Raw genomic sequence first — 43578 nt, 5'->3', positions numbered from 1 at the left:
CCGCCAGGGCCTCGGCGGCCGCGGCGACGTGCGGCGAGTGGAAGGCCCGGCGCGCGTCCAGCATCCGCACGCGTACGCCGCGGGAGCCGGCCTGCTCGGCGAGGGCCTCAAGGGCGGTGCGCGGCCCGGACAGGACGGTGTCCTCGGGCCCGTTCACCGCGGCCACGTGGACCTGCGGCGCCTGCTCCGCGAGCTCGCGGGCCTCCTCGGCGCCCAGGCCCACGGCCAGCATGCCGCCGTCCCCGGGCAGCCGGGCCATCAGCTCGCCGCGCCGCACCACCAGCCGTGCCGCCTCGCCGAGTTCGAGCGCGCCGGCGTGCACGGCGGCGGCGAACTCGCCGACGCTGTGCCCGAGTACGGCGCCCGGTGCGACGCCGAGCGCGCCGAGGGTGGCGCCGAGCGCCCAGCCGACGGCGAACGCGGCGGGCTGCGCGTAGCGCGGCTCGCGCACCTGCTCGTCGCCGCCGAGCAGCAGCTCGCGCACGGACAGCCCCAGATGCGGGGCGAGCGCCTTGTCGGCCTCGTCGAGATGCTGCCGGTAGGTGTACGAGTCGCGGTACAGCCCGGCGGTCATCCCGGGGAACTCCACGCCCTGGCCGGTGAAGAGGAACGCGACGACCGGCTTGGCCGACGGGCGGGCCGGTGGCGGGCCGTCGCCCTCGGCGGCGGCGCGCAGGGTACGGGCCAGCTCCGCGCAGTCCCGGGCCGCGACGGCGAACCGGTAGGGCAGGCCGGTCTTGACCACGTTGCTGCTCCAGCACAGCCCGGCGGCCTCGGCGCGCGGCCGCGCGGCCACCGCCTCCGCCTGGGCGGCGAGGTTGCGGCGCAGCGCGTCGGGGCTGTCGGCGCTGAGGCTGAACACGCCGAAGCCCGCCGACCGGCTGCCCCGGGCCCGGAGCCGTTTGCGGCCCGGCGCGCGGGGCGCGGTCGCCAGCACGGCGTGCGCGTTGGTGCCGCCCATGCCGAAGCTGCTCACCCCGGCCAGCGTCTCGCCGGCGGCCAGCCGCAGCGGGGCCTTGAGGAGCTTCAGGCCGCGGGAGGCGAGCCGCAGCTGCGGGTTCTCCTGACCGGCGAACCGGCTGGCGGGGACGATGCGGTGGTGCAGCGCCAGCGCCGTCTTGATCAGCGACGCGATACCGGCGGCGCCCTCGGTGTGCCCGAGGTTGCCCTTGACCGACCCCAGCGCGCACGGCTCGAACCGGTCGGCCGCGTGCAGGGTGCCCAGCGCGGCGCACTCGATGGCGTCGCCCAGGGCGGTCCCGGTGCCGTGCGCCTCGACGAACCGGATGTCGGCGGGGCGGACCCCCGCGCGGCCGCACGCCTGCTCCATCACCCGTTGCTGGGACCAGCGGTTGGGCGCCGTGATGCCGTTGGAGCGGCCGTCCTGGTTGACGGCGCTGCCCCGCAGCACGGCGTACACCCGCTGCCCGTCGGCGACGGCGTCGGCGAGCCGGCGCAGCACCACCAGGCCCACCCCGTCGCCACGGCCGATACCGTCGGCGGCGGCGCTGAACGGTTTGCACCGGCCGTCGACGGCGGCCAGGCCCATCTGGGCGTAGACCATGCCGAGGAACGGCGACAGCTGTACGTTGACGCCGCCGGCCAGCGCCGTGTCGCACTCGCCGGCCAGCAGCGCCCCGGCCGCCAGGTGCACGGCGACCAGCGAGGACGAGCAGGCGGTGTCGACGGACAGGCTCGGGCCGGTGAAGTTGAAGTGGTACGAGATCCGGTTGGCGGCCATCCCGGCGCTGCTGCCGACGCCGAGCTGCGGGGTGACGCGTTCGTGGCGCCCCATGGTGAGCCGCCCCCACTCCCCGCCCATGACGCCGACGAACACCCCGGTGTCGCCGCCCGCCAGCTCGCCGGGGGCGCGCCCGGAGTCCTCCAGGGCCCGCCAGGCGCAGTGCAGCAGCAGCCGGTGGTGCGGGTCCATCGCCGCGGCGTCGGACGGCGGTACGGCGAAGAAGTCGGCGTCGAACACGTCGGCGTCGGCCAGGAAGCCGCCGCCGGCGGGCGCCTCCGGGAAGTCGCGCGGGTTCCAGCGCTGCCGGGGCACGCCGCCGGTGACCTCTCCCCCGCGCATCAGCAGGTCCCAGTAGGCGTCCGCACCCGTCGCGCCGGGGAAGGCGCAGTCGATCCCGACGAGGGCGATCTCGCCCATCAGGCCCTGTCCTCCCCGACGGCGGCGACCGCCTCCGCCAGATAGCCGGTCAGGCTGTCGACGGTGGGGTGGTCCCACAGCAGGGTGGGCTCGACGTCGAGGCCGAACTCGTCCTCGATGTCGCCGCAGAGGCTGAGCGCGGCGACGGAGTCCATGCCGTACTCGGCCAGCGGGACCGTCGGTTCGATGGAGTCGGGTGCCCGGCGCAGATAGAGGGAGAGCCGGTCGAGGAGCCAGTCGTGGGCGGTGACGGAGCCGTCGTTGTGCGCTTGGGTCTCCAGGGTGCTCATGGTGATCGTTGCTCCTTCGTCGGTCTGCGGCGTACGCCGGTCAGCCGGGGACGGGTGTGTTGTAGAGGTCGTAGCTGGACTGGGCGGCGAAGCGGAGCTGGACCTCCTGGCGGACGCGTGTCAGGCACTCCGCCGGCAGGTCCGCGACCCGGGAGCCGAGCCGCCGCGCGACGGCGTGCAGCGCCGCGGCGGCCCAGGCCGGTTCGGCGAGGAAGGGGTCGCCGCCCTGGCGCGCGGTGTGCCAGACGCCGAGCACCGCGGCGGCGGCGAGCAGCAGCGCGTACCGGTCCATCAGCGGGAAGAGCCCGGCCTGGTGCCCGGCGGACTCGAGGGCCAGCACCCGGTCGCGCAGATCGGCGAGTTCCCGCACCAGCTGCTCGGCGTAACCGCGCAGCGCCCGCTCGGCCGGGCTCAGTCCGTGGATGCGCTCGGCCGTCGCGCACAGCGAGGCGGTCAATGAGTCCCGGCCGCAGGCCAGCGCGAGCGGGCCGTAGTCCAGGGGCGGTACGTCGCCGCGCACCTGGAACAGCGCCTCGGGGGCCTCGGGGTCGGCGAACCAGGAGTGCTTGGCCAGCCACGCCAGCTGCGGTACGACGGTGGCCTGGCAGGCGACGCTGCCGGCGTGGCCGAGGCTGAGCACGGGCACGTCGCGGATGTGCTTCTGGAAGATCCCGAGGGTGCCGTCCTGGGTGTACAGGCCGGAGCCCAGCACGGTGGACAGGTCGTACATGGTCTCGGTGAGCACCCGGGGCAGCAGGTACTTCAGCGCCGCCGAGTACACGCTGGTCTCCGCCGGCAGCACGTGCAGGGCGCGGGTGGCGACCACGGCCAGGCTGTCGTACAGCAGCAGGTTGACGAAGGCCCCGGCGAGCGCCGCCTCGGCGCGGTTGCGTTCGGGGCGGGACTGCTGCCAGTGCCCGGAGCGCACGTCGGCGGCGTGGGCCGCGGTGCGCAGGGTGGTGTCGACGGCGGCGACGGCCATGGCGGAGACGACGGTCCGGCTGATCTGGAAGGAGCGCAGCGCGGTCTCGATGCCGGTGCCCTCCGGCCCGAGCAGGGCGGAGCCGGGCACCGGGCAGTCGTGGAACTCGACGCTCGCGAACTGGCAGCCGCGCAGCCCCACCTCGGTGCGCCGCGGCACGACGACGGCCTGTCCGGGCGGCAGTTCGGCGGGGTCGAGCAGCAGCACGGAATGGCTGCGGCTGCCCCCCTCGGGGTCGGTGCGCGAGAAGAGGACCACGGCGCCGGCCCGGCCCAGGTTGTTGATCATCTGCTTGCCGCCGCTGAGCACATAGCCGTCCGGGGTGCGCCGCGCGGCGACCTGGCTGCGGACGTAGTCGTTGCTGTGCGCGGTCTCGTGCTGGGCGATGGCGGCCTTGCGGCCGGACAGCAGCAGGCCGGCCACCCACCGCTGCTGCTCGGGTGTGCCGGTCATCCAGACGTCGGAGGCGGCCATGAACGTGGTGCCGCCGTAGCCCATCGCCAGGCCCACGTCGCGGCGGAAGACCGGACGCATGACCCGTACCAGGCGGTCGATGCCCGTCAGCCGCCCGCCGAGCGCCTCGGGTACGTACTCGGCGGCCAGCCCCACGTCGTCGAGCGCCGCCTCGCCGGCCGCGAACGGCACGGCCGCGCGGTCGGCGAGGAGCAGGGTGGCGTGGCCCAGCGGGTTGGCGGGGTCCGTCGGGTCGCCGAGGCGTTCCTCAAGCTCGGCGACCCGGGTGCTGATCGCGCTCTCGCGCTGCTCTGCCGCGGTGGTCCCGAGCAGGTCGGTCACCACGACCGGCTCTCGGCCACGACTTCGGGCCGGAGCAGGTCCTCGCCGAGCAGGGTGTCTCCGGCCCGCGCCAGATCGCGGACGTCGGGGGTGAGCACCTCGTACTCGCCGCGCAGGACGCCCTGCAGGAACAGGTCGCGCATCAGGGTCCGCTGCACCTTGCCGCTGGTGGTGCGCCGCACGGTGCCCGGGCGGACCAGCAGGACGTTGCCGGCGGGGATGTTGAAGTCCTTGCCGACCAGCTCCTGGATCTTCTGCGCGACGGCCCGCAGTCCCTCGTGGGTGCTGCCCGCGATGCGCATCTCCTGGACGAGGACCAGCTGCCGCCGCGCCGCCTCGACGGAGAACACGGCGCCCGCGCCGAAGGTGAGCGCGGGGCTGACGGACCGCACCGCGCACTCGACGTCCTGCGGGTAGATGTTGCGGCCGTTGATGATGATGACTTCCTTCAGCCGCCCGGTGATGTACAGCTCGCCGTCCACGACGGTGCCGAGGTCGCCGGTGCGCAGGAAGTTGCTCTCCTCCTCGTTCAGCACGGCCCGGAAGACCTTCACCGTCTCGGTGGGCCGCCGCCAGTAGCCGCGGGCCACGCCCTCGCCGCGCAGCCAGATCTCGCCGACGCCGCCGTCGGGCATCTCGCGGTACGTGATGGGGTCGACGATCCGCAGATCCACGCCGACGGGCCGGCCGCAGCCGATGAGCGCGCGGGTGGCCTGGCCGGGCTGCGAGTCGCTGGCCTTGTCGCGCTCGAGGTCCGTCTGGTCGAAGGGCTTCTCGACGTGCGCGTCCTCCGGCACACCGCCGGAGACGGCGAGCGTGGCCTCGGCGAGTCCGTAGGAGGGGTAGAGGGCCCGGGCGCGGAAGCCGGCCGGGGCGAAGTGCTCGGCGAAAGCTTTCAGCGTCTCGGGGCGGATGGGCTCGGCGCCGTTGAGGGCCAGCCGCCAGCGCGACAGGTCCAGCTCGCGCACCTGCACCTCGCCGATCCGCTGGACGCACAGGTCGTAGCAGAAGTTGGGGCCGCCGCCGATCGTGACGCCGTACTCGTCGATGGACTGGAGCCAGCGCAGGGGGCGCTTGACGAACCCCATCGGGGAGATCTGCACCGAGTGGCTGCCCAGCCAGACGGGGTGCAGCAGATGCGCGACCAGGCCCATGTCGTGGAAGTGGGGCAGCCAGCTGCCGAAGACGTCCTCGGCGGTCGTCTGCAGCATGTCCTGCAGGGCCTGCTGGTTGGCCATGAGGTTCTTGTGGGAGACCATCACGCCGCGCGGCTCGGACACCGATCCGGAGGTGTACTGCAGGAAGACCAGGTCGTGCGGGCGGGCGGTGACCGGCTTGTAGGTGTCCGCGTCGCCGGTGTCGGAGTTGTCGGTGACCACGCAGACCGCGTCGTTGCGGCTGTTGCGGGCCAGCCACAGCGCCACCTCCGGCGCCGAGGACTGCTCGGTGAGCACGACCCGCGCACCGGTGTCCTTCAGCACGCCGGTGGTGCGGTTGAGGGCCTTGCCGTGGCCGGCCTCGCCGGGCAGGGGCGCGGGGACCGGCACCGCGCCGGCGTACAGGCAGGCCGCGAACGCCTTGAGGAACTCGACGGTCGAGGAGTACAGCAGGACGACCGGCAGCCCGGCCACCCCGTACTCCTGTAAGGCGGAGGCGATCCGCCGGGCCTCGTGGTCCAGTGCGCCGTAGGTCAGGTGCTCGGCCACCACCCCGGAGCGCGTCTCCCGCAGGAACACGTGCACGTCCTCACCGGGCATCTCCGCGGCACGGGCCTTGAGCAGGTCGGTGAAGGTCGAAAAGCGTGACTGCGACATCCCTGACACCCCATCCTCAGCACGGATCCCCCGGCAGACGGACCACTCGGTTGTCGGAATGCTGTGCGGCCGGGCTAAAGCCTTCCTTGGGCGTCGCGGCAGGTCCCCGACCGCCCCGCGCCGTCCGCCCGCGGTCCCCCGCCGCCCGGCGGCAGCCGGGTCCGCACGGGGGACGCTCTCGCAGGCGGGGGCGGTGGCAGGGCCCGGCCCGCGCCCGCTCCCGGTACGCCGTGGGGAGGACGGGGAACGGCCGGAAGGGGCGGCCGGGAACGCCGCGCCGGACGCCGACCCTGGGGGCGGTCAGGGGTGCCGAAGGGGGGTCGCGGCGCGGTGATGATGCCCGGCATGGAGACTCCTGACAGGAACGCCACGGCGATCGTCTTCCCCGGTATGGGGCCGACGCCGTTCGCCCAGGTGGCGAGGTTCATGCTGATCAACAAGCAGGCGCGCGAGCTGCTGGCGGTCGCGGACGACGTGCTGGGCTACCGGCTGACGGACCGCTACCAGCAGTCCGAGGGCGACTACTCCCCCGCCGGCCAGCTGTCCTTCGTGGTCAACTGCCTGGCGCTGGCCCACTGGGCCGGCGACCTGTTCGACGTACGGCCGGAGCTGGTGGCCGGCCCGAGCTTCGGCGGCCGGGCCGCGTCCGTGTACGCCGGCGTGCTGAGCTTCCCCGACGCGGTGCGGATGACGGACATGCTGGCCGGCGTGATGGACGAGTACTTCGCGGCCGAGCACCCGGAGCTGGTGACGCAGTCGATGGCCCGGCTCTCCCCGGAGAAGCTGGCGGAGCTGCGCGCCGACATGGACGGCGAGGGCGAGGTCAACGACCTGTCCTGCGTGGTCGACGACGACTTCGTGATGCTGACGGTGCGCGAGGGCGTGCTGGAGTGGCTGCAGCGCCGGATCCGCTCGCTCGGCGGGATGCCGCTGTACACGATGAAGCCGCCGATGCACAGCCAACTCTTCGCGGCGCTGCGCGACCGCGTCGACGCCGACATCTTCGACCGCCTGACCTGGAACGACCCCGCGCTGCCCGTGGTCGCCGACCAGGACGGCCGGCTGCTGACCACGGGCGCGGAGGTCCGGCAGATGCTGCTGGACGGTTTCGTACGGACCGTGGACTGGCCGGCGGTGCGCGCCTCGATGGCGGCGGCCGGCATCGGCACGGTCTACGTCGCCGGCGAGGACCGGCTCTTCACCCGGGTGTCCGGCACCACCCGGGCCTTCCGGGTGGTGCCGGTCACTCCTGCGTCGGTGATGCGGCCGGACCGCCGTCACCGCCCGTCGATGGTGAACGCGTAGAACGTGCCCTCCGTCGTACTGCCGGTGGTGCCGCCGCCGTTGGCGAACCGCAGATATCCGTTGCCCCAGTAGACGGTCCCGTTGACCACCGCCGGACCGGCGTTGGACGAGTAGGGCGCGTCGAAGTGCCACAGATAGCGGCCGGTGGCGGCGTCCATCGCGTACATCCGGCCGCTGGTGGAGCTGGTGTACAGCACCCCGCCCGCGGTCGTCAGCGGGCTCCACGCGAAGCCGTCCGTCTGGTCCTCGACCTGCCACAGCGCGCGCCCCGTCCGCGGGTCGAGGGCGGCGAAGGAGCTGCGGGTGGTCGTCGTGCCGTCGGCCAGCTGGTAGGACAGCCGGTTGAAGTTGGCCTCCGCCAGGTAGACCCGCTTCCCGTCGTACGCCGTGCCCCACTGGATGCCGCCGACGTGGCCCCCCGGGCCCATCGCGGCGCTCCACACGACCTCGCCCGTCACGGCGTCGAGCAGCCAGTACTCACCGCTCTTCTGGCCCGCCCCGATCACCTTGCGCAGCGAGCCGTCCGGCCGGGCGACGGTGAACAGGTGCGCGCCGTCGCCGAAGTCGTAGTCGCCGCCGTGGTTGGTGGGGCAGTTGTCGGGCGGCAGGCCGGGCACGCAGCCGGAGTTCCAGGCGTCGAAGCGCATGGCGCCGGTGTGCCACTTCACCTGTCCGGTCGCGATGTCGAGGGCGAGCACCGAGTCGACGTAGTTGTCCGCCGCCATGCACTCGCCCGGGGTGCCGCCGGCGCTCTGGCAGTCCTTGACGTCCTGCGGCAGCTGGTAGTTGTTGCCGGTGGTGAAGTACAGGGTGTTCGTCGCCGCGTCGATCGCGGGCGGCCCCCAGACGGCGGCACCGCTGTACCCGCCGGGCAGTCCCCCGTTGTCCGGCACGGTGTAGGAGCGCCACAGCACCCGGCCCGTGTTCGCGTCGACCGCGTTCATGCTGCCGCGGAAGACGCAGCACTCGTACGTCGGGTCGGCGCCCATCATCTCCGACTCGCGGGAGGAGACGCCCTGGTAGACCACGCCCTTGTGGACCACCGGGGACTGGGTGAGGACGGCCAGGAACTGGGAGTCCAGCTTGGTGCTCCACACGGGGTCGCCGGTGACCGCGTCCACCGCCATCAGGAAGGCGTGGTCGTAGTCGCCGATGTAGACCTTGCCGCCGACGACGGCGGGGCTGGTGCGCGAGACGGAACCCGCGGCGCCGTTGTAGTCGGAGATCTTCCGGCTCCAGATCGGTGCTCCGGTGACCGCGTCGACCTTGTGCAGATAGCCGCCCCAGTCGGGGAAGTACACCGCGCCGCCGACCACGGCCGGGGTGGCGGAGACGTCGCCGTGGGTGCGGTAGGTCCACTTGGCCCTGAGCCGGCCCGCCGTCTTCGGCGTGATCTTCGTTTCGGCCGCATTGGTACGGGTGTTGGCCAGGTCGTGCCCGAAGACGGGCCAGTCGACGGCGGCCTTGGGGGTGGTGGACTCGTGGTGCGTGGCTGCCGGACTCGATGGAGCGGACAGCAGGGTCGCGCCGAGGACCAGGGCGGCCGCGAGCGCGAGTCTGCGCATCGTCCCCCGTCCGGGCCTGCTGAATATGTGCATCGTTCGGTTCACCTTCCTGAGGGTCGACCGCCGTACAGGCCGGCCGCCTGTGCGGTCAGCCGGAGCCGGTCGGTCTTCTTGTTGGTGTTCAGTGGGAACTTCTCGAGCCGGTGGTAGTGGCGCGGGATCATCTGCGGCGGCAGCTCCCGGGCCAGTCCCTCGCGCAGCTCGCGGGCTGAGCGCTCGGCGCCGAGGTAGAACGCCACCAGCTCGGTGCTGTGCCCCGACGGGACGCCGACGACGACCGCGTCCTCGACGTCGCCCGCGGTGCGCAGCGCGTGCTCGACCTCGGCGAGCTCCACCCGGTAGCCGTGCACCTGGACCTGGGAGTCGGTGCGGCCCAGGTAGAGCAGCTGGCCGTCGGGCAGCCGGCGTACCCGGTCCCCGGTGCGGTACCACAGCGCCCCGTCGCGCTCGAGGTACTTGCCGCTGCCGTCCTGCGGGTCGAGGTAGCCGGCGCCCAGCTGGGGGCCGGACAGCCACAGCTCGCCCTCGGTGGCGCAGGGCTCGCCGGCGGCGTCGAGCAGCAGCTCGGCGTGGCCGTCGTGGAGGTGGCCGAGCGGCACCACCCCGTTGACGCCGAGGGCCGTGGAGACCTCGGGGTCCCAGCGGTGCCGGTGGGTGGTGATGCTCATCTCGGTGGGGCCGTACACGTTGATCACCGCGGAGCCGGGGGCGGCCTGCTGCCAGGCGTCGGTGTCGTCGTAGCGCAGCGCCTCCCCGCCGAAGTACGTCCAGCGCAGCCCCGGCATGCTGCCGGGAACGAGCCGGCCGGTGCGCCGGGCCAGGCCGATCACGCTGGGCGCGGAGAACCACACGGTGACGCCGTTGTCCGCGACCCAGGCCGGCAGGTTGGCGTACGCGCGGGCGGTGACGCACACCAGCGGGGCGCCGACGGCCCAGGCGCACCACAGGTCGGAGACCGCCGAGTCCCAGTTGAGGTTGGCGGCCTGGGAGAAGACGTCGGCCGCGGTGAAGTCGTACCACCGGTCCATCAGCCCGAAGTAGTGGGTGAGGTTGCCGTGGGTGAGCCGTACGCCCTTGGGCCGGCCGGTGGAGCCGGAGGTGAACAGCACATAGGCGACGTCCTCCGGGCCGGCGGGCCGGGGCGCGGTCAGCGCGGGCGCGTCGCCGGTGCCCTCGTGCGGGGCGAGCACGGTCAGGGCGGCCAGTTCGGGCGCCTCGGCGGTGAGTTCGCCGAGCCGGGCGGCGCCCTCCTCGTCGACGATCAGCGCGGAGACCTCGGCGGACCGCAGCATCGCCGCCAGCTTGGCGGCGGGGAAGTCGGCCAGCAGCGGCACCGCGGTGGTCCCGGCGTACAGGGCGGCGAGGATGCCGACGTACGACGTCACGGTGCGGCCGGCGAGGATGCTGACCGCCTTCGGCGGGCCGCCCGGTGCGGCCAGCAGCGCGCCGGCCCATTCCAGGGCGGCGCGGTGAGCCCCGGTGTAGTCGAGGGTGTCCCGCCCCACCCGTATCGCCACACCGTCCGGGGACTTTCCGAGTCCCCGCAGGAACCGGGCGTGGAGCGCGTTATCCGTCAGCTCGTACATGCCATTCCTCCCACTGTCCGCCTTTTCCTCACGCGTATCGGTGATGATTCCACCGGCAACTCACCAGATTCCGGAGTGCATTGACACGGGCCTCGCCCGACCGCATCATCTCTGATATGTCAGAGAAGAATTCCGCTGCCGGACAGGCGGCACAGACAACCGCCGGATGGGACTCGGAGTTCGAGTCCATCCTCCGCCCCTACCTGCCGTTCCTCGCGGCAGACAGTCCGCTGGCCGACGACGCCGACCTGCCCGGACTCGGTCTGGACTCGGTCGGCTCGGTCGAATTGATGGCCACCCTGGAAAACGCGTACTCGGTGCGCTTCCTGGACGACGCACTCACCCTGGAGAATTTCGCCAGCCCGCATCTGGTCTGGCACACGCTCAAGGAAAAGACGGAACCGGACACCTGATTTCCCCCGTCCATCCGTCCCCGATTCCCCCGCCCACCCGCCCTGATTGCCCGGCCGGAGGCTGCAGCCCTCCGTGCCGGGCAGCGGACGTTATTCGGCCAGCCGCATCATGCTCTCCTCGATCCGGTCGAGGTTCTTGCGGACGTGCGGAAGCGCGAGCGGATCCGCCGCGTCGAGGGCCTGCTGCTGCTCCTCCGTAGTGTCGCCGTAGAGCATGCTGGTGGCCATCTTGAAGCGCAGCGCCTTCCAGTCGTCGCCCAGATGGTGGCCGGCCAGCACGACCACGCCGAACCGGTCGAGGATGGAGCGGGCCAGCGTCGGCGAGTCCGTCACGCCGTGCCCGGTGAGCTTCTCGCGCAGCGGCTCGAAGTCGGGGTAGACGTAGAACGCGCCGGTGGGCGGCCGGACCTCGGCCCCGGCCGCCACGCAGAACCGGTACACCTCGCGGGCCACGATGCCGTGCAGCCGGGCGCTGGCGCGCATCCGGTCGCGTACGTCCTGCGGCTCGGCGAAGCCGTACTCGGCGACCTCCTGCATCGGCTGGGCCAGCGTGGACCACACCTCGCTGGCCGCGGAGGCGACGCCCTCGCGGAGCATCTCGCCCCACGGCCCCTCGGGGAAGCGGGCCATGCCGATCCGCCAGCCGCCCAGCGACAGGCTCTTGCTCAGCCCGGTGGTGATCACGGTCCGGTCGGGGGCGACCTCCGCCGGGCTGAGGAAGGGCGTGTCCGGGTCGTGCAGGACGTCCCGGTAGATCTCGTCGGAGACGATCAGCAGACCGTGCTCCTCGGCGATCTCGCACAGCCGCACGACGGTCCGCGGGGTGACCGTGGTGCCGGTCGGGTTGTCCGGGAGGGTCAGCACGATCATCCGGGGGTCGTGGCCGAGCATCCGCGCCGCGGAGATGTGCTCCAGCAGCAGGTCCGGGTCCGGCACGCCGCCGCACTCCGCCGGGATGGGCACCGCGATGGCCTTCTTCCCGGCGAGGTTCGCCTGCGGCACATAGGTGTTCCAGGCCGGCCGGGGCAGCAGCACGTCGCCGGGCACCACCAGGTTGATCGCCATCAGCAGCGGTTTGCTGCCCGGCGCCACCACTATCTGCTCCGGTGCGGTGGGCAGTCCGCGCCGCTCGAAGTAGCCCGCGCCGGCCGCCAGTACGGACGGGCTGCCGGCCACCGGACCGTAGCCGTTGCGTACCGCGCCGGCGGTGAGCCTGGCCATCAGCGGCTCGAAGGGAGGCAGCCGGGACTCGCCGAAGCCCAGGTGGAGCAGGGGCTCGCCGGCCTTCTGCCGCTCCGCCACGAGCTGGTTGAGCGCCAGGTTCGGCGACATCCGCATGTCGATCATGACTGGCTCCTCATCGTGGGGACGGCCTCGGCCGTCCAGGCCGGCCCGGCGATCGCCTCGGCGATGGCGGCGGGGGTCGCCGGGTCCAGGTGCAGATCGTCGAGCCAGGCGGCGGCCGGGTCGTACAGGGCCCGGAACGGGCGGCCGACCAGTGCGGGGTCGCGGGCCTGCAGCATGCGCAGCCGGAAGAACCGGCCCCGGTCGTCCTCCTCCACGCCGTCGACCACGACCTTGCCGGGGGTCGCCGACATCACGGGGCCGCGTACCGTCCGGGCGAGGCCGGGCAGCACCCGGTAGGCGGCGTGGAAGAGCTCCACGGCGCGGGCGAGCGGCACCTTGAAGTAGTCGTACGGGCCGGTGTCGCGCTCGACGAACATGTAGTACGGCACGGCCCCGGCGGCGAGTTCGGCGCGCCACAGCCGGGCCAGCACCGCGGCGTCGTCGTTCACCCGGGCGATCAGCGGGGCCTGGCAGTACACCACGGCGCCGGTGGAGCGGATCCGGGCCAGCGCCCGCCGGGCCGGCTCGGGCTCCAGCTCGCGCGGGTGGCTGAAGTGGGCCATGACCGCCAGATTGCGGCCGGAGGCGACGATCTCCTCGAACAGCCGCAGCAGGTCGTCCGCGTCGGAGTCGCTGGTGTAGCGCTGCGGCCAGTAGGCCACCGACTTGGTGCCGATCCTGATGGTGCGTACCGACTCCACCGACAGCAGCGGCTCCAGATGGCTGCGCAGCCGTTGCGTCGCCATGATCATCGGGTCGCCGCCGGTGACCAGCACGTCGCTGACGCCGGGGTGGCGGGCCAGATACTGCAGCAGCTCGTCCGGGCCGGGCGCGGCGAAGCGCAGATCGGCGTCGCCGACGAACTGCGCCCAGCGGAAGCAGTAGGTGCAGTAGGCGTGGCAGGTCTGGCCCTGGCTGGGGAAGTACAGCACCGTCTCGTGGTACTTGTGCTGCATCCCGGGCAGCTCGCGGCCGTCCTGCACGGGGACGTTGAGCTCCTTCTGGCCCGAGGGGTGCGGGTTGAGCCGCCCGCGTATCCGGGCCACCTGGGTGCGCAGCCCGGCCTTGGTGCCGGGGTCCGCCGAGAGGGCGGCCAGGGCGCGCTCGTCGCTCTCGACGAGCATGCCGCGCTGCGGGAAGACGAGCTGGAACATCGGGTCGCCGGGGATGTCCGTCCAGTCGATCAGCTCGGAGAGCACGTACTCGTTGACCCGGAAGGGCAGTACGTGCGACGCCAGCCGTACCGCCTCGGTCACCTCCGCCGGCAGCCCGTACCGGGCCGCGATCTCGTCGAGCTGCCGGGGCCCGTAAGCACGAAAGCGCATTGCGCCGACCGCGTCGGTCAGCAGCAGGGACGACATATGTACCTTCTTCCAGGGTCCGTGAGTACCTGCGCTCTTCGCGCGTCGCCGCGCTGGGCCGGGTGCGGGGTCCGGCGTTCCCCAGGCTAGGGAGCCGCCTGTGGGGCCGGACCCCGGACCGGACCCCTAACTCGGGGCTCGGGGGTGGGGGGTAGCCCGTCGCCTCACACCGCCTCTGTCTCCTGTCTGGCCTCGGCCTTCGCCGCCCGCTCGCGGTCGCTGCCGACCGAGCGCAGCGCGCGCAGCGAGAACAGCGCGGCCAGGACCATGACCGCCGCGCCCACCCAGGAGACGCCGTGGACCTCCGCGGTGAACGCCTCCCGGGCGGCCTCGACGAGGGCCCGGGCGGCCGGCTCGGGGAGGTTCTCGGAGGCCGCGAGCGCGCCGCCGATGGTCTCGCGCGCCGGATCCAGCGCCTCGGCCGGCACCCCGGCGGGCGCGTCGAGTTCCGCGCTGTTGCGGTACACGGCGGCGCCCAGCGCACCGAGCGCGGCGATGCCGAGGGCGCCGCCGAACTCCTGGCCGGTCTGCAGCAGCGCCGAGGCGGAACCGGCCCGGTCGGGCGGCGCCTGGCCGACGACGAGCTCGGTGACGAGCGTGAGCACGGGGGTGACGCCGAAGGCGATCGCGATGATGCCGATCAGCATCACGGCCAGCCCGTCGTGCACCGGCACCCGGGTCAGCAGCAGCAGCGCGAGCGCGGCGATGGTGAACCCGCCGGCGATGATGTAGGCGGGCCTCACGGTCCGTACGAGCACGGTCGCCAGCGGCACCGCGGCGCCCACGGCGACGGTGCCGGGCAGGGTCCACAGGGCGGACTCGAGCGCGCTCTTGCCGAGCACGGACTGCAGATACTGGGTGCTGAACAGGGAGTAGCCGACCAGCATGAACGAGGCCAGCACGTTGGCCGTCACCGCGGAGCCGAAGACCCCTCCCCGGAACAGCCCGACGTCGATCATCGGATGGGCGTTGGTGAGCTGCCGCCGTACGAACAGCGGCACGAACGCCAGGCCCACGGCGACCGAGACCACGGGCGCGAGGGCGATCCCGTCGACGGCGATCTTCTTGAAGCCGTAGATCACCGGCAGCACCGCGGCCAGCGAGATCACCGCGCTGAACAGGTCGAAGCGTCCCGCCGCCGGCGTCCTGAACTCCGGCAGCAGCACCGGCGCGAGGACCAGCAGCAGCACCATCACGGGCACGTTGATGAGGAACACCGACCCCCACCAGAACCAGTGCAGCAGCACCCCGCTCACCACGGGACCCAGCGCCGCACCGGCGGCCATGCCGGTGGACCAGACCGCGACGGCGGTGCGCCGCTGGGTCTGGTCGTGGAAGAGGTTGCGGATCAGCGCGAGCGTCGAGGGCATGAGGGTGGCGCCGCCCAGCCCCTGCAGGGCCCGCGCGACGATGACGGTCTCCGGGTTGCCGGCGTAGGCGGCGGCCAGCGAGCCGAGGCCGAAGACGACCGCGCCGATGAGCAGCAGCCGGCGCCGGCCGATGCGGTCGCCGAGTACGCCCGCGGTGATGAGGAGGCCGGCCAGCACGAAGCCGTAGATGTCCGCGAGCCACAGCTGCTGGTCGCCGGTGGGGCGCAGGTCCGCGCTGATGGTGGGGAGAGCGAAGTAGAGGATGGTCAGGTCCATCGAGACGAGCAGGACGGGCAGGAGCAGGACGCCGAGGGCGAGCCACTCCTTCCGGCCCGCTGTCGGCTCCGGCGCGCCGTCCCGGGCCTGTGGTGCGGTGGTCATGGGACGTCTCCTTGTGTCATGTGGGGGACTGCCGCCGCGCGTACGCGACGGTGGGGGCACGTCGCGCGTACGCCCGGGTGGGGGCGGGATGTCGGGCATACGTCACGACGGTCACCGTGGTAGCGGGGCGGCCTTGTGCGCCGGTTGTGCGTGGGCGTGATCCGGCCGCCGGTCCCCGCGGGTCAGCCGCTGTTCCCCGTGATCCGCGCCAGCAGCTGGCGCCGGTCGGTCTTGCCGTTGGCGGTGACGGGGATGCCGGGGATCAGATGGACACGGCGCGGCACCATGTAGGCGGGCAGGGCCTGCTTGCAGAAGGTGCTGAGCAGGTTCTCGTCGAGGTCGGCGTCCTGCACCGGGACGACGAACGCGGTGAGTTCGGGGTCGTCGCCCTCGGCCGTGCTGACCACGGCGGCCGCGGCCTCCACGCCGGGGAACTCGGCGAGGCGGCGCTCGATCTCGCCCAGCTCCACCCGGTTGCCGCGGATCTTCACCTGCAGGTCGGCGCGGCCCGCGAAGTACAGCTCGCCGTGGTGGCCCCGGTACGCCAGGTCGCCCGACTTGTAGACCGGCTGGCCGGACTCGGGGCACAGCGGGTCGGGCACCAGCGCGGCGCGGGTCGCCTGCGGGTCGTCCCAGTAGCCGGTGAAGAGCGAGGGGCCGCGGAAGTGGATCTCGCCGACGTCGCCGGGCTCCTGAACGACCTGGCCGTTGTCGTCGACCAGCAGGATCTCGGCCCCGGGGTAGGGGTAGCCGATGGAGACGGTCCCGGTGCCCTCCGCCACCGGGTACGGCACCTCGGTGAGGGAGAAGGCCATCGCCTCGGTGGGGCCGAAGCAGTTGACGACCCGCACCCCGGGCAGCAGGCCCTGCAGCGCGCGCAGCTCGGGCAGCGGGAACGCCTCACCGGAGTACAGCACGCCGCGGATCTGCCCGGACAGCGCCGCCAGCCGCGCCGCCTCGTGCCGCAGCATCCCCCGCCACACCGACGGCACGCCGTCCACCTGGGTGGCGCCGGTGTCGGCGAGGTAGCGCACCAGACGCCGCGGCCAGTGCACCAGTTCCCGCGGTACGGGGATGAGCAGCGCGCCACTGCCGAGGGCGAGGCCGATGTCGAGCAGGGCGAAGTCGAACTGCAGCGGGGAGCAGGTCGCCAGCCGGTCCTCGGAGGTGATGATCTGCGAGGCCAGCATGCCCCGGTAGAAGGAGAGCACCCCGCGGTGGCTCATCACCACGCCCTTGGGCCGGCCGGTGGTGCCCGAGGTGAAGATCATGTACGCCGGGTCGGTACCGACCGAGATCCGCCGCCGGCGCTGCTTGGCGGGGGCGGCCCGGTCCACCGTGATCCCGCCGGGGCCGAAGCGCACCAGGGCGACACCGTCGCGGATGCCGGTGCGCTTGCCGTCCTCCCGCTGGGCGTGCAGCGCGGGCTTCGCCGCGTCGATGATCGCCGCCAGCCGCTGGTCGGGCACCTCGGGGCTGACCGGGATGAAGGTCAGGCCGAGCATGGAGCAGGCCAGCAGCAGCCCCACGGCCGGCCCCGAGGTGTCGGACTCGATGATCACCCGGTCGCCGATGTCCAGGCCGAGGCCGTCCAGCGCGACGGCGTAGTCGTGGGTCCTGCGCAGGAGTTCGCCGTAGGAGAGGACGCGTGGCACCCCCGCCTCGCCGGGCTCGATGACGGCCGGCGAGTCGGGCGCCTCCCGGGCGGCCGCCAGCAGGAACTCGTGCATCCGCTGGGCGGAGTCGTGCCCGGTGACGGGGCGTGTTCGGGTCGGGATCACGGGAGTTCCACCTCTGTTCGTAGGGCTGACAGCCAGTCGTCGATGACGGCGGCCGTGGTGTCGACGTCCTGCTCGGCGATGGTGAAGTGGGTGCCGGGCACCGTGACGACGGTGGCGTCGCCGTCCCAGTCGGCCTGCCAGTCGTCCCCGGTGCCGGCCGGGTCGCCCGCCACGCCGGTCTGCTCCTCCGCGGCGCCGGGGTCCGCGCCCTCGCCGAACTGGAACATGTCACCGGCCCGCACGAAGAACACCGGCGCGGCGATCTCCTGCTGCCGGTACTGCGGCAGCAGCTCGACGTACCGGCCCATGGCGGACAGCTCGGCGCTGCTGAACGCGCCCAGCGTGTTGCCCTTCTCCCGCACGGCCAGCGCCATCTGGTCGAAGATGGCGTCGTTGGCGGGGCCCATCCGGTACGTGTCCACCAGCACCAGGCCCGCGGGGGCCACCCCGTGTTCGCGCTCCAGCCGGGCGACGGTGGCGTGGGCCAGCAGCCCGCCGGAGGAGAACCCGAGCACCGCGAACGGCTCGCCCTGGGCCGTCTCCAGCACGGCCCGGGCCAGCACGTCGACCGCCGCGTCGAACGACTCCGGCAGCGCCTCGCCCCGGCCGAAGCCCGGCGTCGGCAGACCCCACGCCGGGACGGAGAGCCGGGCGGCGAGCCGGGCGTGCTGGTGCACGCCGCCGGCGACGGTGGGGGTACTGAGGCAGATCAGCCGGGGGCCGGCCGGGGCGCCGCCGTCCCGCTGGGCGGTGCCGTAACCGACGGCCTGCGGCAGCCGGTCCAGGTCCGCCGCGGCGGTGAAGGCGGGCCGGATCGCGGCGACCGAGCGCAGCATGGCCAGGCCCGGCTGCACGTGCCCGGCCAGGATCGCGTCGAGGAACAGCTGGTACAGCGTGTCCTCGCCGCCTCCCTGGGCGGTGCCTGACGTCTCGGCGGGCGCGCTGTCGTCGGCGAGCCGCTCGGCGACCAGCCGGGCGAACTCGGCCGGGCTGCCGCTGTCGAAGACGACCATGGCGGGCAGCGAGAGACCGGCCGCCGTGTTGATCCGGTTGCGCAGTTCGACCGCGGTGAGGGAGTCGAAGCCCGACTCCAGGAACCCGGCCGCGGGGTCCAGCGCGCCCGCGTCGGCGTAGCCGAGCACCTCGGCGGCCTGCGCGAGCACCACGGCCAGCACGGCCCGTTCGCGCCCGGCGGCGTCGAGCCCGCGCACCTCGGCGCGCAGCGACCCGGCCGGCGAACCGGCCGCCGCGGCGATCCGGCGCCGTGTGGCGGGGGCGAGACCGCGCAGCAGGGCGGGGATCTCGTCCGTACGGGCGCGCAGGGCCGCCGGGTCGGTGCGCAGCGGTGCGAAGGCCGCCGCGTCGGCGGCCACCGCCGCGTCGAAGAGCCACAGGCCCTCCTCCTCCGACAGCGGGGGCGTCCCCGCCCGCCGCAGCCGCTGCAGGTCCGCTTCGCCGAGCCACTGGCTGAGGCCGGTGTCGACGTCCCACAGACCGAAGGCCATCGCGGTGCCCGCCAGCCCGAGGGAACGGCGGTGCTGGGCCAGGGAGTCCAGGAAGGTGTTCGCGGCGGCGTAGTTGCCCTGCCCGGCGGCCATCACCTGCCCGCCGGCGGACGAGAACAGCGCGAACGCGGTCAGGTCCAGCCCGGCGGTCAGCTCGTGCAGATGCCAGGCGGCGTCGGCCTTCGCGGCGAGGACCCGATCCACCTGGTCCTCGGTGAGCGCGGCGACCAGCGCGTTGTGCGCGATGCCGGCCGCGTGCACCACACCGCGCAGGGGGTGCTCCGTACCGATGCCGTCGAGCAGTTCGGCGACCGCCCGCCGTTCGGACACGTCGCAGGCCGCGATGGTGACCTCGGCGCCGAGCGCGGCCAGTTCGTCGCGCAGCCCCGCCGCGCCGGGCGCGTCCGGACCGCGGCGGCTCGTCAGCAGCAGGTGCCGTACGCCGTGCCCGGTCACCAGATGCCGGGCGACGAGCGCGCCCAGACCGCCGGTGCCGCCGGTGATCAGGACGGTGCCGTCCGGGTCCCACGGCGCGGCCTCGCCAGCCGCCGCCGAGCGGGCCAGGCGGGGCACCAGCACGGTGTCGCGCCGCACCGCCGCCTCCGGCTCGCCGGAGGCGAGGGCCGCCGCGAAGGCCCGGGGGGACGCGGTGCCTTCGAGGTCCAGCAGCGCGAGGCGGTCCGGGTTCTCGGCCTGGGCCGCGCGCAGCAGACCCCAGACCGGCGCGTGGGTGACGTCGACGGGGGCGCGGTCGTCCACCGCCAGGGCGTTGCGGGTGACGACGATCAGCCGTGAGCGGGCGAACCGCTCGTCGGCCAGCCACTGCTGAACGGTCCGCAGCGTGGCCCCGGTCGCGGCCCGTACCCGGTCCGGCACCTCCGTGTCGGGCCCGTGCCCGACGGGCACCGGCCACACGACCACCTCGGGGACGTCGTCCGCCGGGAGCGCCGCCAGGTCGGGCACCACGGGGGCCCCGGGCACCTCGAGCCCGGGCCCCGCGATGATCCACGAGGCGGGCGGGGCGCCGTGCGCGGCGGGCTTCCACTCCACGGCCAGCAGGGAGTCGCGGTGTCCGCCGCCGCCCAGTTGCTCGGGCGCGACGGGACGCAGGAGAAGCGCGGCGACGGTCGCCACGGGATGCCCGGCCGGATCCGCCAGGTCGATCCGTACGGCGTTGCGCTGGCCCTCGGCGGGCGACAGCCGCACCCGCACCGCCGTGGCCCCGGCGGCGTGCAGGGTCACGCCGGACCAGGCGAACGGCAGCAGCGCCTGCCCCTGGTCCTCGTCGGCGCCGAGCCCGCCGAACCCGAGGGCGTGCATCGTCGCGTCCAGCAGCGCCGGATGCAGCCCGCACTCCGCCGCCTCGGCCTGCCCCTGCTCGGGCAGCGCGACCTCGGCGTACAGCGCGTCGCCGTGCCGCCAGGCGGCCCGCAGCCCCTGGAACACGGGGCCGTAGCCGAATCCGCGCTCGTGCAGCTGGTCGTAGAGCCCGTCCGCGTCGAGCGCGTCGGCGCCGGCCGGCGGCCACGCCTCGCCCAGACCGGCCCAGGGCCGCTCCTCGGCGGAACCGAGCACGCCTTCCGCGTGCTTGGTCCACGCCTCGTCGTGGTTCTGTTCGGGACGGTCGGGCCTGGAGTAGATCTGTACGGACCGGCGTCCCTGGTCGTCGGTCGCCCCGGCGAGCACCTGGAGGGCGGCGCCGCCGCGCTCGGGGAGGACGAGCGGGGCGTGCAGGGTCAGCTCCTCCAGCACGGGGCAGCCGGTCCGCTCCCCCGCCTGCAGGGCGAGTTCGACGAACCCCGTACCCGGCAGCAGGACACCGCCGTGCACGGCGTGGTCGGCGAGCCACGGCTGGGCGTCGAGGGACAGCCGTCCGGTGAAGGTGAGCGCGTCGGAGTCCGGCGCCGGCAGGACGGCCGCCAGGAGCGGGTGGCCGACCGTGGCCTGTCCGGTGGCGGCGATGTCGCCGGAGGACGTGGCCGGGTCGACCCAGTAGCGGGTGCGCTGGAAGGGATACGTCGGCAGGTCGACACGGCGCGCGCCGGCGTAGTACGCCGTCCAGTCCACGGGGGCGCCGGTGACGTGCAGTTCAGCGAGTGCGGTCAGCAGGGCCTGGGGCTCGGGGCGGTCCTTGCGTGCGGCCGCCGCGGCGACGGTGATGTCCTCGGGCTCGAGGTTCTGCTGGAGCAGGCCGGTGAGGATGCCGTCGGGGCCGAGCTCCAGGAAGCGGGTGACGCCCTGGGCCTTGAGGGTCTGTACGGCGTCGGCGAAGCGGACCGCCTCACGGACCTGGTTGACCCAGTACTCGGGCGAGGTCCAGGCGGTCGTCTGCTCGCCGGTGACCGTCGAGACGCAGGTCAGGCGGGGCTCGGCGAAAGTCACCGATTCCGCGACCGCCGCGAAGTCCTTGAGCATCGGCTCCATCAGCGGCGAGTGGAAGGCGTGCGAGACCTTCAGCCGCGTCGCCTTGCGACCCTGCGCCTTGAAGTGCTCACCGATCGCCAGCGCTTCGGCCTCGTCGCCCGAAACGACCACCGAGGTCGGGCTGTTGACCGCGGCCAGCGACACGGCATCGGTGAGCAGGGGCCGTACCTCATCCTCACTCGCCTGTACGGCGACCATCGCCCCACCGGCCGGCAGGGCCTGCATCAGCCGACCACGAGCCGCGACGAGACGGGCCGCGTCCTCCAGGGTCATCACCCCGGCCACGTACGCCGCGGCCAGCTCGCCGATCGAGTGACCGGCCACCGCGTCCGCCCGTACACCCCACGACTCGACAAGTCGCCAAAGTGCCACCTCGAAAGCGAACAGCGCAGGCTGCGTGAAGCCGGTCCCCTCCAGCACGGAGGCATCCTCACCCCACACCACATCCCGCAACGGCCGCTCGAGGTGCGGGTCGATCGCCGCGGCCACCTCGTCGAAGGCGTGGGCAAAGGCGGGGAAGGTCTCACACAGCTCCCGGCCCATGCCGAGACGCTGCGCGCCCTGTCCCGTGAACAGCACCGCCGTCCGACCCGTCCGCTCGCTGACGCCCTGCACCACGGCGGGCGCGTTGCGCCCCTGTGCCAGTGCGGTGAGTCCCAGGAGCAGCGACTGCCGGTCCGTGCCCAGTACGCAGGCGCGGTGGTTGAACGCGGTTCGCGTGGCAGCGAGCGACAGGCCCGTGTCCGCCGGGGCGTCGTCCGTCCGCGCGGCGTGTGCGAGGAGGCGTTCCGCGAGGTCCGTCAGCGCCTCCGGCGACTTGGCGGAGAGCACCCACGGGATCACGGCGGGGTCGTCCGTCGCGGTGGCGGGAGCGGGCTGCCCGTCGGTGGGCGCCTCTTCGACGATCACGTGCGCGTTGGTCCCGCTGATGCCGAACGAGGAGACGCCCGCCCGGCGCGGCCGGTCCGCCCGGTCCGGCCAGGGCTGCGCCTCGGTGAGCAGCCGGACCTCGCCGGCCTCCCAGTCGACCTGGTCCGAGGGCGCGTCCACGTGCAGCGTGCGGGGCAGCACCCCGTGGCGTATCGCCTCGACCATCTTGATCACACCGGCGACGCCGGCCGCGGCCTGGCAGTGGCCCATGTTGGACTTCACCGAACCGAGCCACAGCGGATCGCCGTCGTCCCGGTCGCGGCCGTAGGTGGCCAGCAGCGCCTGCGCCTCGATGGGGTCGCCCAGCGTGGTGCCGGTGCCGTGGGCCTCCACCGCGTCCACGTCGGCCGTGGTCAGGCCGCCGTTGGCGAGGGCCGCGCGGATCACCCGCTGCTGGGAGGGCCCGTTGGGGGCGGTCATGCCGTTGGAGGCGCCGTCCTGGTTGAGCGCCGAGCCGCGGACGAGCGCCAGGACCGGGTGTCCGTTGGCGCGGGCGTCCGACAGTCGTTCCAGGAGCAGGACGCCGGCGCCCTCGCCCCAGGCCACGCCGTCGGCGGCGGCGGCGAAGGACTTGGCGCGGCCGTCGGGTGCGAGACCGCGCTGACGGCTGAACTCGACGAACATGCCGGGCGTCCCCATCACCGCCACACCGCCCGCGAGCGCCAGCGTGCACTCGCCGGAACGCAGCGCCTGGGCGGCCATGTGCAGCGCCACCAGCGACGACGAGCACGCCGTGTCGACGGTGACGGAGGGCCCTTCCAGGCCGAGGGTGTAGGAGGTGCGGCCGGAGACCAGGCTGCCGCCGGTGCTGGCCGCGGCCTCCACCCCGAGGGCGTAGTCGTGGTACATCAGCCCGGCGTAGACCCCGGTCCGGCTGCCCTTGAGCGCGGCCGGGTCGATGCCCGCGCGCTCCACGGCCTCCCAGGAGACCTCCAGCAGCAGCCGCTGCTGCGGGTCCATCATCAGCGCCTCGTTGGGCGAGATGCCGAAGAAGCGGGCGTCGAAGTCGGCGGCGTCGTACAGGAATCCGCCGCGGCGGACGTACGTCTTGCCGGGCGTGCCCGGCTCCGGGTCGTACACCTCGGGGAGCCAGCCGCGGTCCTCGGGGAAGTCGCCGATGGCGTCGACGCCGTCGGCGACCAGCCGCCACAGGTCCTCGGGCGTGGTGACGCCGCCCGGGTAGCGGCAGGCCATGCCGACGATCGCGATGGGGTCGTCGCCGGCGGGCCGGGCGCCCGCGGCGGGCTGGACCCGGGCCGGGGCGGCGGTCTCCCCGCCGGCGAGCTCCTCGGCGATATGGGCGGCGACGGCCTCGGCGCTCGGGTAGTCGAAGATGAGCGTGGCGGGCAGCCGCAGCCCGGTGACGGCGCCGAGCTGGTTGCGCAGCTCGACCGCGGCGAGCGAGTCGAAGCCCAGCTCGCTGAAGGCCCGTTCGGGTTCGACGGCGTCGCTGGAGGCGTGGCCCAGGACCGCGGCGACCTGGGCGCACACCAGCTCCTGCAGGGCGGCCGTGCGTTCCTGCGGGCCGAGGCCCGCGAGCTGTTCGGCCAGCCCGGTGGCCGCGGCGGCGGTGTGCGCCGCGCGCCGCAGCGGTGCGCGTACGAGGCTGCGCAGCAGCGACGGGATCTGCCCGCCGCGGCCGCGCAGCACCCCGGCGTCCACGCGCAGGGGGATGGAAGCGGGATGCCGGGAGCGAAGGGAGGCGTCGAACAGGGCGAGCCCGAGGTCCGGCGGGAGCGCGGGCAGGCCCTGTGCGGCCATGCGCTGCTCGGCCAGGCCGAGCCGCGTGGTCATTCCGGTGTTCATGCCCCACAGCCCGAAGGCCATGGCGGTGGCGGGCAGTCCGGCGGCGTGCCGGTGCTGCGCGAGGGCGTCGAGGAAGACGTTCGCGGCGGCGTAGTTGCCCTGGCCGGCGGCCAGTACGAGACCGCCGGCGGAGGAGAACATGGCGAACGCCGTCAGGTCCAGCCCGCGGGTGAGTTCGTGCAGGTGCCATGCGGCGTCGGCCTTCGGTGCGAGGACGGCCGCCATCCGCTCGGGTGTCAGCGCGCCGACCACACCGTTGTCGGCGACGCCCGCGACGTGGACGACGGCCCGCAGTGCGGGGGTGATCCCGTCCAGGAGGTCCGCGACCGCCTGCCGGTCGGACACGTCGCAGGCGGCGACGGTGACCTCGGCGCCGAGCGCGCCCAGTTCGTCGCGTACGTCGGCGGCGCCGGGTGCGTCGAGACCGCGGCGGCTGGTGAGGAGCAGATGGCGTACGCCGTGCTCCCGCACGAGGTGCCGGGCCACGAGCGCGCCGAGCCCTCCGGTGCCGCCGGTGATGAGGACGGTGCCGTCCGGGTCGAAGGGCATGTCGTCCAGCTCGTCCGGCAGTTGGAGCCGGGCCAGCCTGGGTACGAACAGCTGCCCGTCGCGTACGGCGGTCTCGGGCTCTCCGGAGGCGAGGGCGGCGGCGACGTCTCCGTCGGTGTCGACCAGTACGAACCGGCCCGGGTTCTCGGCCTGCGCGGCGCGCAGCAGTCCCCAGACGGGTGCCTGCCGTACGTCCACGTCCTCGCCGTCGACGGCCGCCACGGCACCCCGGGTCACCACGGCGAGCGTGGCCTGCGCGAAGCGCTCCTCGTCCAGCCACTGCTGTACGACGGCCAGCACCCGGTCCGCCAACTCGCGGACGGCCTGCGGTACGTCGTCCCCCTCGGGCGCGTAGTCGAGGACGACGACGCCCTCCACCGGCCCGTCCGCGGGCAGCCGGTCCCATGCGGTGTGGGGCGAGCCGGCACCCTCCGGTGCAGGCAGCGCCTGCCAGGCGATCCGGTACAGCGAGTCGGCGCCGGGCGCGGTGCTGAGCTGCTCCTGCGACACGGGCCGGCCGACCACGGCGCCGACCGTGGCGACGGGCGCCCCGGTGGCGTCGGCGACCTGCAGCGACAGGCTCTCCTGCGTCGGCTGGGTGATCCGCACGCGGACGGCGGGCGCACCACTGGCGTGCAGGGACACCTCCCGCCACACGAACGGCAGCACGGTCTCGTCCCCGCCGGTGCCGTCGACCAGCGCGGCGTGCATCGAGGCGTCGAGCAGCGCCGGGTGCAGGCCGAACCGCTCGGCCTCGCCGTGCTCGGATTCGGGCAGCGCGACCTCGGCGTACAGCGCGTCGCCGTGCCGCCAGGCCGCCTTCAGCGCCTGGAAGACCGGGCCGTAGCCGAAGCCCCGCTCGGCCAGCGTCGGGTAACCGTCGGTGAGGTCCAGCGGGGTGGCCCCGGCGGGCGGCCAGGCGGTCAGGTCGGCGGCCTCGAGCGCCGGGGCGGAGGGGGCGAGCACGCCGTCGGCGTGCAGGGTCCAGGGCAGATCGGGCTGGTCCTCCGGACGGGAGTAGACGCTGACCGACCGGCGGGAGGTGCCGTCGGCGGGACCGACCACGACCTGGACGACCGCCGCGCCCCGACCTTGCAGGATCAGCGGCGCCTGGAGGGCGAGTTCCTCGACCACCGGGCAGTCGACCTGGTCACCGGCGCGGATCGCCAGCTCGACGAAGCCGGTGCCTGGGAGCAGCACGTTGCCGAGCACCTCGTGGTCGGCGACCCAGGGGTGGCTGCCGGTCGCGAGCCGTCCGGTGAAGGTGACCACGTCGGTGTCCGGGGAGGGCACGACGGCCCCGAGCAGCGGATGCCCGGCGTCGGTGAGACCGGCGGCGGCCATGCTGCTCCCGGCGCCGATCCAGGAGTTGGCCAGGTACTCCTCGGTGTCGACCCAGTAGCGCGTGTGCTGGAAGGCGTACGTCGGCAGGTCGATCCGGCGGGCGCCGGTGTCCTCGTAGTACGCGGACCAGTCGACGGGCGTGCCGGTGACGTGGAGTTGGGCGAGGGCCGCGACGAGGGCCTGCGGTTCGGGGCGGTCCTTGCGGGCCGCCGCCGTGGCGACGGTGATGTCCTCGGGGTCGAGGATCTGCTGGACCAGGCCGGTCAGGATGCCGTCGGGGCCCAGCTCGAGGAACCGGGTCACTCCCAGGGCGTGCAGGCTGGTCACGGCGTCGGTGAAGCGGACCGCCTCGCGGACCTGGTTCACCCAGTAGGTGGGCGAGGTCCACTCGGCTGGCTGTCCGGTGACCGTGGAGACGCACGTCAGGCGCGGCTCGGCGAAGGTCACCGACTCGGCGACGGCCGCGAAGTCGGCCAGCATCGGCTCCATCAGCGGGGAGTGGAAGGCGTGCGAGACCTTCAACCTCGTCGTCTTCCGCCCAAGTGCCTTGAAGTGCTCCCCGATCGCCAGCGCTTCGTCCTCGTCGCCGGAAACGACCACCGAGGTCGGGCTGTTGACGGCCGCCAGCGAGACGGCATCAGCGAGCAGGGGCCGTACCTCGTCCTCACTCGCCTGCACCGCGACCATCGCCCCACCGGTCGGCAGGGCCTGCATCAGCCGCCCGCGAGCCGCCACCAGACGCGCCGCGTCCTCCAGCGACAGGACCCCCGCCACATGCGCGGCCGCGAGTTCGCCGATCGAGTGACCGGCCACCGCGTCCGCCCGTACACCCCACGACTCGACAAGTCGCCAAAGCGCCACCTCGAAAGCGAACAACGCAGGCTGCGTGAACCCCGTGCCCTCCAGCACGGCCGGGTCCTCACCCCACACGACCTCCAGCAGCGGCCGCTCCAGGTGCGCGTCCAGCGCCGTCGCGACCTCCACGAACGCCTGGGCGAAGGCCGGGAACGCCGCACACAGCTCCCGGCCCATCCCCAGTCGCTGCGCACCCTGCCCGGTGAACAGCGCCGCCGTCCGGCCACCGGCGACAACCCGACCGGTGACCGCGTTCGCAGCCGGGTCACCGGCAGCCAGCGCCGCCAGTGTCTCCGCCCCGCCGTCGAGCACCACGGCCCGGTACTCCATCGCCACCCGCGACGTCGCCAGCGAGTAGCCCAGGTCCAGCGGCGCGCACTCCCCCGCCACCGGCACCAGCCGTCCCGCCTGGCCGGCCAGCCCGGCGGCCGACTTCGCCGACACGAGCAGCGGAACCAGCGCCGGCTCCGGCTTGTCGTCCGAAGACGGCGCAGGCTCCGCGGAGATGCCCTCGATGATCACGTGCGCGTTCGTTCCGCTGATCCCGAAGGACGAGATGCCGAACCGCCGCGGACGTCCGTCAGTCTCCCACGCGCGCGCCTCGGTCAGCAGCCGTACGTCTCCCGCCGTCCAGTCCACCTGCGTACTCGGCGTCCCGGAGTGCAGGGAGGGCGGCATGGTGCCGTGCCGCATCGCCATGACCATCTTGATGATCCCCGCGGCCCCGGCGGCGGCCTGCGTGTGCCCGATGTTCGACTTGATCGACCCGAGCCACAGCGGCTTCTCCGGCTCGCGCCCCTGGCCGTACGTCGCCAGCAGCGCCTGTGCCTCGATCGGATCGCCGAGCGTGGTGCCGGTCCCGTGGGCCTCGACGGCGTCCACGTCAGCCGTGGTCAGTCCGGCGTCCGCGAGCGCGGCCCGGATGACCCGCTGCTGCGAGGGGCCGTTGGGAGCAGTGAGGCCGTTGGACGCGCCGTCCTGGTTAAGGGCCGAGCCACGGACGACCGCCAGCACCGGATGCCCGTTCGCCCGGGCGTCCGACAGCCGCTCAAGCAGCAGCAGGCCGACGCCCTCGCCCCAGCCCGTACCGTCCGCCTCCGCGCTGAAGGACCGGCACCGGCCGTCCGGCGACAGGCCGCGCTGGCGGCTGAACTCGACGAAGACCTCCGGCGTCGCCATGATCGCGACGCCGCCGGCCAGGGCCAGCGAGCACTCGCCGGTCCGCAGCGCCTGCGCGGCCATGTGCAGTGCCACCAGCGAGGACGAGCACGCCGTGTCGATGGTGACGGCCGGTCCCTCCAGGCCGAAGACATAGCTCACCCGACCGGAGGCGATGGCGCCGGTGCTGTTGTTGGCGGCGTAGTCGTGGTACATCATCCCGGCGTACAGCCCGGTGGCGCTGCCGCGCAGGGTCTCGGGGTCGATGCCGGCCCGCTCGAACGCCTCCCAGGCGGCCTCCAGCAGCAGGAACTGCTGCGGGTCCATGATCGACGCCTCGTTGGGGCTGATTCCGAAGAAGGCCGGGTCGAACTCGCCCGCCTCGTGCAGGAATCCGCCTTCGCGGGCGTACGTGGTGTGCGGGCGTTCGCCGGTCGGGTCGTAGACGCGGTCCAGGTCCCAGCCGCGGTTCTCCGGGAAGCCGGAGATGCCGTCCACGCCGTCGGCGACCAGCCGCCACAGGTCCTCGGGTGAGCTGACGCCGCCCGGGTAGCGGCACGACATGGCGACGATGGCGATCGGGTCGTCGTCGGTGGCGGTGCGGGTACGGACGGCGGGTCCGCCGACCGTCGCCGCCGAGTCGAAGAGCTCGTCCAGCAGATGGCGGGCGAGCGCGCGCGGCGAGGGGTAGTCGAAGGCGAGGGTCGCGGGCAGGCGTACGCCGGCGGCGGCGCTCACGGCGTTGCGGAACTCGACGGCGGAGAGCGAGTCGAAGCCCAGTTCGCTGAAGGCGCGGTCGGCGTCGACGGCGTCGCTGCCGGCGTAGCCGAGCGTGGCGGCGACCTGTCCCCGTACCAGCGCGAGGAGTTCGGCGAGCCGCTCGTCGTGGTCGAGCCCGGCCAGCCGCTCCCGCAGCGCGCCCGCCTCGGCCGCCCCGTGGGCGGCGGCCTGGGCGCGCCGGGTGGGCCGCGGGCGTACCAGTCCCCGGAACAGCGGGGGCAGGTCGTCCCCGGCCTGGGCGAGGATCGCGGTGTCGAGGCGAATGGGGACGACGAGCGCGCTGTCGCAGGACAGCGCGAGGTCGAAGAGGCCGAGGCCGTGGTCGGCGGTGAGCGGCTCGATGCCGGTGCGGCTCATCCGCTGCAGGTCCGCCTCGCTGAGGGTGCCGGCCATACCGTCCGCCCACAGGCCCCAGGCCAGGGACTGGGCGGGCTGACCGTGCCCGCGGCGGTGCGCGGCCAGGCCGTCGAGGAGGGCGTTGGCGGCGCCGTAGTTGGCCTGGCCGGGGGCGCCGAGCACACCGGTGGCGGAGGAGAACAGCACGAAGGCGGCGAGCGGCAGCTCCCGCGTCAGCTCGTGCAGGTGCAGCGCCGTGTCCGCCTTGGCGCGCAGCACGCCGTGCAGCCGCTCGGGGGTGAGGTCGGCGAGCAGGACGTCGTCGAGTACGCCGGCGAGGTGGACGACCCCCGTCAGGGGTACGCCGTCGACGGCCGCCGCGAGCGCGGCCCGGTCGGCGGTGTCGCACGCGTCGAGGGTGACCTCGGCGCCGGCCGCCCGCAGTTCGGCGGCCAGTTCGGCGGCGCCGGGGGCGTCGGGTCCGCGCCGGGAGAGCAGCAGCAGGCTGCGTACGCCGTGCTCGGCGACCAGACGGTGGGCGACGAGCCGGCCGAGCGTTCCCGTACCGCCGGTGAGGAGGACCGTGCCGTCGCCGAAGGACGGCGTCACCCGCTGGTCGGGGTCGTCGGCGAGGCGGACCAGGCGGGCGCCGAAGGCGGCGGAGCCGCGCACGGCGACCTGCGGTTCGCCGGTGGCCGCCGCGAGTGCCGCCGCCTCGGGGCGGTCCACGTCGGCCTGGACGAGGCGGTCGGGGTGCTCCAGCTGGGCGGAGCGCACCAGGCCCCACACCGCGGCGCCGGCCAGATCGTCGGGCACCTCGCCGGGGAGGGCGACGGCGCCCCGGGTGGCGACGAGCAGGGTGCGGCCCGCGTAGCGCTCCTCGGCCAGCCAGGCGCGCAGGACGCCGAGCACGCGCTCGGTCGTGGCGTGCACGCCTGCCGCGTCGGCCGCGGGGGCGCAGTGCAGGACGACGGTGTCCGGGACGGGGCCGTCGGCCGGGAGGCTGTCCCAGTCCACGAGACCGGCAGCCCCCTCGACGGCGGGCAGTTCGTTCCACACGACGCTGAACAGCGACTCGTGGGCGGCGGCCGCGGCGAGCTGCTTCGTGTTCACCTCGCGCATCGCCAGCGAGCCGACGCCGAGCACGGGCTGCCCCGTCTCGTCGTACACGTCGAGGGCGATCTCCCCCGGCCCGCCGGGTGAGATGCGCACCCGCAGCCGGCCCGCGCCGCCCGCGTGCAGGCGTACGTGCGACCAGGAGAAGGGCAGCACCGGGCCCTCGGCGCCGGTGAAGACGTCGGTGAACACGGCGGCGTGCAGGGAGGCGTCGAGGAGCGCGGGGTGCATGCCGTAGGCGTCGGCCCCGCCCGACTCGGGGAGCACGACCTCGGCGCACACGTCCTGTCCCGCCCGCCAGGCGCGGGTCAGACCGCGGAAGACGGGGCCGTACGGGAGGCCGGCCTCGGCGAGGACGTCGTACACGCCCTCGGCGGGCAGGGGTTCCGCGCCGGCGGGGGGCCAGCTGCCGGACAGGGCCTGGGGCGCGGCCCGGTCGGCCGCGAGGGTGCCGTGCGCGTGCAGCGTCCACGGCTGGTCCGGCTGGGACTCGGGCCGCGAGTGCACCCCCACCTGGCGGCGGCCGTCGGCGTCCGCCGGTCCCACCTCGACCTGGATGGAGACGGCACCGCGCTCGGGCAGCACGAGCGGCGCCTGCAGGGTCAGCTCCTCCAGCAGCTCGCAGCCGACCTGGTCACCGGCCCGGATGGCCAGCTCGACGAAGCCCGTGCCGGGGAACACCACGGCCTCGCCGACCCGGTGGTCGGCGAGCCAGCGCTGCGCGTGGAGCGCCAGCCGTCCGGTCAGCACCACCCCGCCGGACTCGGCGAGGCTCACCACGGCGCCGAGCAGGGGGTGTTCGGCGGCAGCCAGGCCGGCGGCGGAGAGGTCGCCGGGCGCGCCGTTGCCCTCGACCCAGTAGCGGCGGCGCTGGAAGGCGTAGGTCGGCAGGTCGACACGGCGGGCGCCGGTGCCTTCGTAGTACGCGGACCAGTCGACGGGGACGCCGCACACGTGGAGCTGGGCGAGGGCGCTGATCGCGGCCTCGGTCTCGGGGCGGTCCTTGCGGACGGCGGCTACGGCCACGACGTCCTGGTCGAGGATCTGCTGGACCAGGCCGGTGAGGATGCCGTCGGGGCCGAGCTCCAGGAAGCGGGTGACGCCCTGGGCCTTGAGCGTCTGTACGGCGTCGGCGAAGCGGACAGCCTCACGGACCTGGTTCACCCAGTACGACGGCGAGGTCCACTCGGCTGGCTGTCCGGTGACCGTCGACACGCAGGTCAGGCGGGGCTCGGCGAAGGTCACCGACTCGGCGACCGCCGCGAACTCGGCCAGCATCGGCTCCATCAGCGGCGAGTGGAACGCGTGCGAGACCTTCAGCCGCGTCGCCTTGCGGCCCTGCGCCTTGAAGTGCTCCCCGATCGCCAGCGCCCGTGCCTCGTCGCCCGAAACGACCACGGATGTGGGGCTGTTGACGGCCGCCAGCGAGACGGCATCGGTGAGCAGGGGCCGTACCTCGTCCTCACTCGCCTGTACGGCGACCATCGCGCCACCGGCGGGCAGGGCTTGCATCAGCCGACCGCGAGCGGCGACGAGACGCGCAGCGTCCTCCAGCGACAGGACACCCGCCACATGCGCGGCCGCGAGTTCGCCGATGGAGTGACCGGCCACCGCGTCCGCCCGTACACCCCACGACTCGGCAAGTCGCCAAAGCGCCACCTCGAACGCGAACAGCGCAGGCTGCGTGAACCCCGTGCCCTCCAGCACGGAAGCGTCCTCACCCCACACCACATCCCGCAACGGCCGCTCCAGATGCGCATCCAGAGCGAGACACACCTCATCGAAGGCAGCCGCGAAGACCGGGAAGGTCTCGCACAGCTCCCGCCCCATCCCCAACCGCTGCGCACCCTGCCCGGTGAACAGCGCCGCCGTCCGGCCCTTGCCCGCCGTCCCCCGTACCACCGACGGGTCCAGTTCACCCGCCGCCAGCCGTGCCAGGCCCGCGAGGCCGGACTCCGTGTCGGCGGCCAGGACCACGGCGCGCTGCTCCATCGCGGCGCGCGAAGTGGCCAGGGAGTACGCCACGTCGAGCGCGTCGGCGTCGGCGTCCACGTCCGCGAGCAGCCGCCCCGCCTGTGCCCGCAGCGCGTCCGCGCCGCGCCCGGAGACCGGCAAGAGCTGCAGCGGCCGGCTCGGCGCCGAGGGAGCGGCGGCGTCGGCCGCCTCGTCCTCGACCGCCGAGGTCTCCTCGATGATGATGTGCGCGTTCGTCCCGCTCACCCCGAACGACGACACACCGGCCCGGCGTGGCTCCTCGCCGCGCGGCCAGGGCCGGTCCTCGGTGAGCAGCCGGACCTGGCCGGCGCTCCAGTCGACGTGGCTGGAGGGGGTGTCCACGTGCAGCGTCCTGGGCATATGGCCGTGCCGCAGCGCCATGACGGTCTTGATGATGCCGCTGACGCCCGCCGCGGCCTGGGCGTGTCCGATGTTGGACTTGACGGATCCCAGCCACAGCGGGTTGTCCGCCTCGCGTCCCTGGCCGTACGTCGCCAGCAGCGCCTGCGCCTCGATCGGGTCGCCGAGGGTGGTGCCGGTGCCGTGGCCCTCGACCACGTCGATCTGGGTGGCGGAGATGCCGGCGTCGGCGAGTGCCTGGCGGATGACGCGCTGCTGGGCGCGGCCGTTGGGGGCGGTCAGGCCGTTGGAGGCGCCGTCCTGGTTGACGGCGGAGCCGGTGACGACGGCGAGGACGGGGTGCCCGTTGCGGCGGGCGTCGGAGAGCCGTTCCAGCAAGAGCATGCCGGCGCCCTCGGACCAGCCGGTGCCGTCGGCGGCGTCGGCGAACGCCTTGCAGCGGCCGTCGGGCGCGAGACCGCGCTGCTTGCTGAAGGCGACGAACGGGGAGGGGGTGGCCATCACCATCACACCGCCCGCCAGGGCGAGCGTGCACTCGCGGCGGCGCAGGGCCTGCGCGGCGAGGTGCAGCGACACCAGCGAGGAGGAGCAGGCGGTGTCGATGGTGACGGCGGGTCCCTCCAGGCCCAGGAGATAGGAGATCCGGCCGGAGATCACGGCGGCGGCGTTGGCCGTGGTCATGTACGCCTCGGCGATCTCGCCGGCGGCGCCGGTCAGATACTCGTAGTCCTGGATGCCGGAGCCCGCGAACACGCCGACGGACTTGCCGCGCAGCGCGTCGGGGTCGATGCCGGCCCGCTCCACCGCCTCCCAGGAGATCTCCAGCAGCAGCCGCTGCTGGGGGTCCATGGTGAGCGCCTCGTTCGGGGAGATCCCGAAGAAGCCGGCGTCGAAGTCGGCGGCCTCGTGGACGAAGCCGCCGGAGGCGACGTAGCTGCTGCCGGTGTCCGCGTCGCCCGACAGGGCGCCGATGTCCCAGCCGCGGTCGGTGGGGAAGCCGGTGATGGCGTCGCGTCCCTCCGCGACGAGCCGCCACAGCGCCTCGGGGGTGTCGACGCCGCCCGGGTAGCGGCAGCTCATCGCGACGATGGCGATGGGCTCGTGGTCCTGGTTCTCGACCTCCTGCAGCCGGCGACGGGTCTGGTGCAGGTCGGCGGTGACGCGCTTGAGGTAGTCGAGGAGCCGGTCGTCGTTGGCCATCTTGTCCCACCGTGTCGATGTGTCGTCTGCTGGTCGTGGCGGTCGGATGCGGGCCGCCGGGGCCCGCTACGCCAGGCCGAGTTCGTTGTCGATGAAGGCGAGGACGTCGTCGGCGGATGCCTTCTCGAGCTGGTCGCCGAGACCGGCGCCGTCCTCTGCGGGCGTCGTGGTGAGCCGAGTGAGCAGGCCCTGCAGCCGGGTGGTGATCCGGGTGGCGGCGATCTCGTCGGCGTCGAGCTTCCCGGCCGCCTCCTCGAGCCGGTCGAGCACGGCGAGCACGGGCAGTTCGCCGGCCTCTCCGTCCTCGCAGATCTCCGACCACAGCCAGTCCGCCAGCTCGGCGGGGCTGGGGTGGTCGTAGACCATGCTGGTGGGGAGGGTGCGGCCGGTGGCGCCGGCGAGCTTGGTGCGCAGGTCGACGGCCGCGACGGAGTCGAAGCCGAGGTCGGTGAAGCCGCGGCCGGACGGCACGTCGGCGGGTCCGTCGTAGCCGAGGAGCGTGGCGACGTGCGTGCACACCAGGTCCAGCAGGGCGGCGCGCTGTTCGGGCGCGGGCAGCGGGGCGAGCCTCGCGCCCAGGTCCTCGCCTGCCGCCGCGCCGGCCGGCTGGTCCGCGGCGTCCAGGACGGCGCGGGCCTCGGGGAGGTCGGCCAGCAGCGGGCGGCGGCGGGCGAGGGTGTACGTGGGGGCGAAGCGCTCCCAGTCGAACTCGGCGACCACGGCGTGGGCGTCGCTGCCGGCGAGTATGCGGACCAGGGAGAGGTTCGCCAGCCGCGGGGCCATGGCGGGGGCGCCGATGCGCTTCATGAAGGCGGCGAGTTCGGCGTCGACCATGCCGCTGTCCCAGGAGCCCCAGGCGATGGCGACGGCGGCGAGGCCGCGGGCGCGGCGCCGGCGGGCCAGGCCGTCGAGGTAGGCGTTGGCGCTGCCGTACGCGGCCTGTCCGGCGCTGCCCCAGACGGCGGAGCCGGAGGAGAACAGCACGAACGCGTCCAGCGGTGTGTCGTGGAGCAGCTCGTCGAGGTGCCGGGCGCCGAGGGTCTTGGCGGCGGCGACGCCGGCGAACTCCTCCAGGGTGAGCTCGCCGGGCGGGGCGATGCGCTGCGGCAGCCCGGCCGCGTGGACGACGGCGGTGAGGTCGGGGTGGGCGGCGAGCAGGTCGCGTACGGCGTCGCGGTCGGCGATGTCGCAGGCCGCGAGGGTGACCTTGGTGCCGGACCGCTGCAGCTCGGCGGCGAGTTCGGCCGCCCCGGGGGCGTCCGGGCCGCGCCGTCCGGCGAGCACGAGGTGGTCCGCGCCGGCGCCGGCCAGGGTACGGGCGACGTGGGCGCCGAGACCGCCGGTGCCGCCGGTGATCAGGACGGTGCCGCGCGGCTGCCAGGGCTGGTCGGGGTCGGGGCGGGCGGGGCGGGTGAGCCGGCGGGCGTGGATGCCGGTGGTCCGTACGGCCACCTGGTCCTCGCCGGTGGTGCCGGCGAGGGTGTCGCAGACGCGGCGCGCGGCGCGGTCGTCGAGCGAGGCGGGCAGGTCGACGAGTCCGCCGAAGGTGTCGGGCAGGTCGAGGGCGAGCCCGGTGCCGAGTCCCCAGACGGCGCTCTGCTCGGGGCTGACGGCGGCGGCGTCGGACGCGTCCACGGAGACGGCTCCGCTGGTGGCGAGCCACAGCGGCGCGGTGATCTCCCGGTCGCCGAGGGCCTGGACCAGCGCGAGGTTCGCGGCGAGGCCGCGGGACACGGCGGGCTGGCCGGCGTGCGGTTCCTCGTCGAGTGCGAGCAGGGACAGCACGCCGAAGGGCGGCTCGTCCGGCAGCAGCGCGGCGATCGCCGTGCGGTCGGTGGCGTCCGTCTCCACCAGCTCCGGCAGCGCACCGCGTTCGGCGAGGGAGGCGGCCAGCGCGTCGGCGGGGTCCCGGTGGCCGGGGGGATACAGCAGCAGCCAGTCCCCCGGTACGGGCGCGGGCTCCGGGTCGGCGACCGTGGCCCAGCCGAGGCGGTAGCGCAGGGCGTCGGCCTCGGCGGCCTCGCGGCGGCCGGAGTGCCAGGCGGCCAGCTCGGGCAGCACGGTGGCGAGGGCGTCGCGGTCGGCGCCCATGCGCTCGGCGAGGGCGGCGCTGTCCAGGCGGCGCACCGCGTCCCAGAACTCCCCCTCGCCGGGGACGGTCTCCGCCGCGGGGGCGGGCTCGTCGGCGGGCGACGCCCAGTAGGTGCGGCGCTGGAAGGCGTACGTGGGCAGGTCGGTGCGGCGGGCGCCGGTGCCCGCGAAGAACGCCTGCCAGTCGACGCGTACACCGCGGGCGTGGGTGAGCGCCACGGCGGCGGTCAGCTCGTGCTCCTCGGGGCGGCTGCGGCGCAGCGCGGCGACGAAGACGGGGTCCTCGGTGGTCACGCAGTCGGGGCCGAGCGGGGTGAGGGCCGCGTCGGGGCCGAGTTCGAGGAACGTGCCCACACCGTCCGCCTCCAGCCGGCGTACCGCCTCGTGGAAGCGGACGGGTTCGCGGACGTGGCGCACCCAATGCTCGGGGTCGGCCAGCTCTGCTCCGGCGTGGTCGCCGGTGAGCATGGAGACGACCGGCACGGCGGGTGTGCCGTAGGTGAGCGAGGCGGCCACGGCGCGGAACTCGTCGAGCATCGGCTCCATCAGCGGCGAGTGGAAGGCGTGCGAGACCGCCAGCTCCTTGGTCTTGCGGCCCAGCTCGCGGAAGTGGGCGGCGACGGCGCTGACGGCCGCCGCGGTGCCGGAGACCACCACGGCCTGCGGCCCGTTGAGGGCGGCGATGCCGAGTTCTCCGGTGAGCAGCGGCAGGACCTCGTCCTCGGACGCCTGCAGCGCGGCCATGGCGCCGCCGGGCGGCAAGGCCTGCATCAGCCGGCCGCGGGCGGCGACGAGACGGGCCGCGTCGGGGAGGCTGAGGACGCCGCTGACATGGGCGGCGGTGATCTCGCCGATGGAGTGCCCGGCGACGTAGCCGGGGGTGAGCCCCCAGGAGGCGAGCAGCCGGTACAGGGCGGTCTCCACCGCGAACAGCGCCGGCTGGGCGAACTCGGTGCGATCCAGCAGCTCGCGGTCCTCGCCCCACATCACCTGCCGCAGCGAGAATTCGAGATGCGGGTCCAGCGCGGCCACGGCCTCGTCCAGTGCCGAGGCGAACACGGGGTGCGCGGCGGCGAGTTCCCGTCCCATGCCCAGGCGCTGCGCGCCCTGCCCGGTGAAGAGGACCGCGGCCGGGGCGTCCGGGCGGGCCACTCCGGTCGCGGGCGGCAGGGTCCCGGCGGCGAGCGCGTGGAGGGCGCGTACCGCGTCCGCGGTGTCGGCGGCGACCACGACCGCCCGGTGGTCCAGGGCGGCCCTGGTGGTGGCCAGGGAGTGGCCGACGTCCGTGAGGGACGGGCCGGGGCCGGACTCCAGCAGCGCGGCGAGCCGTGCGGCCTGCGCGGGCAGCGCCTCGGCGGTACGGGCGGACAGCGCCAGCGGTACGGCGGAGAGCGTGCGCCCGGCGGACTCCTCGGCCGGGGCCGTCTCGTCCTCGGGCGCCTGCTCGATGATGACGTGCGCGTTGGTGCCGCTCAGCCCGAACGACGACACCCCGGCGCGGCGCGGGCGGCCCCGCTCCGGCCAGTCGACGCGCTCGGTGAGCAGTTCGATGTCCCCGGCGCTCCAGTCCACCTTCGGGCTGGGTTCGTCCAGGTGCAGGGTGGGCGGCAGGACGCCGTGGCGTATCGCCTCCACCATCTTGATCACCCCGCCGACGCCGGCGGCGGCCTGGGAGTGCCCGATGTTGGACTTGAACGAGCCGAGCAGCAGCGGCTCCCCGGCCGGCCGGCCCTGCCCGTAGGTGGCGAGCAGCGCCTGCGCCTCGATCGGGTCGCCGAGCACGGTGCCGGTGCCGTGCGCCTCGACGGCGTCGACCTCGGCGGCGGTGAGCCGGGCGGCGGTCAGGGCCTGGCGGATGACGCGCTGCTGGGAGGGGCCGTTGGGGGCGGTGAGCCCGTTGGAGGCACCGTCCTGGTTGAGCGCGGAGCCGCGTACGACGGCGAGGACGGGGTGCCCGTTGCGGCGGGCGTCGGAGAGCCGCTCGACGAGGAGCAGTCCGGCGCCCTCGGACCAGGTGGTGCCGTCGGCGGCGGCGGCGAAGGACTTGCAGCGGCCGTCGGGGGCGAGGCCGCGGTCCTGGCTGAAGCCGATGAAGGAGACGGGCGAGGCCATCACGGTGACACCGCCGGCGAGGGCGAGGGAGCAGTCGCCGTCGCGTACGGCCTGCACGGCGAGGTGCAGCGCGACGAGGGAGGAGGAGCAGGCGGTGTCCACGGTGACCGCGGGGCCCTCCAGGCCCAGCGTGTAGGAGATCCGTCCGGAGGCGACGCTGGCCAGTCCGCCGGTGCCGCCGTCGCCCGGGTAGTCGTGGTAGACGACGCCCGCGTACACGCCCGTGCGGCTGCCCTTCAGGGAGTGCGGGTCGATGCCGCCGCGCTCCAGGGTCTCCCAGGCGAGCTCCAGCAGCAGCCGCTGCTGCGGGTCGGTGCCGCGCGCCTCGCGCGGGCTGAGCTTGAAGAAGTCCGCGTCGAACTCCCCGGCGTCGTGCAGGAAGCCGCCCTCGCGGCAGTATGTCTTGCCGGGGGTGCCCGGCTGCGGGTCGTACAGCTCCTCGTTGCGCCAGCCGCGGCCCTCGGGGAAGAGGGACACGGCGTCGGTGCCGCTGTCGACGAGCCGCCACAGGTCCTCGGGGGTGCGCACGCCGCCCGGGAAGCGGCAGCTCATGGCGACGATCGCCACGGGCTCGTGCTGCCGCTCCTCGGCCTCCCGCAGCCGCAGCCTGGTGCGCTGGAGTTCGGCGGTGGCGCGCTTGAGGTAGTCGCGGAGTTTGCCGTCGCTGCTCGGGGCGGTGCTGCTCGGGGCGGTGTCCTTGCTCATGGGTTCGGGACCTTCGGGTCGGGGCCGGTGGCGGCCGGGAGGCTGGTCACGCAGCCCCCTGGGAGCCGCCGAGTTCGCCGTCGAGGACGTCGAACAGTTCGTCGTCGGTGACCGTGTCGAAGTCGGTGAGCACGGTCTCGGTGCCGGTCGGTTCGTCGTCGGCGGGGTGGGTGTCGCGCCAGCGGCGCAGCATCGCCTCGAGCCGCTGGGTGATCGGGTCGAGCCGGTCGCCGAACTGCTGCTCGGCGGTGCCGTCGGCCGGGAAGGCGGCCAGCATCCGGTCGAGGCGGTCGAGTTCGGCGAGGGTCGCGGCGGTGACGTCGTCGGCCGCGGACCGGATGCGCTCGTCGAGGAAGGCGGCGGCCTCCCGCGGGGTCGGGTAGTCGAAGATGAGCGTGGCGGGCAGCGGGCAGCCGGTCGCGGTGGAGAGCCGGCGGCGCAGTTCGACGGCGGCGAGCGAGTCGAAGCCCATGTCCCGGAACGCCAGGTCGGCTTCGACGACGGCCGTGGTGGCGTGGCCGAGAACGGCCGCCACATGGGTGCGGACCAGGGCCAGCAGGGTGCGCTGCCGCTCCTCGGGGGTACGTCCGGACAGCGACACCCGCAGCGCCGCCGCGTCGTCGTCGCCGCCCGCGGCGCCGGGCCCGCCGGGTACGCCGCCCCGCACCAGGGAGCGCAGCAGCGCCGGCGCGTCGTCGGGGCGTTCGCGCAGCGCGGCCCGGTCCAGCCGGCGGGCCAGCAGCGAGGGCACGCCGGCGCGCAGCGCGTCGTCGAAGAGCGTGAGCACCTCGCCGGCGGTCATCGTCGCCGGGGCGTCCTCCGCGTCCTCGGCGGTCCCCCAGGGTCCGAGCGCCACGGCCACGGCGGGCAGCCGCTCGGCGGACCGCTGGGCGATCAGCCCGTGCACGGCGCCGGCCACGCAGGCCGCGGCGGGGCTGCCGGGGCCGGGCAGATACCCGGCGGTGCCGGTGACGGCGACGAACGCGGCGAGGCCCGCGCCCCGGGTGAGGTTGTGCAGATGGCGCAGCGGTGCCACGGCGTCGCGTACCGCCTGGGCGGGCTCGCCGGACTCCGGGGCGTGCCCGACGACGTGCAGGACGGCGGTGAGGCGCTGTTCGGCGGGGATGCCGGTGAGGAGGGCGGCCACCGCGTTCCGGTCGGCGAGGTCGGTCTTCTCGTGCCGGAACTTCACACCCAGGGCGGCCAGTTCGGCGCCGAGTTCCGCGGTGGACTCCCCGGCGAGGACCAGCCGCCGCACGCCGTGCCCGGCGGCGAGGTGCCGGGCGAGCAGGGCCACGGTGGCGGCGGCGTCGCCGGAGGTGGTGATCAGCACGGTGCCGCCGGAGAGTTCGGGCCGCTGGACGGCCGGGGCGGCGGCGGTCAGGCGCGGCAGCAGCACCGTACCCTCCTGCACGGCCGCCTCGGGCTCGCCGGTCGCCAGCGCCACGGGCACCGCGGAGCGGGACTCGGGGCTGCCGTCGACTTCCAGCAGCGTGAACAGCCCCGGGTGGGCGGCCTGCGCGGCGCGCACCAGGCCCTGGACGGCCGGGTCGGCGGTGAGCACGGCCAGCCGCGGCGGTTCGCCGTCCCGCTCCAGGTGCGCCAGCACGGCCTGCTGCACCAGGTCCACGGCCGTCGCGGTGTCGGACGGCGGCGGGCTGAGCAGCAGCACCCCGGCGTCCGGGGTGTCCGCGGCGGCGGGCAGCTCCAGGCCGTACGGGTCGGAGTCGCCGAGCAGGGCGAGCGTCGGCAGGGTCGCGGAGGACGGGGCGGCGGGGACGAGCTGGGGGCGCAGCAGTTCACCGGAGTGCAGGGTGGACAGCTGCTCGGCGGTGACGGGGCGGCTCTCGACCGAGAGCGCGTTCGCCACGAGATTGCCGTCGGTGTCGGTCACGGTCAGCGCCCGGCCTTCGGTTCCGGCCGGCGACTGGTGGATGAGGACCGCGGTGGCCCCGCCCCGGTGCACGGTCAGTCCGCGCCACCGGGACTGCTGCAGCGGAACGGTGCCGGAGCCGGTGAACAGCTGCAGCTGCAGCGCCGCGTCGAGCAGCGCGGGATGCACCAGGAAGCCGTCGGCGCCGGTGCCCTCGGGCAGGGCGGCCTCGGCGAACAGCTCGTCGCCGCGCCGCCAGGCCGCCTTCAGCACCCGGAACGCCTCGCTCTGCCGGTGCCCGCGCGCCAGCAGCCGCTCGCGTACGCCGCCGAGCGCGACCGGCTCGGCGCCGGGCGGCGGCCACTGGGCGTCGTCGTCGGGCGCGGGGGCGGGCACGTCCTCGGCCTCGGCCAGTACGCCGGTGGCGCAGCGCGTCCACACGGCGCCGGGGACGTCGCGGCGGGCGTGGACGGTCAGTTCGCGGCTGCCGTCGGCGGCGGCCGGTTCGGCGACCGCGCGCAGGGTGAGGGAGCCGCGCTCGGGCAGTACCAGCGGCTGCTCGACGGTCAGTTCGGCGACCACGGGGCAGCCGCAGCGCTCGCCGGCCAGCGCGGCCAGCTCGGCGAGGCCCGCGCCGGGCAGCACGGGTGCGGCGAGCACCTCCTGCCCGGCCAGCCAGTCCGCCTCGGTGAGCGTGATCCGGCCGGTGAACACCAGCGGGGCGTCGTCGGGCGCGGGCACCACGGCGCGCAGCACCGGGTGGCTGACGGCCGCGACGCCGATGGCCGACGGGTCGCCGGCCGCGCCGGCGGGCTCGGCCCAGTACCGCTCGCGCTGGAAGGCGTAGGTGGGCAGGTCGATCCGCCGGGCGCCGCTGCCGGCGTAGAACGCCCGCCAGCCGACGGCCGATCCGCTCGCGTGCAGCTGGGCCAGCGCGCCGGTGAACGCCTGCGCCTCGGGCCGGTCCTTGCGCTGGAACGGCACGAGGACCGTCTCGTCGGAGCGCAGCGACTGCTCGGCGAGCGCCGCCAGCACCCCGTCGGGGCCGATCTCCGCGAAGCCGCGTACGCCGTCGTCCTCCAGCCGCTGTACGGCGGCGGCGAAGCGGACCGGTTCGCGGATCTGCCGCACCCAGTAGCCGGGGTCGGCCCAGTCGGCGCCGGCTGAGGCGCCGGTGACGGTGGAGACCGCCGCAATGCGTGGCGGGTTGAAGGCGAGCCGCGCGGCCACCGCAGCGAACTCCTCGAGCATCGGCTCCATCAGCGGCGAGTGGAACGCGTGCGACACCGCGAGCCGGGTCGCCTTGCGCCCCTGGGCTTTGAAGTGCTCGCCGATCGCCAGGGCTTCGGCCTCGTCCCCGGAGACGACCACGGAGGCCGGGCTGTTGACGGCCGCCAGCGAGACGGTGTCCGTCAGCAGGGGCCGTATCTCGTCCTCACTCGCCTGTACGGCGACCATCGCCCCGCCCGGTGGCAGGGCCTGCATCAGCCGCCCGCGGGCGGCCACCAGCTTCGCGGCGTCCGCCAGCGACAGCACCTCGGCGACGTGCGCCGCGGCGAGCTCGCCGATGGAGTGCCCGACGAGCACATCCGGCCGTACGCCCAGGGAGCGGACCAGCCGGTGGAGTGCCACCTCGAACGCGAACAGCGCCGGCTGGGCCTGGCCGGTGGCGTCCAGTGCCTGCGCATCGGTCCCCCACATCACGTCACGCAGCGGCCGCGTGAGTTCGTGCTCGAACTCGGCCGCCACCTCGTCGAACGCCTCGGCGAACACGGGGAACGCGGCGTGCAGTCCGCGGCCCATGCCGAGCCGCTGCGCGCCCTGCCCCGTGAACAGGAAGGCCGTACGGCCGGCGCGCCGCCCCGTGCCGCGCAGCACGGAGGCGTCGGCGCGGCCCTGGGCCACGGCGGTGAGCCCGGCGAGCAGCTGCTCCCGGTCCGTGCCCACCACGCACGCGCGGTGGCTGAGCACGGAGCGCGTCACCGCGAGCGAGTAGCCGACGTCGGCCGGCTCGTGCTGTCCGGCGAGGGGCAGCAGCCGGCGCGCCTGGGCGGCCAGCGCCTCGGGCGTACGGCCGGACAGCAGCCACGGCACGGCGGGGGGCGGGTTCCGCCGCTCGTCGGAAGCGGGTGTCTCCCTGTCCGCGGCGGGCGGCTGCTCGATGATGACGTGCGCGTTGGTGCCGCTGATCCCGAAACCGGAGACGGCGGCCCGCCGCGGCCGGTCCCCGGTCTGCGGCCAGGGCCGCTCCCCGGTCAGCAGCTCGACGCGCCCCGACTCCCAGTCCACCTGGTCGGAGGGCTTGTCGACGTGCAGCGTGCGCGGCAGTACGCCGTGCCGCAGCGCCATCACGGTCTTGATGATCCCGGCGGCGCCGGCCGCGGCCTGGGTGTGCCCCATGTTCGACTTGACGGATCCCAGCCACAGCGGCTCGCCGCCCGCCGGCCGCTCCTGGCCGTACGTCTCCAGCAGCGCCTGCGCCTCGATCGGGTCGCCGAGCGTGGTGCCGGTGCCGTGGGCCTCGACGGCGTCCACGTCGGCGGCGGTGAGGCCGGCGTCCGCCAGCGCCGCGCGGATCACCCGCTGCTGCGCGGGCCCGTTGGGGGCGGTCAGCCCGTTGGAGGCGCCGTCCTGGTTCAGGGCCGAGCCGCTGATGACGGCCAGTACGGGGTGGTTGTTGGCGCGGGCGTCCGACAGCCGCTCCAGCAGCAGGACGCCAGCGCCCTCGGAGATGCCGACGCCGTCGGCGGACGCCGCGAAGGACTTGCAGCGGCCGTCGGGGGCGAGGCCGCGCTGCGTGCTGAAGTAGACCAGCATCTCCGGCGTGGACATCACCGTCACCCCGCCGGCCAGCGCCAGCGAGCACTCGCCGGTGCGCAGCGCCTGGGCCGCCAGGTGGACCGCTACGAGGGAGGAGGAACACGCGGTGTCCACGCTGACGGCCGGTCCCTCCAGGCCCAGGGTGTACGCGACACGGCCGGAGACCACGCTGCCGCCGCTGGTGCTGCCGGGCTCCCGGCCGAGGGCGTAGTCGTGGTACATCACCCCGGCGAACACCCCGGTGTCGCTGCCCTTCAGCGACACGGGATCGATCCCGGCGCGCTCGCAGGCCTCCCACGACACCTCCAGCAGCAGCCGCTGCTGGGGGTCCATGACCAGCGCCTCGTTGGGCGAGATGCCGAAGAACGCGGCGTCGAAGTCGGCGGCGTCGTGCAGGAACCCGCCCTCGCGGCCGTAGGTCCGGCCCGGGGTGCCCGGCTCCGGGTGGTACACGTCCGGGTCCCAGCC

At 74.5% G+C, this 43578-nt stretch carries 14 protein-coding genes and 1 pseudogene; 2 read left to right on the top strand and 13 right to left on the bottom strand.

Features of this window, described 5'->3' with window-relative positions:
- The 4 genes from AB0M28_RS25905 to AB0M28_RS25890 form a co-directional block, all read right to left on the bottom strand.
- Positions 1-2161 (bottom strand): type I polyketide synthase (locus AB0M28_RS25905; protein WP_365409567.1); only part of this gene is annotated, 2161 nt, incomplete at its 3' end.
- On the bottom strand, positions 2161-2451 hold the full coding sequence (locus AB0M28_RS25900) for an acyl carrier protein (protein ID WP_365409564.1): 291 nt from the start codon (positions 2449-2451) through the stop codon (positions 2161-2163). The genes AB0M28_RS25905 and AB0M28_RS25900, both read right to left, overlap by 1 nt.
- A gap of 40 nt (positions 2452-2491) precedes the next feature.
- Complete coding sequence (locus AB0M28_RS25895; RefSeq protein ID WP_365409561.1) at positions 2492-4231, bottom strand: acyl-CoA dehydrogenase; 1740 nt, start codon at positions 4229-4231, stop codon at positions 2492-2494.
- Positions 4225-6042: a fatty acyl-AMP ligase gene (locus tag AB0M28_RS25890; RefSeq protein ID WP_365409558.1), complete on the bottom strand. Its 1818-nt coding sequence runs from the start codon at positions 6040-6042 to the stop codon at positions 4225-4227. Before AB0M28_RS25890 ends, AB0M28_RS25895 begins: the two co-directional genes overlap by 7 nt.
- 345 nt (positions 6043-6387) lie before the next feature.
- On the opposite strand from AB0M28_RS25890, the gene AB0M28_RS25885 reads away from it, so the two are divergent.
- Entirely contained in the window at positions 6388-7347 is a 960-nt protein-coding gene (locus AB0M28_RS25885; protein ID WP_365409555.1) for an ACP S-malonyltransferase, read from the top strand.
- Here AB0M28_RS25885 and AB0M28_RS25880 read toward each other — a convergent pair.
- Both AB0M28_RS25880 and AB0M28_RS25875 read right to left on the bottom strand, forming a co-directional pair.
- A complete protein-coding gene (locus tag AB0M28_RS25880) occupies positions 7320-8945 on the bottom strand; it encodes a PQQ-binding-like beta-propeller repeat protein (RefSeq protein WP_365409552.1) in 1626 nt (541 codons plus the stop codon). The genes AB0M28_RS25885 and AB0M28_RS25880 overlap by 28 nt on opposite strands.
- Positions 8946-8953: 8 nt before the next feature.
- A complete protein-coding gene (locus AB0M28_RS25875; RefSeq protein ID WP_365409549.1) occupies positions 8954-10498 on the bottom strand; it encodes an AMP-binding protein in 1545 nt (514 codons plus the stop codon).
- A gap of 116 nt (positions 10499-10614) precedes the next feature.
- On the opposite strand from AB0M28_RS25875, the gene AB0M28_RS25870 reads away from it, so the two are divergent.
- On the top strand, positions 10615-10911 hold the full coding sequence (locus tag AB0M28_RS25870) for a phosphopantetheine-binding protein (RefSeq protein WP_365409546.1): 297 nt from the start codon (positions 10615-10617) through the stop codon (positions 10909-10911).
- A 90-nt stretch (positions 10912-11001) separates the two neighbouring features.
- Here AB0M28_RS25870 and AB0M28_RS25865 read toward each other — a convergent pair whose 3' ends face one another.
- From AB0M28_RS25865 to AB0M28_RS25835, 7 genes and pseudogenes are all read right to left on the bottom strand, one after another.
- Positions 11002-12258 carry a pyridoxal phosphate-dependent aminotransferase gene (locus AB0M28_RS25865; RefSeq protein ID WP_365409543.1) on the bottom strand — a complete coding sequence of 419 codons (1257 nt, stop codon included), beginning with the start codon at positions 12256-12258 and terminating at the stop codon, positions 11002-11004.
- Complete coding sequence (locus AB0M28_RS25860) at positions 12255-13619, bottom strand: lysine 2,3-aminomutase (RefSeq protein WP_365409540.1); 1365 nt, start codon at positions 13617-13619, stop codon at positions 12255-12257. The genes AB0M28_RS25865 and AB0M28_RS25860 overlap by 4 nt, the downstream gene beginning before the upstream one ends.
- Before the next feature lie 164 nt (positions 13620-13783).
- Positions 13784-15370: an MFS transporter gene (locus tag AB0M28_RS25855; RefSeq protein WP_365409537.1), complete on the bottom strand. Its 1587-nt coding sequence runs from the start codon at positions 15368-15370 to the stop codon at positions 13784-13786.
- A 182-nt stretch (positions 15371-15552) separates the two neighbouring features.
- Positions 15553-17151 (bottom strand): AMP-binding protein, encoded by a 1599-nt coding sequence (locus AB0M28_RS25850; protein WP_365409534.1) that lies wholly within the window; start codon positions 17149-17151, stop codon positions 15553-15555.
- Positions 17148-33491: pseudogene (locus AB0M28_RS25845) on the bottom strand (type I polyketide synthase); the annotation flags it as partial. The pseudogene AB0M28_RS25845 and the gene AB0M28_RS25850, both read right to left, overlap by 4 nt.
- Before the next feature lie 84 nt (positions 33492-33575).
- Positions 33576-38417, bottom strand: coding sequence for a type I polyketide synthase (locus AB0M28_RS25840; protein ID WP_365409531.1), 4842 nt, complete (start codon positions 38415-38417; stop codon positions 33576-33578).
- 46 nt (positions 38418-38463) lie between these two features.
- Positions 38464-43578: beta-ketoacyl synthase N-terminal-like domain-containing protein (locus AB0M28_RS25835; RefSeq protein WP_365409528.1), on the bottom strand; the 5115-nt coding region annotated here is incomplete at its 5' end.

Source organism: Streptomyces sp. NPDC051940, from assembly GCF_040680895.1.
Lineage (GTDB): Bacteria > Actinomycetota > Actinomycetes > Streptomycetales > Streptomycetaceae > Streptomyces.
This window is presented reverse-complemented; position numbering and strand designations above follow the sequence as displayed.

Bases quoted from the DNA above. Each gene is read 5' to 3' on its own strand.
- AB0M28_RS25880 (WP_365409552.1), bottom strand. From the start codon at position 8,945: ATGCACATATTCAGCAGGCCCGGACGGGGGACGATGCGCAGACTCGCG.
- AB0M28_RS25865 (WP_365409543.1), bottom strand. From the start codon at position 12,258: ATGATCGACATGCGGATGTCGCCGAACCTGGCGCTCAACCAGCTCGTG.
- AB0M28_RS25860 (WP_365409540.1), bottom strand. From the start codon at position 13,619: ATGTCGTCCCTGCTGCTGACCGACGCGGTCGGCGCAATGCGCTTTCGT.
- AB0M28_RS25875 (WP_365409549.1), bottom strand. From the start codon at position 10,498: ATGTACGAGCTGACGGATAACGCGCTCCACGCCCGGTTCCTGCGGGGA.
- AB0M28_RS25840 (WP_365409531.1), bottom strand. From the start codon at position 38,417: ATGAGCAAGGACACCGCCCCGAGCAGCACCGCCCCGAGCAGCGACGGC.
- AB0M28_RS25870 (WP_365409546.1), top strand. From the start codon at position 10,615: ATGTCAGAGAAGAATTCCGCTGCCGGACAGGCGGCACAGACAACCGCC.
- AB0M28_RS25890 (WP_365409558.1), bottom strand. From the start codon at position 6,042: ATGTCGCAGTCACGCTTTTCGACCTTCACCGACCTGCTCAAGGCCCGT.
- AB0M28_RS25900 (WP_365409564.1), bottom strand. From the start codon at position 2,451: ATGAGCACCCTGGAGACCCAAGCGCACAACGACGGCTCCGTCACCGCC.
- AB0M28_RS25885 (WP_365409555.1), top strand. From the start codon at position 6,388: ATGGAGACTCCTGACAGGAACGCCACGGCGATCGTCTTCCCCGGTATG.
- AB0M28_RS25855 (WP_365409537.1), bottom strand. From the start codon at position 15,370: ATGACCACCGCACCACAGGCCCGGGACGGCGCGCCGGAGCCGACAGCG.